This window comes from Thioclava atlantica (assembly GCF_000737065.1).
GTDB lineage: Bacteria > Pseudomonadota > Alphaproteobacteria > Rhodobacterales > Rhodobacteraceae > Thioclava > Thioclava atlantica.
In genome coordinates, this window is the sequence record NZ_AQRC01000013.1 from 1 (window position 1) to 55,752 (window position 55,752).

Here is a 55,752-nt window from a genome sequence, read left to right on the forward strand (position 1 = left end):
CGGGCACGCCCATATAGACGGCGAGGTTGCCCGCGATCACCGACATCAGCACCATGATCGCAGCGACCGACAGGTCGATGCCCGCGGTCAGGATGATCAGCGACTGCGCCGCGGCGAGGATCCCGATGATCGAGACCTGCTGCATGATCAGGGTCAGGTTGAAGGCCGAGAAGAACTTGCCGCCCGCGATCAGGCCGAAGGCGGCGATCGAGAGCCCCAGCACGATCACCGGCACGAGGGTCGGGTTGCCGTGCAGCCCGTGCTGGATCGCGCCGAGGGGGCCGCGTTTCTTCCTCTCGAAGGCGGCAACCGTCCTGTCGCTCTTTTCGAGATCGTGTTCGAAGGACTGGCCGCGGGGTGGTGCGGTCTGGGTCATGTCCGTCATCCTCTCTCTCCCGTTTGGGACGCGCGCGCGTTGCGCGGTGGGGGAAGGGCCACGCGTGGGGGTGGCCCTTCCGGATCGTCAGCCGCGGCTCAGCCCCAGCACTGCTTGAGGCCCTCGTCCGAGCTGATCGAGTCGATCCCGTCGACCGGGTGATCGGTGATCAGCGTCACGCCCGTATTGTAGAAATCGAGCCCTTCGGAGTTCTGCGGCTTGGTGCCGTCCTTGGCGAAAGCGGCGATTGCCTCGACGCCCTTCGAGGCCATCAGCAGCGGGAACTGCATCGAGGTTGCGCCGATGATGCCCTCCTTGACGTTCTGCACGCCCGGGCAGCCGCCATCGATCGAGACGATCGTCGCCTGGTTCTCGAGGCCCACCGCCTTGAGCGCCTCATAGGCCCCGGCCGCCGCCGGCTCGTTGATCGTGTAGACGAGATCGACGCCCGGATCCTTCTGCAGGAGGTTCTCCATCGCGTTGCGGCCGCCCTCTTCGTTGCCGTTGGTCACGTCATGGCCGACGATGCGCGGATCGTCCTCGTCGCCGATCTTCTTGGCGTCCTTCACGTCGATGCCGAAGCCCTTCATGAAGCCCTGATCGCGCAGGTAATCGACCGAGACCTGGCTCGCGTTGAGATCGAGGAAGGCGATCTTCGCATCCGCCGCCTTGTCGCCCATCCGCGCCTTGGCCCATTCCCCGATCAGCTCGCCCGCCTTGAAATTGTCGGTCGCGAAGGTGGCGTCGGCCGTGTCCGCGGGCTCGAAAGGCGTATCGAGCGCGATCACCAGCGCGCCCGCGGCGCGCGCCTTCTCGACCACAGGTGCCAGCGCCCGGCTGTCGGACGGCGTGATCAGGATGCCCTTGGCACCCGCGGCCATGCAGCTTTCGACCGCGGCCACCTGGCTTTCGACATCGCCGTCGATCTTGCCGGCATAGGTGTTGAGCTTGATCCCGAGCTCGTTGGCCTTCGCCACCGCCCCTTCCTTCATCTTCACGAAAAACGGGTTCGTATCCGTCTTCGTGATCAGGCAGGCGGACGTTTCGGCAAAGGCGCCGGTCGCCATCAGGCCGAGCGCGGTTGCACCGAGAATTGCGGTTTTCTTCATCATGTCAGGTCTCCTCCCAAGAGATGCTCAGCCGTCCTCCGATCGGCTTCGCGCTCGAGGATGGGTCGAAAGCCCGAGTCGGGTCAATATATAAATCACTCTTATTTATTAATTGACAGGCAGTCTGGCCCAGGCGATGATTTTCCTGCAAAGGAATGCGCGAGCGACCGCGGGGAAGGAAGACGTGAACAATCAGGCGCCGGAGCCTCCGCCCCAGAGCCCGATCAAGATCGGCTCGGATCACACGGCGATGCGCGACCGCAACGAACGGCTCGTGCTCTCGATCATCCGCCGCCGAGGGGCGCTCGCGAAATCCGAGATCGCGCGCCTGACCGGGCTCTCGGCGCAGACCGTCTCGGTGATCATGCGCGCCCTCGAAACCGAGGGGTTGCTGCTGAAATGCGATCCGGTGCGCGGCAAGGTCGGCCAGCCCACCGTCCCGATGCGGCTCAATCCCGAAGGGGCGTTCTTCCTCGGGCTCAAGGTCGGGCGGCGACGCACGGAGCTGATGCTGATCGACTTCGTGGGCGCGCCGCGCGCGAGCCGGGTCGCCCGCCACGACTACCCAACCGCGGAAGACACGATCCGCTTCGCGCGTGGCGCAATCGACGAAATCCTGAAGGAGATGCCTCCGGCCCAGCGCGAGCGGGTCTTCGGCCTCGGGATCGGCGCACCCTTCCAGATGTGGGACTGGGGCGCGGCGCTCGGCCTGCCCGAAAGCGCGATGTCGGACTGGCGCGAGCGCGATATCCGCGCCGAGCTCGAGACCCTCTACCCCTGGCCCGTGATGCTCGAAAACGACGCCTCGGCCGCCTGCAATGCCGAGCTGCTCTTCGGGGGCGGCTCGCTGCCGGGGCATTTCGTCTATGCCTTTCTCGGCTTCTTCGTAGGCGGCGGTCTGGTGATGAATTCGACGCTGGTGACGGGCCCGCGCGGCAATGCCGGGGCGCTGGCCTCGATGCCGGTCCCCGACGCTACGGGGGGGCAATGCCAGCTTCTCGACGTGGCCTCGCTCTCCGGGCTCGAGGCACGGTTGCGCGCGGCCGGGGCGGATAGCGCGTTTCTCTGGGAAGCGCGCGATCACTGGGAGCTTGCGCCCGAGACGCTCGAGCCGTGGCTCGAGGGGGCCGCGCGCGGGCTGGCCCATGTCGCGGCCTCGGCGACCGCGCTATGCGATCTGGATGCGATCGTGATCGACGGCTGGATGCCCGAGGAGTTGCGCGACCGCCTCGTTGCCGCAACGGCGCGGGAAATCGCGCGCATCGACCTTTCGGGCAGTTTCGCGCCGGCCGTCCTTGCCGGGAGCGCAGGCCCGCAGGCCCGCGCGTTGGGCGCGGCAAGCCTGCCGCTGAGCGCGCGCTTTCTGACCGAGGTTGACCTGCCCCAGGAGCCCGAGGGCTAGAGCGCAGGGAAATCGACCGTCACCACGAGCCCCGGATGGTTGTCGCCCAGGGCGAGTTCGGCATCGTGCAGCCCCGCCACCGCCTGTACCAGCGCCAGCCCGAGCCCGTTGCCCGGCGTCGTGCGCGACCGCTCGAGCCGGTAGAGACGGCGCAGGACAAGCTGGCGTTCGGCTTCCGGCACACCGGGACCGCGGTCGCGCACCGAAAGCCGCACCCGGTCGTCCTCGCACACCAGTTCGACCGTGATGTCCGGCTCCGGCCCGCCATGACGGATCGCGTTCTCGATCAGGTTCGAGAGCATCTGCCCGAGCAACCCGCGATCGCCCTGCACCCGAAGCGCCGCGCCTTCCGGACGCAGAAGCCGCAACGCCCCCCCGGCTTCCTCCGCCGCCACCTCGTAGAGCTCGGTGATATCGGTGGCGAGCGCGCCGAGATCGACCGGTGCGAAGCGGGATTTCGGGCTGCCGCCCTCGATTTGCGCGATCCGCAACAGGGAATGGAACACCCCCACCGCCAGCTCCGCCTCCTCGCTTGCACGCTCGGCGGTGGCGCGGGCGGCGCTGTCCTCGGGCAGTTGCTCGCGCAGCTCGGAAAGCAGCACCGAGATCCGCTGCATCGGCGTCTTGAGGTCATGCGCGATATCGGCCGAAACCTGCCGCAGCGCCGCCACCGTCGCCTCCTGCGTCTCCGCCATCGCGTTGAGCCGCGCCCCGATCCGCGCGAGGTCGTCGCCGCGCGCGGATTTCACCGTGTCGTCGGGCACCCGCGCCTCGAGCCGCCCTTCGGTCAACTCGTCGAGCGTATCCTCGAGCGCGCTCACCCGCTTGCGCGCCCGCATCCCGGCCCAGGCGCCATAGGCGGCCGAAACCAGCAAGGAGGGCACGAAGGAGAAGATGAGGATCGCAAGGAAGGTCGAGGTCAGTTCGGCGATCGGCGCGCGGCTCTCGCCGATCACCAGGAAACCGCCCGCAAGCGGCATGGTCAGCGTGAAATAGCCCTGGCTCGAAAGCGGCGCATAGTCGAGATGGCGCGCGACCACCCATTGCCCGTTCTCGCGCAGCACACGCACATTGCCGACCTGCCGCCCGTCGGGCAGCACGAAGGCGATCGCGCGTTCGGACGGGTCGGAGGCGCGGGCCTCGGCGGAGACGATGACCGAAAGCGTCTCCGGATTGGCCGCAACCCGAAACACCGCTGTCTGCTGCTTGAGATCGGTGCGGATCGCGTCCTCGGTCGAGGACCGCAACGCGACATAGGCGAAACCGAGCGTCACCAATAGGATCGCGAAGACGATCCCCATCAGCCCCAGCGCCTGCCGAAGCGGCGTCGAGGCGAAGATCGCCGCGCGGTTCAGCCGCCCCAGCATCAGCCGTCGATCCGGTAACCCGCGCCACGCACGGTATGGATCAGCTCGCGCTCGAAGGGCTTATCGACCTTGTTCCGGAGCCGCGAGATATGGGTCTCGACGACATTGGTCTGCGGATCGAAATTGAGATCCCACACCCCTTCGAGCAGCATCGTCCGGGTCTGCACCCGCCCCTTGCGCCTGAGCAGGAACTCGAGCAGCGCGAATTCGCGCGGCAGCAGGTCGATCTCCTGACCCGCCCGCGTCACCTTGCGGGTGATCAGGTCCATCTTCAGATCCGCCGCTTCGAGCACCACCTGCTCGCTCTGGGCCTGCGGACGCCGGGCAAGTGCCGCGATCCGCGCCGAGAGTTCGCCGAAGGCGAACGGCTTCACCAGATAGTCGTCGGCCCCGGAATTGAGACCCTCGATCCGGTCATCGACTCCCCCGATCGCGGTCAGGAAGATGATCGGCGTCGCGACCTTGGCCGCGCGCACCGCCCGCACGATCGACAGCCCATCGAGCTCGGGGAGCATCCGGTCCACGATCATCACGTCATACTCGCCGGTGAGCGCCTGGCTCAGACCCTCGCGCCCATTGGCGAGGTGATCGACGCCGTGGCCTTCCTCGCGAAGCCCGCGCGTGACGTAATCGACGGTGGTCGCATCATCTTCGATCAGCAGAAGTTTCATCGCGGAACTTTCCTCATGTCGCGCCATACATGGCGGGTCCGAAGCCGCCTGTCACGCCTCGATCTCCCAAAGGTGAACCGGATTACACACCTGCAATCTTCCCGCAGAGTCCATGTGAAGCTAAGCCCCAAGATAAAGGGCATCCCTGTCAACAAGGAGAGAGAGATGCAGAACACGCGCAAAACCCGTCTGCTTCGCACCCTCGCGGTGACCGCCATGATCGGCGCAGGTTCGGTTGCGACGACCGGTCTCGCGGTGGTGCCCAATGTCGCGGCGGCCGAAACCTTCACCAACAGTGTCGATCTGGTGAAGAAGGTCATGCCCGCCGTGGTGACCATCGAGATCAAGAAACCCGCCAACGATCAGGAGATGGCGCAGATGGGTATGCCCCCGGGCTTCCCGTTCGACTTTTTCGGCAACCGTTTCGGGATGCCGATGCCGGGCGACCCGAACATGCCCAACCAGCAGGCGCAGCGCCCTGAGATCACCGGCCTCGGCACCGGCTTCGTCATCGAGAAGGACGGCCACATCGTCACCAACGCCCATGTCGTCGATGGGGCGGAGAGCGTGAAGGTAACCTTCCAGGACGGCACCACCGCCGATGCGAAGGTGATCGGCGTCGACAAGGCGACCGATATCGCGCTGATCAAGGTCGATACGAACAAGGATCTCGCCACGGTCGGCTTCGGCGATTCCGATCAGGCGCAGGTCGGCGAGCCCGTCGTCGCGATCGGCAATCCGTTCGGCCTCGGCACCTCGGTCTCGAGCGGCATCGTCTCGGCCAAGGGGCGCGATCTGAAATCGGGTCCGTTCGACAACTACATCCAGACCGACGCCGCGATCAACAAGGGCAACTCGGGTGGTCCGCTCTTCGACGCCAATGGCGAGGTGATCGGGATGAACACCGCGATCCTGTCGCCCACGGGCGGCTCGGTCGGGATCGGCTTCTCGGTGCCCTCGAACACGATCAAGTCGGTCATCGCCGATCTGGGCAAGGGCGGTGAAGTGAAGCGCGGCTTCCTCGGCGTCTCGATCCAGCCGGTGAGCGAGGACATCGCCGCGGCCCTCGGCCTCGACAAGCCCGAAGGCGTGCTCGTCGCCGACGTGTCGAGCGACACCCCCGCGAAGACGGCCGGCCTGAAGCGTGGCGACATCATCGTCGCGGTCGACGGCAAGCCGATGAAGCAACCGCGCGACCTGACCCGCGCCATCGGCTCGGACGAGCCGGGCACCGAGGTTCAACTCTCCCTGCTGCGCGCGAACAAGCCGCTCACGCTCTCCGTCACTCTTGGTGAGCGGCCCACTGAGAGCCCGTCCTAAGACCAGGGCTCAGCGGTAGAAGCGTCGCGCCCGGAGCTTCGGCTTCGGGCGCGGCCTTTTTCTTCAGTCTCCGGTCGCGGAGGGTGCAGGCGCCTCCGGCGGCGTCACCGCCCCGACCTGATAGAGCCGCCAGTCGTCTTGCCGGAAGTGACGCTCGGCGATCTCGCTCAACCCGTCCACCCCATCGAGCGGCTGAGCCGACAGCACCAGCCCCTGCGGATGCGCCGCCATCCAGCGCCCGAGATCCGCGCTGTTTCCGATCACGTCGACCGGCTGGGCGAGCCTCGCGACATAGGAGAACTGCCCCGCGTAACTGCGATCGGTCGTCGCCACGCCATGCGCCGAATGGGCCGCGATCAACGCACCGATCGGACGCGGATCATAGACCGTCCAGAGGATCGGCAAGACCATGATCTCGATCGCCACCAGCACCATCGGCGCGACGAGCCCCTCGACCCGCCAGCCATCACGCGCGCGCATCAAGATCACGCCTGCGAGAAGCAGGATCGCCACACCGGCCCCGAGGAGCAGCCACGACCCCGTGCCCTCGGGCAGCTCGGGAAACGCGCCGAAGGGCACCGCCGCCGCCGCGATCGCGGCGAGAATGCCGGGAAGCAGCCACAGGAGCCGGAGCGCGCGCAGGCGGCGCTCGGCGGTGGGCACCATCCCTGAAAGAAGAAGCGCGAGGGCCGGAAGCTCCGGCACGAGATAATGCGCCTGCTTGCCCGAGATCATCGAGAAGGCGACGAAGGCACTCACACCCCAGAGCGTGACGAAGCGCGATCCCGCATCGGCCCAGAGCCGCGACGGCTTGAGCGCCGCGAGACCGGCCCGGCTCCATCCCCACGGCCAGAGGAAGAACGGCATCAGCGCCAGGAAGAACCAGACCGGGCGACCATGAGCAAAGCTCTCGACCATCCGCCCCGCGCTCTGCTTCCACAGGATCTGTTCGCGATAGGCGGCGCCGCCGAAGATCACCGCAGGGCCGAGCCACAGCAGCACGATCCCGAAGGCGATCAGGAAAGCGAGGCCGATCCGGCCGTACCAGCCCTTGATCGAGGGGCGCCCCTCCGCCCGCGCCCAGAGCGGCATCAGCAGCGCCGCGGGCAGGACATGGACAAGGATCACCGGACCCTTCGCGAAGACCCCGAGCCCGAGCGCCACGCCGAGCCCCAGCACCGGCCCGATCCGCAACCCGTCCTTGAGCGACCAGATCGCGATCATGCCCAACAGCGTCGCCGCCGCGAGCATCGTGTCGAACATCGTGGTCGAGCCGAAGAGCAGGAACACACCGGTCGAAGCAAGGATCAGAGCGGCCAGCCCCGAACGCTCCGGCGCTTCGGGCCAGAGCCTGCGCGCCAGAACCGCGACCAGCCAGACCGAGAGCAGCCCGAAGCCCGGCGCGACGAGCCGCGCGGCCCATTCGCTCGGCCCGGTCACGCCCCAGACGAGATTGATGAGCCAGAACAGGAGCGGCGGCTTGTCGCTGTAGATCCCGCCGTTGAGATGGGGAACGATCTTGGAACCGCCCTGCCACATCTCCCACGCGACGGTGACATAGCGGGTTTCGTCGATCGCCATCAGCGGCCGCATGATCATCAGCAGCGTCGCTGTCACGGCGAAGGTCACGAGCGCCCCGATCAGCGGGACACGCCAGGCGGAGGAGGTCATCGGCGGGCCTTTCCTTGCATGCGCACGCGGGCGCGTCAGCCCTGCTTGACGCCAGAACCGGCGCTGCTGTCAACCCCGGGGATCCGCAAGAAACCGAGCTTCCCTCTCGCTCTCCAACAAAAGTTCGGAACTCTGCGCCGCCGGGCAACGTTGGCGGGGTATCGAGATAAAATCGAGATATACAAGGGAGACCTGTGAAATGAAGAAGATCCTGCTTGTCCTGCCGCTCGCCGCGAGTGTTGCCGCCTGCCAGATGACCCCGCAAGATCAGGCCGCTGCGACCGGTGGTGTTGCCGGGGCTGCGCTCGGCGCTGCCGTCTCCAAGGACGGTGACAGGCTCGAAGGCGCGGCGCTCGGCGCGGCGGCCGGCACCGTGGCCGGTGCTCTGATCGGCAAGGCCAGCCAGCCGGGCCAGTGCCGCTATCGTGATGCCTATGGCCGCGAATACATCGCGCCCTGCTGATAGGCCGATAGACAAGGCAGAATTCGAACCGCCCGGAGCCTCTCCGGGCGGTTTTCCTTTGTTCCGCTCCCTTCCCCGCCCGGAACGGATTGTCGCAGACCGTTGCCGGGTCCCGATACGGTCGCTATCTCGCAAGGCAGCAACGGACCCGGATGATGAGCACTGCGCAGGACGACCCCACGCCCAAGATGATCCTCGACCGGATCGCGGCCCCCGTCGCGGGCAAGCTGCGGATGGCGGGCTGGCTCGGGATCGCCGCCGCGCTGGTCTGGCCGGCACAGGCCGCCCTTGTGGGTCTCGTCCTCGGCACGCTCGTCGCCCCCGGCGCGAGCCCCGGCCTCTCGCCACTCGCGGGCGCGGCGGGCTTCCTCGGCCTCGCGCTTTTGCGCATCCTCCTCGACTGGCAGTCGCAGAAGCTCAGCGCAAATGCCGCGGAGACCGTGCTGCGCGAGACGCGCGCGCGGCTCCTTTCCCGCGCCTTCCGGCAGGCGAGCCGGGTTGCGGCCCTCTCCCCGGCTGAACTGGCCGCGCTGTCGGCCGAGAAACTCGCAGCCCTCGAACCATGGGCGACGCGCTACCGCCCGGCCTTCCTGCGCGCGCGCATCGTGCCGGTCGCCTTCCTGATCCTCGTCGCGACGCAGAGCTGGGCGGCTGCGGTGATCCTGCTCATCGCCGGCCCGTTGATTCCGCTCTTCATGGCGCTTGTCGGCATGGCCGCGCAGGAGGCCTCGGAGAAGCAGATGATCGAGATCGGCGCGCTCAACAGGCTGCTGATCGACCGGATCGCCGCGATCACCGACCTGCGCCTGCTGGGCGCGGAGGCGCGCTCTCGCGCGGATCTCGAGATCAAGTCCGACGATCTGCGCATCCGCACCATGGCGGTGCTGCGCGTGGCCTTCCTCTCCTCGACCGTGCTCGAGCTGTTCTCCGCGATCGGCGTGGCCTTCATGGCGGTCTATGTCGGCTTCTCGCTGATCGGATGGATGAATTTCGGCACTTGGGGCGTCAAGATGACCCCGGCCGAGGGGATCTTCCTGCTGATGATCGCGCCGGAATTCTTCCAGCCCCTGCGCGATCTCGCCGCCGCCTGGCACGACCGGGCGGCCGCGCTCGCCGTCGCCTCCGAACTCGACGCGACCGAGCAGGCGATCGACGGGGCCGAGACGATGCTCGGCACCGGCGGCGCGGGCCACGCCCCCGCAATCGGCGCCTTGCGCTGGCAGGGGATCACCATCCGGCCCGGCGCGGCGGCAGCGCCGATCGCCCTGCCCGACGGGACGGTGGCGCCGGGCGAGGCGGTTGCGATCACCGGCCCCTCGGGCGCGGGCAAGACGACGCTGCTGACCGCCCTCGCCGGCCTGATCCGCCCCGAGGCGGGCTCGGTCCATCTCGGCGATCTGCGCCTGAGCGACGAAACCGCCGATGACTGGCGCGCCGCGTTCGGCTGGATCCCGCAAAGCCCGCGCTTTCCGGATGCGAGCCTGCGCGAGCTCATCACGCTCAATCGCCCCGGCGATCTCGAGGCCGCGCTCGCGGCGGCGCAGGCGGCGGAGGTGGTCGCGGGGCTGCCGGGCGCGCTCGACGCGCGGCTCGGCGACATGGGCGGCGGGGTCTCGGGCGGAGAGGCGCGGCGGCTGCTGATCGCGCGCGCGCATTATGCGCAGCGCCCGATCGTGCTGGCCGACGAGCCCACCGCCGATCTCGATCCGGAGACCGGCGCGAAGATCATCGCGGGGCTTCTCGCCCTGCGCGCGCGCGGCACGACGCTGATCGTCGCGAGCCATGACCCGGCACTGATCGCGGCGATGGACCGGAGCATCGCGCTGGAGGCGGGCGCATGAAGACCTTGCTCACCCTCGCATGGCGCCTGATCGCCGATCAGAAATGGTCCTTCCTGCGTGGTCTCGCGCTCTCCTTCCTCGTGCTCGCGATGGGCGCGGCGCTGCTGGGCCTCTCGGGCTGGTTCGTCACTGCGGCCGCCGTGGCCGGGATCAGCGGGCTCGGGCTGGATTTCGACTTCTTCCGCCCTTCGGCGGGCGTGCGGGGGCTGGCGCTCGGCCGGGCCGCGGCACGCTATGGCGAGCGGCTCCTGACCCATGACGCGACCCTGCGCGCGCTGGCCGATCTGCGGCTCGCGCTGATGGACGGGGTCGCACGCCGTCCGCATGAGGCGCAGGCGCGGCTCAGGGGGGCGGAGGCGCTCAACCGGTTGACCTCGGATGTCGACGCGCTCGACGGGCTGTTGTTGCGGCTTGTCCTGCCCTTCCTTGCCGGGGGGATGGCCCAGCTCGCCGCCCTCGGGATGTTGTGGTGGCTCGAGGGCGAGGCGATCGGGATCGCGGTCTTCCTCATCTATTTCTTCGGCGCGGGTTTCGGGCTGATCTGGGTCGCACGCGCTGCACGACGCGACGCCCGGGCCGCCGAAACGGCGCTTCAGGGCATCCGCCGCCGCGCGCTCGAGACGATGCGGGCGCGCGCCGATCTCGCCATCGCCGGGCAACTCGAAGAGGCCACCGCGCGGACGCTGGCCGAGGTCGAAGCGGATGCGCTGGCCCGGCGCAATCTCGAGGCGCTCGACCGCCGCGTCGCTGCGGTGATCGCGGCCACGACCGCGCTGGCCGGGGCGACGGCGCTCGCGATCGGCGGTCAGATGGCGGCAGCGGGCCAGATCACCCCCGCCCGCGCGGCGATCGGGCTGTTCGTCGCGCTCGCGCTGGCCGAGTCGGTTCTGCTGCTGCGCCGGGGCATGGCCGAGATCGGCCGGATGCAGGAGGCGGGCGCGCGCGTGCGCGACCTGACCGACACGCCCCCCCGCCCCGTGCCTGAGATCCCCGCTGGCCCCGCCGATCCCCAAGCGCCGCTTCTCGAGGCGCGGGCACTCTCTTTCGCCCGTCCCGGCAGCACCCGCCCGGTCTTCGAGGATCTGAGCTTCACGCTCCGCCCCGGCGAGACCCTTTTCCTCACCGGCCCGTCCGGCGCCGGCAAATCGACCGCGCTCGCGGTGCTTGCCGGGTTGATGCCCCCCGGTTCCGGCACGCTCTCGATCGAAGGGCGGCCACTCGCGCAGCTGCCCGAGCCGGAACTGCGCCGCCACCTGACGATGGTGCCGCAGCGCAGCCAGCTCATCGGGGGCAGCATCGCCGAGAACCTCGCCCTCGCCCTGCCGGCGGATGGGGCGCTGGATGAAGACGCGGCCTGGGCCGCGCTGAGGGCCGTCGCGCTCGACGAGGTGATCGCGGGGCGCGGCGGGCTCGGGGCCATGCTTGGCGAAGGTGGCGGGGGGCTTTCGGGCGGACAGGCGAAACGGCTGGCACTTGCGCGCGCGGCGCTGCGCCAGCCGAAAGTGCTTCTCCTCGACGAGCCGACCGAGGGTCTCGATCCGGCGACGGCGCGCACGACGCTCACCGGTCTGCGCGCCTTGCTCCCCGAGACGGGCTTCGTGATCGTGTCCCATCGCAGCCCCGATCAGGCGTTCGCGACTCGCTCCATCGCGCTGCGGTAAAATCGCACATGCGACGTTAAGCCGCTATATTTACTAGGAAATTCTCACAGCTATTCACAGATGCGTGCGGCATCGCCCGCATTTGATCTGGCTCAAGGTCGCGTCTCCGCCCGGCTCCGTAAGTGGCATCCGGGAAAAACATTTCCGGAAGATCCGGTTTTTCGACCGGATCGCTGCAGGAAACGGAGAACGAGAATGGATTTCGGGATCGTCGAGCTGTCACGGCTGCAATTCGCCATGACGGCTCTCTATCACTTTCTCTTCGTGCCGCTCACGCTCGGTCTGTCGATCATCGTGGCGATCATGGAGACGGTCTTTGTCATGACCAACCGTCCGATCTGGCGCCAGATGACCAAGTTCTGGGCAACGCTGTTCGGCATCAATTTCGTGCTGGGCGTGGCGACGGGCCTCACGATGGAATTCCAGTTCGGGATGAACTGGAGCTACTACTCGCAATATGTCGGCGACATCTTCGGCGCGCCGCTGGCGATCGAGGGGCTGATGGCCTTCTTCATGGAGGCGACGTTCGTCGGGCTGATGTTCTTCGGCTGGGAGAAGCTGAGCCCGGTCAAGCATCTCGTGGTGACATGGCTGGTGGCGATCGGTTCGAACTTCTCGGCGCTCTGGATCCTCATCGCCAATGGCTGGATGCAGAACCCGGTCGGCGCGAAGTTCAATCCGCTGACGATGCGGATGGAGCTGCATTCCTTCTACGACGTGATCTTCAACCCGGTGGCGCAGGCGAAATTCGTTCATACCGTCTCCGCGGGCTATGTGACTGCGGCGGTCTTCGTGCTCGGCGTCTCGGCCTGGTACATGCTCAAGGGACGCCATATCGAGCTGGCCCGCCGCTCGATCGCCGTGGCCGCGTCCTTCGGCCTCGCGGCGACGCTGTCGGTGATCGTGCTCGGCGACGAGTCGGGCTACGAGACCGGCCATAACCAGAAGATGAAACTCGCCGCGATCGAGGCGATGTGGCACACCGAGGAGGCCCCCGCGACCTTCACGCTCTTCGGCATCCCCGACCAGCAGGCGCGCGAGACCAAATATGCGATCCGCGTCCCGTGGCTGATGGGGCTGATCGGCACCCGCTCGCTGACCGAGAAGATCCCGGGCATCGACGAACTGGTCAAGAATTCCGAGGCACGGATCAGATCGGGGATCGTCGCCTATGACGACCTGATGAAGATCCGGGCGGCGAAGGGCGACGAGAGCCCCGCGGTCAAAGCCGATTTCGAGGCCCATTCGACCGATCTCGGCTACGCCTTCCTGCTCAAGCGCTATGTCGACGATCCGCGTCAGGCGACGGATGCGGAGATCGCGAAGGCCGCGAATGACACCGTGCCCCCGGTCTTCCCGCTGTTCTGGTCGTTCCGTCTCATGGTGGGGCTCGGCTTCGCGTTCCTCGCGGTGATGATCTACTTCTTCATCGCCACGAACTGGCGCGGGATGACCTATCCCCGCTGGGCATTGCGGCTCGCGGTCTGGGTCATTCCGGCACCGTGGATCGCGGCGGAGCTTGGCTGGTTCACCGCCGAATTCGGCCGCCAGCCCTGGACCGTGGACGGTATCCTGCCCACCGCGCTCTCGGTCAGCCACCTCTCGGTCGGCGACCTGCTGATCACGCTCGCGGGTTTCGTGACCTTCTACAGCGTGCTGTTCGTGATCGAGATGGGGCTGATGGTGAAATACATCCGCAAGGGGCCGTATCTCGACGTCGACATCACCGAACAATGGCAGGAACGGCACGACAGAATGCTGTCGGGCCAGGACCTCCCCGTCACCATGCCTGCGGAGTAAGACAATGATCCTTCATGACCTCATAAGCCTCGATATCCTGCGCGTGATCTGGTGGGTCCTGCTCGGCGTCCTGCTGATCGGTTTCGCGCTGACCGACGGGTTCGACATGGGCGTGGGCGCGCTGCTGCCCTTCGTCGGCAAGACCGATGTCGAGCGGCGCGTCTCGATCAACACGATCGGCCCCGTCTGGGAAGGGAACCAGGTCTGGTTCATCCTGGGCGGCGGCGCGATCTTCGCTGCCTGGCCGCCGCTTTACGCGGTGAGCTTCTCGGGCTTCTACCTGGCGATGTTCGCGGTGCTCGCGGCGCTCATCCTGCGTCCGGTCGCGTTCAAATACCGCTCCAAGCGCGACGATGCGCGCTGGCGCAACCGCTGGGACTGGGCGCTCTTCGTGGGGGGCGCGGTGCCCGCGCTGATCTTCGGCGTGGCGGTCGGCAACGTCTTGCAAGGCGTGCCCTTCGAGTTCAACAATGACCTGATGGCGCTCTACCCGGGCAACGTCTTCTCGAAGTTCATCGGCCTGCTCAATCCCTTCGCGCTGCTGGCCGGGGTGGTGTCGCTCTCGATGCTGCTCATGCATGGCGCGGCCTGGCTGACGCTGAAGACCGAGGGCCCGGTGCAGATGCGCGCCCGCGCGATCGGGTCGGTCGCCGGCACGGTGGCCTTCGCCACCTATATCCTCGCCGGGATCTGGCTCGCCTTCGGGATCGCGGGCTATCATCTGGCTACGGCGGTGCCCGCGAACGGCCCCTCGAACCCGCTCTTCTCGCAGGTCGTTCACGGCGGCAGCTGGTTCGCGGCCTATGCGGCCCGTCCGTGGATCGCGATCGCACCGATCCTCGGGCTGGTCGGGATCGCGCTGGCGACCCTGGGCCTGCGCAGCGGCCGCGAGATCTCGACCCTGCTCTTTTCGAAGCTGGGCATCTTCGGCGTGATCTCCTCGGTCGGGCTGACGATGTTCCCTTTCATCCTGCCCAGTTCGCTGCAACCCGACGCCTCGCTCACCGTCTGGGACAGCTCGTCCTCGCAGCAGACATTGTTCGTGATGCTCGTCGCCGCGCTGATCTTCATGCCGATCATCCTCGCCTATACCGCATGGGTCTACAAAGTCCTGTGGGGCAAGGTGACGGTCGAGGACATCGAGCGCGACAACCAGACCGTTTACTAAGGAGACGCAAGAGATGTGGTATTTCGCCTGGATCCTCGGCCTGCCGCTGGCCGCACTGGTCGCCGTCGCGAACGCGATGTGGCTCGAGATGCAGACCGACTGCAAGGCCGCGGGTGAGTGCAAGAAGGACTGACCCCTGCCGCGAGAACGAAGGGCCGCTCCGACCGGGGCGGCCCTTTTCGTTCGGAGCGACGCGCGCTGGCGACGCTGCGGCAACCTGCGACCTCCGCTAGCGCAAACAGTCGGAAAGACGTGACGTTTCGAGATCGAAACAGGGCGTTTTCCCCCTGTCCCTCGGCGCGACGCTCTTGTAACAAAATTGCCGAGGAATCCGTCCGCCGCGCAATGGCGGACCAGACAAGGGAGACACGCCATGAAGGTTCTCGTACCTGTGAAGCGCGTGATCGACTATAACGTGAAAGCCCGCGTGAAGGCGGACGGGAGCGGTGTCGATCTCGCCAATGTCAAAATGTCGATGAACCCGTTCGACGAGATCGCTGTCGAGGAAGCGATCCGCCTGAAGGAAAAGGGCGCGGTCGAAGAGATCGTCGTGGTCTCGATCGGCGTGAAGCAGGCGCAGGAAACCCTGCGCACGGCGCTCGCGATGGGCGCGGATCGCGCGATCCTCGTCGTGGCTGCCGATGACGTGCATACCGATATCGAACCGCTGGCCGTGGCGAAGATCCTCGCCAAGGTCGTCGAGGAAGAGGCACCCAAGATGGTGATCCTCGGCAAGCAGGCGATCGACAACGACATGAACGCGACCGGCCAGATGCTGGCCGCGCTTCTGGGCTGGGGTCAGGCGACCTTCGCCTCGGAAGTCGTCGTCGAGGGCGAGGCCGCGAAGGTCACCCGCGAAGTCGATGGCGGCCTTCAGACCATCGAGGTCAAGTTGCCCGCGATCGTCACCACCGACCTGCGCCTGAACGAGCCGCGCTACGCCTCGCTGCCCAACATCATGAAGGCGAAGAAGAAGCCGCTCGAGGAAAAGACCGCCGATGATTACGGCGTCGATGTCACCCCGCGCCTGAGCGTGGTGAAGACCGAGGAGCCGCAGGGCCGCTCGGCCGGCATCAAGGTCGGCTCCGTCGATGAGCTGGTGGCGAAACTGAAAGAAGCGGGGGTCGTGTGATGGCTGTTCTTCTGATTGCGGAAACCCACGGGGCGGACCTGGCGACGGACGCCACCGCGAAGGCCCTCTCGGCCGCCAAGGCGATGGGCGAGGTGACCGTTCTAGTCGCGGGCCAAGGCATCGACGGTGCCGCCGATGCGGCCGCCAAGCTTGACGGCGTGGCGAAGGTTCTCAAGGCCGATGACGCGGCCTACGCGCATGGGCTGGCCGAGCCGCTCGCCGATCTCGTCGTCTCGCTGGCCTCGGGCTACAGCCATATCGTGGCGCCCGCGACGGCCTCGGCCAAGAACGTGATGCCGCGCGTGGCGGCCCTGCTCGACGTGATGGTGATCTCGGACGTCTCCGCCGTCGTCGATGCCGACACGTTCGAGCGCCCGATCTATGCCGGCAACGCGATGCAGACGGTGAAATCCTCGGACGCGACGAAGGTCGTGACCGTGCGCACCTCGACCTTCGACGCCGCGGGCGAAGGCGGTTCGGCCTCGGTCGAAACCGCGGCCGGCGCGGGCGACAAGGGCCTGTCGGCCTGGGTCGAGGACAAGGTCGCCGAAAGTGACCGTCCGGAACTCACCTCGGCGAAGATCGTCGTCTCGGGCGGCCGTGGCGTCGGCTCGGAAGCCGACTTCAAGATCATCGAGGCGCTCGCCGACAAGCTCGGCGCGGCCGTGGGCGCTTCCCGCGCCGCCGTCGATTCGGGCTTTGCGCCGAACGACTGGCAGGTCGGGCAGACCGGCAAGGTCGTGGCCCCCGAGCTCTACATCGCCGCCGGCATCTCGGGTGCGATCCAGCACCTCGCGGGGATGAAGGACTCGAAGATCATCGTCGCGATCAACAAGGACGAAGAGGCGCCGATCTTCCAGGTCGCCGATTACGGGCTTGTCGCCGACCTCTTCGACGCCGTGCCGGAACTGACCGAGAAGCTCTGATCGGTGGCACCACCGTTTCTGTGAAAGGGCCGGGGGAAATCGCCGGCCCTTTCGCGTCAGAGATAGCGCCGCACCACCGGGGCGAGCGCCTCTGCCGTCTCCTCATGCACCCTCGGCCCCGGCAGACGCGCCGCCGCAGGCGCATCGAGTTCGGAAAATACCATCCCCGAGGTGCCTTCCCCGCGCGCCCGCGCCGACGGTTCGACCCGCACCACCTCGTGCACGAGCGGACGCAGCGCATCGACCATCTCCGCGCTGACCAGCAACGGCTCGGGGCCGATCGGATCAACGAGGCAGGGCGGATGATATTCCCCCATCCAGAGCAGGACCTTCGCCCCTTCCAGCCTGCTCAGAAGCGCGGTCATACGCTGTACCCAGGAGGCCTGCAGCTCCTGCGTGAGAAGCGCATATTTCTCGGGTGCGCGCTGCTTGAGCGCCCCGAGCATGTGACGGGTGAAATTGAACTCCGTGAAATCGACCCCGCCAAACACCGACCGCATCAGGCTCGAGGCGCGCAGGAACCTGTCATTGCGCCGCGGATGCACCGCGTAATAGCGGTTCGTCATGTTATGCGCGCCCAGAAGCTGCACCACCGTCACGCGCGCCGCGCGCGAGGCCGAAGCAAGCTGCGGCTCGTTGAGGAAGACGTCGATCCCGGCATTGAGATAGCCGAAATTCACCACCGGCAGGTTCAATCGCGCCTCGAGAAGCGCGGGCCAGGGCGTGGCGACGAATTTCCCATAGGTCTCCGTCCCGCCCATCGCCGCGACGAAACTGCCCGTGAGCGACCGCCGCGGTCCGCGAAACAGCAGCTTCGACTTCCCGTAGCGGCATGGAAGGTAATCAAGCGCCCCGGCGCCAGCGAATTCGTAGGCCATGATCCTACCTCGATTCGGTCGTTCTTGCCCGGCGCCAAGATTGAGCCCGAAGTCTTGCGAAAGGATTAATCCTAAAATGCCGTGAGCCCAGCGTTTCGCTTGCAAGCCGGGCCTTGCGGGCTATGGTCAGGGCGAAACTCAGCGGAAGAGACAGCACATGACGATCGAGAAAGTGGGCATCGTGGGAGCCGGGCAGATGGGCAACGGGATCGCCCATGTCTTCGCATTGGCGGGCTATGACATTCTGCTCAACGATATCAGCGAAGAGGCCCTCAACAAGGCGCTCGCGACGATCGGCAAGAATCTCGAGCGGCAGGTCTCGCGTGGCAAGATCACCGAAGAGGAGAAGGCCGCGGCGCAAGGCCGGATCACGACGACGACGACGCTCACCGATCTCGGCCCCACGGACCTCATCATCGAGGCCGCGACCGAGCGCGAGACCGTGAAGCAGGCGATCTTCGAGGATCTTCTCCCGCATCTGAAGCCGACGACGATCCTGACCTCGAACACCTCCTCGATCTCGATCACCCGTCTCGCCTCGCGCACCGACCGGCCCGAGAAATTCATGGGCTTTCACTTCATGAACCCGGTGCCGGTGATGCAGCTGGTGGAACTGATCCGCGGCATCGCCACCGATCAGCAGACCTATGAGGAGCTGCTCGCCGTGGTCGAGAAACTCGGCAAGACCGCAGCCTCGGCCGAAGACTTCCCCGCCTTCATCGTGAACCGGATCCTGATGCCGATGATCAACGAAGCGGTCTACACGCTCTATGAAGGCGTGGGCAATGTGCGCTCGATCGACGAATCGATGAAGCTCGGCGCGAACCATCCGATGGGGCCGCTGGAACTGGCGGATTTCATCGGGCTCGACACCTGCCTCGCGATCATGAACGTGCTTCATGACGGGCTGGCCGACACCAAGTACCGCCCCTGCCCGCTGCTGACGAAATATGTCGAGGCCGGCTGGCTCGGCCGCAAGACCGGGCGCGGTTTCTACGACTATCGCGGCGAGGAGCCGGTTCCGACACGCTGAGACACGCCGACCGGGACAAGGGGCGCCGCCCCTCTTTGCTGCGCAAATTCACCCCGGGATATTTCGTTCAAGGGGAAGAAACCGTCTCTTCCTCTTGATGAAAATATCCCGGGGGAGTCTCCGAAGGAGACGGGGGCAGCGCCCCCTTTTTAACTGTTAGGTGGCGCCATCCGGTGGCGGATGGGGCAGCCCCCCTGCTCGGCCATTATTTGTCGCCCTCCGGCGACGGGGGCAGCGCCCCACTCTTCCCGTGACGCCCCTCGCACCCCATGTTAGGCAGAACCATGAGCAAAGCCGCCCCCATTCCCTCGCGCCAGCAGATCCTCGACTGGCTCAATGACAACCCCGATCAGGGGGCCAAGCGCGATATCGCGCGGGCCTTCGGCGTGAAGGGGCAGGCGAAGATCGAACTCAAGCGGATCCTGCGCGAGATGGAGGGCGAGGGCCTGATCGAAAAGCGCCGCCGGCGGTTTCGCGATCCCAATACCCTGCCGCCCGTCACCGTGCTGCGGATGCTGCGCGAGGACAGCCAGGGCGACCAATGGGCCGAACCCGCGGAATGGACGGGCGAGGGGCCTGCACCCGTCATCCTCTATATCCGCAAGGAGGGCGATCCGGCCCTGGCACAGGGCGACCGGATCCTCGGGCGTCTCACGGAAATCGAGGGCGAGAGCTACGGCTACGAGGCGCGGCTGATCCGCAAGATCGGCACCGCCTCGCACCGGATCGTCGGGATCTTCCGCAAGACCGCCGAGGGTGGGCGCATCCTGCCGATCGACAAGGGGGCCGAGACCGAATGGCAGGTGCCCGCCGCCGTCACCGAGGGCGCGAAGGATGGCGAGCTGGTCGAGGCCGAGCAGACCGGACCGCGCGGCCGCATGGGGCTGCCCAAGGCGCGTGTGCTCGAAGTGCTGGGCGACCCTTCGGCACCCAAAGCGGTCTCGCTCATCGCGATCCACCAGCATGGCATTCCCGACGATTTCCCCGACGAGGTCGTGGCAGAGGCCGATGCGGCCGAACCCGCACCGCTTGCCGCGCGCAAGGATCTGCGTGATCTTCCCTTCGTCACCATCGACCCGGCCGATGCGCGCGACCGCGACGATGCGGTCCTCGTGATCCCCGATGACGATCCCAAGAACGCCGGCGGCCACCTGATCTGGGTCGCGATCGCGGATGTCGCGCATTACGTCACGCCGGGCTCCGCGCTCGATCGCGAGGCGCGCAACCGCGGCAACTCCACCTATTTCCCCGACCGCGTCGTGCCGATGCTGCCCGACCGGCTTTCGGGTGATCTGTGCTCGCTGCATGAAAACGTCGATCGGGCCGTGCTCGCGGTGCGGATGAAGATCGACGAACACGGCCGCAAGCTGAGCCATCGCTTCACCCGCGGGATGATCCGCTCGGTGGCCTCGCTGGAATATGCCCAGGTGCAGGCCGCGCGCGACGGCAAGCCCGACGCGAAGACCGAAGACCTGGTCGAAGACATCATCGACCCGATCTACGAGGCCTACGAGTCGCTCAAGCGTGCGCGGGCCCTGCGCCAGCCGCTCGAGCTGGACCTGCCCGAGCGGCAGATCGTGATCGGCGAGGATGGCCATGTCGCCTCGATCCGGTTCAAGGAACGGCTCGATGCGCACCGGCTGATCGAGGAGTTCATGGTGCTGGCCAATGTCGCCGCCGCCGAGGAGCTGGAGAAGCTGCGCCGCCCCCTGCTTTACCGCGTCCACGAGGAGCCCAGCCTCGAGAAGATCGAGGCGCTGCGCGAAGTGGCGCAGGCCTCGGGCTTCACGCTGGCGAAGGGGCAGGTGCTGCAGACCGCGCATCTCAACAACCTGCTGTCGCAATCCGAGGGCAGCGAGTTCGACGAGCTGATCAACATCACCACGTTGCGGTCGATGACGCAGGCCTATTACCACCCGCAGAATTACGGGCATTTCGGCCTCGCGCTGCGGTCTTACGCGCATTTCACCTCGCCGATCCGGCGCTATTCCGACCTGATCGTCCATCGCGCGCTGATCCTCGGCCATGGCTGGGGCAAGGACGGGCTGAGCGAATGGGATATCGAGAATCTCGAGGAGACCGCGCAGCTGATCTCGGATACCGAGCGACGCTCGATGGCGGCCGAACGCGACACCACCGATCGTTATCTCGCCGCCTATCTCTCGGATCGGGTCGGGGCCGAGTTCGCCGGCCGGATTTCCGGGGTGCAGAAATTCGGCGCCTTCGTGAAGCTCGATGAGACCGGGGCGGACGGGTTGATCCCGATCCGCGAGATCGGGCGCGAATTCTTCCATTACGACCGCGAGGCACAGGAACTGGTCGGCTCCGAGACCGGAATGACGATCACCATCGGCCAGCGCGTGCGGGTGCGGCTGGCCGAGGCGGTGCCGATCACCGGCGGGCTGATGCTGGAGCTTCTCGAGATCGAAGGGCAGGGGATGCCTTCGGGAAAGGGCAAGCGTCGCAAGGGACGCCGCCCCGGCACGCGCCCGCCCCGCAAGCCCGCGCGCGATGCCGCCAAGAAGAAGGCGGTCGCGCGGAAGGTGAAGCGCACGCGCAAGAGCTGAGGCTCAGAGCATCCATTCGATCGGCAGGCGCTGCGCGACCCAGAGCAGGATGCGATGGGTCAGCGGAACGCCGGGTTCGCGGGCCAGTTCGGGCTGGCCGGGGCGGGACCAACGCAGGCTCTGGGCCCGGGTCAGCCGCAGGCGCCATGCGCGTGCGGGGATGAATTCGCGGAAGGCATCGGAAATCTGCTCGGCGATCTCGGGCGAATTGATGACGATCCCGAGTTCGGTATTGAGCCGCATCGAGCGCGGGTCGAAATTGAACGACCCGATGAAAACCCGCTCGCGGTCGACTGCGAAGACCTTCGCGTGCAGCTTGTTGCGCGAGAAGGGCGAGGTGCCGCGGATGTCCGAGCCGAGAAACTCCCCCGGCCGCATCCCCGGCGAGCGCTGCGCCTCGGCATCGGGAGCATATTCGTAAAGCTCGATCCCGGCCCGCAGCAGCCCCTTGCGGCGATGTGCGTAGCCCGAATGCACGAGAGGCACATCCGTCGCGGCGTAGGAATTGGTCAGCACCCGGATCTTGGCGCCGCTTTTCGCGATCCGTCGCAGAAAGCGGACCCCGGTGCGCGTCGGGACGAGATAGGGCGTCACCAGGACAAGCTCGCGGGCGGGCTGGCCAAGCGCCCGGACGAGATATTGCCAAAGGAGTTTGCGCCCCTGCAAGAGCCCCCGGATCTTGGCGGGATGATCGTAGATCAACTGCGCCTCGGCGATGACCGTCGGGGCCTCGGGGTCGAGGATCCTGCCCGCCGCGTTGTGGGCGGCAAGCGCGCGGGCATAGATCTCGGCCTCGGGGCCGGAAAGATGTGTGGTCTCGGCCTCGATGACGTCGCGGGCTTCGGCGGCGGAGCAGGGACGCAGAAGATGCTCGACCGGGATCGCGGGCCGTGCGTTCCAGTACATGTCGAACTGCGTCCCGATCTCGGTGAGGACCGGGCCTGCGACGGTGACGTCGAGATCCATGTAGAGGCCCGAGGTGGACAGATCGTTGAAATAGTCGTCCCCGATATTGCGCCCGCCGAGGATCGCGACGCGTCCGTCGGCGATCATCGCCTTGTTGTGCATCCGGCGGTTCAGGCGGCGGAAGTCCGAGAGATAGCCGAGAAACCGTATCCGCCGGACCGGGAAGGGGTTGAACAGGCGTGTCTCGACATTGGGATGGCTGGCGAAGGCGGCAAGGATCCGGTCGAGCCCCGCGGTCCCGTTATCGTCGATGAGAAGCCGCACCCGCACGCCGCGTTCGGCCGCGCGGCGCAGCGCATCGAGCAGGAGCGCGCCGGCGGTGTCGTTCTGCCAGATGTAATATTGCAGATCGAGCGAGGTCTCGGCCGCCTCCACCAGTTCGAGCCGCGCCGCCAGCGCTTCGAGCGGATCGGCCAGAAGCTGGAAGGCGTTCTGACCCGCCGCGCGTTCGAGCCGCGGACCGAGCGCGGTGGCGATCCGCCCGGTCTCGGGGGCGCTCAGCGCCTTGCTGCGCGCGAAGGGACCGCGCGGGAGCCGGGTCGAAAGGCGGGTGGCAATCAGCGTGAGGGCCACGAGCACGATGACGGTGCTCAGGGCAAGCAGAAGCACAATGTTGATCATCGCGTGTTTCATGGCCCGATGAATGTAGGCGGATCATCGGCTTAGGGAAGCGCTCTGTCACGCCGGAAAGAAAAAAGGCCGGCGCTGTGGCCGGCCTTCTCTGCGATGTCATCGTTCCGGATCAGCCGATCGCGGCCGCCTTCACGTCGTCGTCGATATAGGGGACGTATTGCGCGAAGTTGTCCGAGAACATCTCCACCAGCTTCGCCGCCTGCGCGTCATAGGCCGCGGCATCGCCCCAGGTCCGGCGCGGGTCGAGCAGGACCTCGGGCACGCCCGGCACCGAAACCGGCACGTCGAAGCCGAAATTCGGATCCTTGCGGAACTCGACATCGTGCAGCGAGCCGTCGAGCGCCGCGGTCAGAAGCGCGCGGGTGGCCTTGATCGGCATGCGCGAACCGGTGCCGAAGGCGCCGCCCGTCCAGCCGGTATTCACCAGCCAGCACGAGGCGCCGTGCTCGCGGATCTTCTCTTGCAGGAGCTTGCCGTAAACCTCCGGGCGACGCGGCATGAACGGCGCGCCGAAGCAGGTCGAGAAGGTCGGGATCGGCTCGACGACGCCGAGCTCGGTGCCCGGGGTCTTCGAGGTGAAGCCCGAAAGGAAGTGATACATCGCCTGCGCCGGGGTCAGCCGCGCGATCGGCGGCAGCACGCCGAAGGCGTCGCAGGTCAGCATGATCACGTTCTTCGGATGGCCGCCCAGCGAGGTTTCCGAGGCATTCGAGATGTAATGCAGCGGATAGGCGCAACGCATGTTGTCGGTGAGCGAGTTGTCCTCGAAATCGAGCTCGAGCGTGTCGGCGTCGTAGACCATGTTCTCGACCACCGTACCGAACATCGAGCAGGTCGCGTAGATCTCGGGCTCGGCTTCGGCGGAGAGGTTGATCGTCTTCGCGTAGCAGCCGCCCTCGAAGTTGAAGATGCCCTTCTCCGACCAGCCATGCTCGTCATCGCCGATCAGCACGCGCGACGGATCGGCCGAGAGCGTCGTCTTGCCGGTGCCCGAGAGGCCGAAGAACACGGCGGAATCGTCAGGATTGTCGATCGCGTGGTTGGCCGAGCAGTGCATCGCCATGATGTCCTTGCCGGGCAGGATGTAGTTGAGAAGGGTGAAGACGCCCTTCTTGTTCTCGCCGGCATAGGCGGTGTTGCCGATCAGGATCAGCTTCTTGTCGAAGTTGAGCGCGATCACCGTCTCCGAGCGGCAGCCGTGGCGCTCGGGGTCGGCCTTGAAGCTGGGGCAGTTGATGATCGTCCATTCCGGATCGAAGCTGTCGAGCTCGGCGCGTTCGGGGCGGCGGAGCATGGTGCGCAGGAACAGCCCGTGCCAGGCAAGCTCGGCCACGAGGCGCACGTCGAGCCGGTGCTCGGGATCGGCGCCGCCGTAGAGATCCTCGACGAAAGCGTCGCGCCCCTTGAGGTGCTCGAGCATGTCGGCATGCAGCCGGTCGAAGGCGTCGGGCGCCATCGGCGTGTTGTTCTCCCACCAGATCGTGTCTTCGACCGAGGGGGTGCGCACAACATACTTGTCTTTCGGCGAGCGGCCGGTGTGCTTGCCCGTGGTGCAATAGAAGGCACCGCCCTTGCCAAGCGTGCCCTCGCCGCGCTTGATCGCCTGTTCGATCAGAGCTGGTTCCAGCAGGTTGTAATAGACATTCCCCAGACCTTCGATGCCTTGATCCTCAAGGCGTTTCGCCGGGTTCACGCGTCCAATGTCCATCTGTTGCTCCCGATGCCGTCGCACGGCTTTCATGGGTTCCTCCCGGCGCGTCGGGGCCTCGATGCGCCGACCCGAGCAACAATGTTACCCGGGTGGCCGCCCTATAGCATGACAATTTTGCGAAGGAACAGGAAGCTTTGACGCAGTTAGCGCAACCATTTTGACGTTTAGCGCCACCATCGCGAATTGTTGCGCCCGGGTGCGGCAAAATGGTCAAATCTCTGGATTTTTCGCGCCTGATGATTCGAGTTTTGGGCGTGATTCGCAGGTTGCTGTTGATTTGGGCGGTCCGAAGACGGAATATGCGGCAAACAACAAACAAGAGCAGTAGAGGGATTTTCCAACATGTCGAGGATCGCGCTGGTCGACGATGACCGTAATATTCTGACATCCGTCTCGATGACGCTCGAGGCCGAGGGTTACGAGGTCGAGACCTACAATGACGGACAGGCGGCTTTCGACGCTTTCAACAAGCGTTTGCCGGATATGGCCGTTCTCGACATCAAGATGCCGCGCATGGACGGGATGGAACTGCTCCAGAAGATCCGCCAGAAAACGACGATGCCGGTGATCTTCCTGACCTCTAAGGATGACGAGATCGACGAGGTGCTCGGCCTGCGCATGGGGGCGGACGATTACGTCAAGAAGCCGTTCAGCCAACGCCTGCTGGTCGAACGCATCCGCGCGCTGCTGCGCCGCCAGGAGGCGATTTCGGGCAACGAGGTGGCCACGACCGAGGAAACCAAGGTGATGGTGCGGGGTTCGCTCGAGATGGACCCGCTGCGTCACGCGGTGATGTGGAAGGGCCGCGACGTGACCCTGACCGTGACCGAGTTCCTGCTGCTGCAGGCGCTCGCACAACGCCCCGGTTTCGTGAAATCGCGCGATCAGCTGATGGACGTGGCCTATGACGATCAGGTCTATGTCGATGACCGCACGATCGACAGCCACATCAAGCGCCTGCGTAAGAAGATGCGTGCCGTCGACGAGGAATTCTCGGCGATCGAAACGCTCTACGGGATCGGGTATCGTTACAACGAAGAATGATCGGATCACCCGATGAGCATCGCCGGAAGGATCGGATTGGGACGCAAGCCCGCCAAGAGAGCATTGCGAACGGCGCTCGATACTGACGTCGTTCTCGGAGAGGACTGGGAAGGCCCCGCAGGCGCGGTCGATGACGACCTGCGTCGGGGCCGCAAACGGCGCACGATGCTCGCGCTCAACCGCTCGCCCCTTGCCCGCAAGATCATCACCTTCAACCTGCTTGCGATGATCGTGCTCGCGGCGGGGGTTCTCTATCTCAACCCGTTCCGGGACTCGCTGGTCATGCAGCGCGAGAGCGGCATCGTGAACGAGGCGCAGCTCGCCGCGGATGTCTTCGAGGCCCAGATGCCCGCGGGAGCGCCGGTCAATCTGGCCGCCGGCGACGGGATCGATCCGATGGCGACGATCAAGGGGATCGAGCTGCCGGACGGGGCCGACCTCTTCCTGTTCGACCCGGGCGCGGCGCTGATCGGCACCACCACCGTGGGCGGACGCGCGCCGGTGGAGCCGGTTCACGGCCTGACGCTCGAACGCGGTTCGACCATTCTCACCGATCTGCTCAGCAGCGCCTGGTCGGCGGTGTCGGGGCTATTCCCGCATGGGAACGAGGTCGTCCCCGACGGCAGGCTCGAGATGGTGCGCAGCCTCGTTCCCGCCGCGCTTCAGGGGCGCACCCAGATCGCCTCGCAGAAGAACGGCACGGGGTCCACGATCTTCGGGGTCGCCACGCCGATCCGGCAGGGCGACCGGGTGGTGGGCGTGGTCGGCCTCACCTCGGTGGCGGGCGAGATCGACGCGCTGGTCCGTGTCGAGCGCGAGCAATTGCTGGAGCTTTTCGTCATCGCCATCATCGTCTCGATCGGCCTGAGCCTCGTGCTTGCGTCCACGATCGCGAACCCGCTCTCCGACCTCGCCGCCGCGGCCGAGATCGGGCGCGACAAGAATGCCCGCAAGATGTCGCCCTCGCGGGTGCGCATCCCCGACCTGACGGCGCGGCCCGACGAAATCGGGCGGCTCTCGGGGGCATTGCGCGGCATGGTGGGCGCGCTCTACGAGCGGATCGACGCGAATGAACAGTTCGCCGCCGATGTCGCCCATGAGGTGAAGAACCCCCTGGCCAGTCTGCGCTCGGCGGTGGCCTCGCTGCGCATGGTCAAGAAGGAAGAGCACCGGATCAAGCTGCTCGACGTCATCGAGCACGACGTGCGCCGCCTCGACCGTCTGGTGAGCGATATCTCCAACGCCTCGCGGCTCGATTCGGAGCTGGTGAAGGAAGAGGAAGAGCCCTTCAATCTGGTGAAGATGCTTTCGAACCTCAGCGAGTTCCTCGGACAGCAGGCGCACAAGAAGGGGGTCGATTTCATCACCGACCTTCCCAAGCAGCCGATCGTGATCTCCGGTCTCGAAGCGCGTCTGGCGCAGGTCTTCGTCAATCTGATCACCAACGCGGTCTCGTTCTGCGAAGAGGGCGATGCGGTGCGTGTCTGGGCCCGCCAGCGCGACAACCGCGTTCTCGTCGTGGTGGAAGATACCGGGCCGGGCATTCCCGAAGAGGCGCTGACCAAGGTCTTCACGCGCTTCTATTCGCAACGTCCCGAGGGGCAGTTCGGCGATCACTCGGGCCTCGGTCTCGCGATCTCGAAGCAGATCGTCGAGGCGCATGGCGGCGTGATCTGGGCCGAGAACATCCGCCCCACCGATGCCGATCCGACGTCCGAGCCGCTGGGCGCACGTTTCGTCGTGGGCCTTCCCGTGTGACGCGATGGGTGACCCTCCGGCGTCCCCGTTCAACGTCCATGCCAGCGTCGTCGCGCTCGATCCCGGGCGCGGCGTTCTCATTCGCGGTGCGTCGGGGGCGGGAAAATCCGCGCTCGCGCTGAGGCTCATGGCCTATGGTGCGCATCTCGTCGCCGATGACCGGGTCGATCTGAGCGTGGAGGACGGCGCGCTGATCGCGCGCGCTCCCGCGGCGATCGCGGGCCGGATCGAGGCGCGCGGCGTGGGCATCCTGAACGCCGAAGCGCTCGAGCGGGCCCGGATCATCCTGTGCGTCGATCTCGACCGGATCGAGACCGATCGGCTCCCAACCTGTCGAAAAGACAGTCTTCTGGGGGTGGAACTCCCCCTTGTGCTGCGGGTGCAACATGATCATTTTGACGTGGCAATCCTGCAATGGCTGAAAGGGGGGCGTTGGGCGTGACCCGATCCGATCCGACTTGGGCTCAGAGAGGTCAGCGCGTGGTCCTCGTGACCGGCCCTTCCGGCGCCGGACGCACCACCGCGATCGGCGCGCTCGAGGATCTGGGCTACGAGCCGATCACCAACCTGCCGCTCAGCTTCGTGCCGCGGCTACTCTCGGGCCATCTTGAACACCCGGTCGCCCTCGGGGTCGATGTGCGCGGGCGGGATTTCTCCGCGGCGGCGCTGATCGAGCTGATCGACACCCTGACCCGCGAACCCGATCTGGATCTCGATCTGCTCTATCTCGATGCGCGTCCCGAGGTGCTCGAGCGGCGCTATTCCGAGACCCGCCGCCGCCATCCGCTTTCGCCCGACGAAGCGCCGGGCGAGGGGATCGCCGCGGAAAACGACATTCTCGCACCGATCCGGCTCCGGGCCGATGTGCTGATCGACAGCTCCGAGATGAGCCCCCACGAGTTGCGCGCCGAGGTCGGACGCTTCTTCGATACCGGCCGCATCGAGAAGCTCGCCGTCTCGGTAAGCTCCTTCAGCTACAAGCGGGGCGTGCCGCGCGGGATCGACCTGATGTTCGACTGCCGGTTTCTCTCCAACCCGCATTGGGAGCCCGAGCTGCGTCCGCTCGACGGGCGCGATGCCGCGGTGGCGGCCCATGTTTCCGCCGATCCCCGCCATGGCGAATTTCACCAACGCGTGCTCGATCTGTTGCTGTTCCTGCTTCCTGCCTATGTCGAGGAGGGCAAGACCCATCTCTCGGTGGGGTTCGGCTGCACCGGCGGGCAACACCGCTCCGTCGCCGTGACCGAGAGCATCGCCAAAGCGCTTGCGGAAGCGGGATGGCAAGTGTCTAAACGACACAGGGAACTTGAACGCCGGGCACCCGAGGGTGCCGAGACCAGGATGAGGACAGGCGCGTGATCGGGATCGTGATCGTGGCACATGGTGGATTGGCGCGGGAATATCTCGCGGCGGTCGAGCATGTCGTGGGCCCGCAAAGCGGGATCCGCGCGATCACCATCGAGGACGATCACGACCGCGCCGGCAAGCAGGCCGAGATCCGCGCCGCCGCCGATGCGGTGGATGCCGGCGACGGCGTCGTCGTGGTGACCGACATGTTCGGCGGATCGCCCTCGAATCTGTCGCTCATGGCCTGCGAGCAGAGGGACCGCGAGATCATCTACGGCGCCAATCTGCCGCTGCTCATCAAGCTCGCGAAATCGCGCAGCCTCGGCGTGCATGCGGCGGTCGAGGCGGCGCTCGATGCGGGCCGCAAATACATCAACAGCTACAATGCCCGCGAAGGGGTCGTGAAATGTCCGTGAGCCGGAAGCTCGAGATCGTGAACGAGAAAGGCCTGCATGCACGCGCTTCGGCGCGTTTTGTCGAGGTCGTGGAGGTCCATGACGCGCGCGCCACGGTCACGAAGGACGGCATGAGCGTCTCGGGCGACTCGATAATGGGGCTTTTGATGTTGGCAGCTTCGCGCGGAACCACTATTGAAGTGACGACGAGCGGGGCCGATGCCGAGAAACTCGCCGAGGCGCTGACGGCGCTGGTGGATGACAAGTTCGGCGAAGGCATGTGACCCGCGGATAACCCGAGAGGTCCAGCCATGGATCAGCAGGTCGAGATCGCCGAAGCCCAGGCTATTTCCAAACCCTATGACAAGCGCCGCTTGTCCTATTCCGGCACCTTCACCAACCCGTTCAAGGTCGGCACGATCCGCACGCTCGAATGGGTGACGGCCAAGACGCATCTGCTGCGCCTGATCCGGAAGTTCGAGAAACGCGGCGCGCCCATGGGCGCGGAATTCTGGCCGCAGGCGCTCGACGTGATGGGGATCGAGGTGACGACCCCGCCCGAACAGATCGCCCGCATTCCCAAGGAAGGCCCGCTCGTGGTGGTCGCGAACCATCCGCACGGGCTCGTGGACGGGATGGTGCTGGCCTACCTGATCGGCCAGGTGCGCGACGATTACCTGATCCTGACCCGTTCGCTGCTGACCGGCATTCCCGAGATCGAGCAATACATGCTGCCCGTGCCGTTCCCGCATGAGGAGAACGCCCGCGAGAACAGCCTCAAGATGCGCGCCGCCTGCATGGCGCAGCTGAAACGCGGCGGCGTGGTCGTTCTGTTCCCGGCAGGCCAGGTGGCCTATTCCGAAACCCTCTTCGGCCCGGTGATCGAACGCGAATGGAACCCGTTCACGGCGAAGATGCTGGCACGCTCCGGCGCCTCGGTGCTGCCGATCCGCTTCCCGGGGCAGAATTCGCGCGCCTACCAAGTCGCGAACAAGCTTTCGGCGACGGTGCGCCAGGGCTTGCTGCTCTACGAGATCAAGCGCGCGCTCTACAAGCCGCAGCACCCGGTGATCGGCCATCCCAAGGCGGCCGAGGATATCGCCGAGCATCTCGGTAACCCGCGCAAGTTCCTCGCCGATCTGCGCGCGGAAACGCTGTCGCTCTGAGAGCCGCGGGGCAGGGGGGCGCTGCCCCCGTCGCGTTCCGCGACTCCCCCGGGATATTTGGAGCAATTGGAAAGTCAGAGCGGCTTTTCCATATCGCGATGCGCAATGCCCGCGTCGTCGTAATCTTCGCCATAGGGTTCGAAGCCGAGCTTTTCATAGAACGGGATCGCGTAGCTCTGGGCGGAGAGATAGGCGCGGGTGCATCCCATCGCCCTGAGCAGCGCGCAGGCCTCGCGCACCAGCGCCGCGCCGAGGCCGGTGCCGCGCGCCGCTTTCGCCACGCAGAGCCGCCCGATCTTTCCGGTCTCGCCCGCGCGGATCAGCCGCGCCGTCCCCAACGGCGTCTCACCGTCCCGGGCAAGCAGATGGACCGCACCCGCGTCGAGATCGTCCCATTCCTCTGGCTCGGAGATCCCCTGCTCCTCGATGAAGACCGCGCGGCGCAGCGCGTGGCAGGGGGCGTAATCGCTGACCGCCTCGATGGTGATCATGCGAAATAATCCCGCAGAATCCGGGCATAGACGCGCTTGAGCGTCTCGATCTGCTCGACCGGCACGCGTTCGTCCACCTGATGCATCGTCGCGCCCACGAGGCCGAATTCGACGACCGGGCAGTGATCTTTCACGAAACGCGCATCCGAAGTGCCGCCCGAGGTCGACAGTTCCGGCGCGCGACCCGTCTCGTCCTCGACCGAACGCGCCACGAGATCGACGAAGGGCCCGGGCGGGGTGAGGAAGCTCTCGCCCGAGATGTCGGGATTGAGCGCGAAGGCGATGCCGGTCGCCTCCGAGATGTCCTGCGCCAGAGCCTCGCCCCATGCGGTAAGGCTTTCGCCGCTGTGAGTGTCGTTGAAGCGGATATTGACCGTCGCGCGCGCCTTGGCCGGGATCACGTTATTGGCCGGATTGCCGCAATCGATCGTGGTGATCTGCAGGCTCGAGGGCTGGAAATGCTCGGTGCCCTCATCCAGCGGCGTTTCCGTCATCCGGCCCAGCAGCGTCACCAGCGCGTGGAGCGGGTTCTTCGCGCGATGCGGATAGGCGGCATGCCCCTGCACGCCCTCCGCCTCGATATAGAAGGTCAGCGAGCCGCGCCGGCCGATCTTCATCATCTCGCCCATCTCGTTGGGGCAGGTCGGCTCGCCCACGAGGCAGACCGACATCGCCTCGTCGTGGTCTTTCATCCAGTCGAGCAGGGCCCGCGTGCCGTCGCGTCCGGGCCCTTCCTCGTCGCCGGTGATGGCAAGGATCACGGCGCCGTCGGGCGGGGTTTCAGTGACCAAATCCACCGCCGCGGCGGCAAAGGCCGCGACCCCCGTCTTCATGTCGGTCGCGCCCCGGCCCCAGAGAACGCCGTCGACGATCTCGCCCCCGAACGGGTCGTGGCGCCAGGCGGCCGCGTCGCCCACGGGAACGACATCGGTATGGCCGTTGAAGCCGAAGCTCTTCGCCGCGCCTTTCGCGCCCCAGCGGGCGAAGAGATTGGGCGTGCCGTTGCGATCGACCCGGGTGCAGTCGAACCCCGCCTCCGAAAGCAGCCTCTCCAGCAACACCAGTGCCCCGCCCTCTTCGGGCGTGACGGAGGGACAGCGGATCAGGTCGACGCTCAGGGCAACGGGATCGGTGGTCATGGGCTCTCCTTGCGGCAGTTGCGACAGGCTTAGTGCGCCCTGCCGCGCGGAGCAATGGCTGTTGCAAAGCGGTCACCCCGGCGCGCGTGGATGCCCGGGGAAGGAAGAGAGGCTTCGTGGATCGGGCCGGGCGTGCCATCATTTCCCAAAATCAAAAAGCCCGTGGCAGGGCGATACGAGCAGGGCAACGCCCGAGAGACCCGACTTCCGCACCCTTCGCGCCTCGCGCGAGGGCGCATGCTGCGTATCGCATCAAGCTCCGGGCCGGAGGCAGGCATGGCACAGAACACGACGCAGCCCCGTGACGGGCATGGCGACGACGGCACGGGCACGCAGCACGGCTGGGTCGCGGCGCATATCGCCCATCGCGGCTCCCACCGATTCACCGAGCGGCGCCTGCCGGACCTGATCGCGCGCGGCACGCTGATGCTGGAATTCTCGCTGATGCGCGGCGAGACGATGCCGCTTTCGCTGGTCCATCTCGCACAAGGCGCCCCACGGACGGATTTCCTGTCGCTTCAGTTCGACCGCGAGGGGCGCATCGTCCTGACCCACCGGCGCGGCGAGGCGGTGCATGCGATCTCGATCGATGCCTCGCGCGAACGGCTCGCGGGCGGTCTGATGCGGTTGAGCTGGCGATGGGACGGGCCGGCGCGCGAAAGCCTCCTGACGCTGAAATCGCTCGGCCCCGGCACGATCCGGCAGCAGGCGGGCACGGCGCCCTTGCCGCTCACGCGCGGGGAGTTCTCGGCGATTGCCCAAGGCACGGGCCCCGCCAAGATCGGCCCGCGGGTCGATTGGATCGCGCTCGGCGATCATCTGCAACCGCTCGGCCCGGCCGGGTGTTTCGCGCCCTCCACGCCGATCCTGACGCCGGACGGGCCGCGCCCCGCCGCCCATCTTCGCACAGGCGACTTGGTGGAGACCGCCGATGCCGGGCCGCAGGAGCTGGTCTGGGCGGGGCGGGTCAGCCTGCCCGCGCTCGGCTATCTGCGCCCGGTGAAACTCTGCGCGCCGGTCTTCTCGGAAAACCGCGACCTGTGGGTGATGCCGCAGCATCGGGTGGCACTCTCGGGGCCTAGCGTCGATTACATCTTCGGGGAGGAGGAGGTGCTGATCGAAGCCGGGGATCTGGTTGACGGGGTCGCGGCCCTGCAACCGGACCGGCCCGGCGTGCTGAGCTGGTACGGGCTCTTGCTGGACGATCACCACCTGCTGATCGCCGATGGCTGCAAGCTGGAAAGCCTCCATATCGGGCGGCTTGCCCGCAATCCGCTGCTCGGCGCCACGACCGCTCTGGCGGAGCTCGCCCGCGACGGCCGGCTGCCGCTCCATCGCAAGGCCTGCCGCAAGATCGTCCGGGGCATCGAGGCGCGTACCCTCGCCGAGGCGCGCCGTGCCGGTCTCAAGCCCTTCGTGGCCTGACGCTCAGCCCATCAAAGCCTTGCGCAGCAGGTTGGCCCCGGCGAGACCGAGCAGGATCAGGGTCCAGCGCCGGAACGCGACCGGATCGAGCTTGTCGTGGGCTGCGAAGCCGAGCCGCATCCCGATCAGCGCGGGCAGCACCATCAGCGCGGAAAGCGGGATCGTCTGCGCATTGAGCACGCCCGAGACCAGATGCGACCCGGTCAGGATCACCGCCCCGGTGAGGAAAACCACTCCGAGGATGCGCACCGATTCCTGCTTCGGCGCGTTGATCGAGAGGAGATAGATGATCAGCGGCGGCCCCCAGATCCCCGAGATCCCGCCATAGAGGCCGCCGATGATGCCCAGACAGGTCTCGGTCACCGCCCGATGGCGCGTGGGCAGGATGATCTGCCGCCCCGAGAGCTGCCAGATCGTGAAGGCGACGATCGGCCCGCCGAGGAGCGCATACATCAGCGCCTGAGGGATGCCGTCGACCATCGTCGCGCTGATCGGGATGAAGAGGATGATCATCAAGATGAAGAGCCGGTAGTTGCGCACCGACCCCCAGGCCGCGCCCACGCCCTGCCGGAAGGCCTGCATCACGTTGGTCACGAGCGTCGGCAGGATCAGCAGTGCGAGCGCCGTGTGCGGCGGCAGGAAGGAGGCGAAGCTCGAGAGCATGATCATCGGCATCGCGAAGCCGACCGCGCCCTTCACGAAACCCGCAAACAGCGTCACCGCGACCGCGAGGATCACTTCCCAGAGTTCCAGTCCGAACATGCGCGCCCTCCCCTTTCGGGCGGTTCTACCCGGTCGGGTGAGAGAGCACACGCCCAATTTCCGCCGGAAAACAACGCGTTCGGGCGGCGCCCACGATTCCGAAAGATATATTCGGTCCAATTCGCGCCATTTTGTGAATTTTTATTGCGCTGCGGATGCAAAGACCCTAAGCACTATGCAACTGCAGAATAGGGAGCCGACTCATGGCGCATGACGGGGCCGATATGCCGATGACCATCATTCTGGATGACCTTCTCTCGCTTGCCGAAGCGACCCTGCCCGAGGTCGAAACCCTCGTGGCCGATGCCACCGCCGCCCTGCGTGCGAAGACCGAACGCGACGGGCGCATCGACGGCGCGCTGATCGAGGCGCATCAATATCAGGCGCATGGCCTGTCCTGGCTCGCGACCTATCGGCAATCGCTCAAGCAGCTTCATGGCTGGGCCGCGCGCCTGACCGAAGAGGGCAAATTCCGCGAGATGGAGCAGCTGATCGTGCAGATCGGCTTCGGCGAATACCTCGCGCAGATCGCGGGCGGCATCCAGATGAACCAGGGCGAATTGGTGCGCCTGGCCGATCTGGGCGTCAGCTGGTCGCCTTCCGAGGCGGCCGCGGCGCTGATCGCGGGCGGCAATTCCAATGCGGCGCGTCTTCGCCTCGTCGAACTGATGCGGGACGTTCAGGGCCGGTCCGTCTTCGGCAATTCCGGCCTCGACGAAGACCTCGAGATGATCCGCGAGCAGTTCTACCGCTATGCGGAAGATCGGGTGAAACCGAACGCGCATGAATGGCACCTGAAAGACGAGCTGATCCCGATGGAGATCATCGAGGAACTGGCGGAACTGGGCGTCTTCGGCCTGACCATTCCCGAGGAATACGGTGGGCTGGGCCTGTCGAAAGCTTCGATGGTCGTCGTGACCGAGGAGCTCTCGCGCGGCTATATCGGTGTCGGCTCGCTCGGCACCCGCTCCGAGATCGCCGCCGAACTGATTATCTGCGGCGGCACCGAAGAGCAGAAGCAGAAATGGCTTCCCGGCCTGTCCTCGGGCGAGATCCTGTCGACCGCCGTCTTCACCGAGCCCAATACCGGCTCGGACCTGGGCAGCTTGCGCACCCGCGCGGTCAAGGACGGCGACGACTGGCTGATCACCGGCAACAAGACCTGGATCACCCATGCGCAGCGCACCCATGTGATGACGCTGCTCGCGCGCACCGACCCGGCCACCGACAATTACAAGGGACTGTCGATGTTCCTGGCGGAGAAGGCGCCGGGTACCGAGGACAATCCCTTCCCCACCGAAGGCATGACCGGCGGCGAGATCGAGGTGCTCGGCTATCGCGGCATGAAGGAATACGAGCTCGGCTTCGACAATTTCCGTGTGAAGGGCGAGAACCTTCTGGGCGGCGAAGAGGGCAAGGGCTTCAAGCAGCTCATGGAAACCTTCGAATCCGCCCGCATCCAGACGGCCGCGCGCGCCGTGGGCGTCGCCCAATCGGCGCTGGAGATCGGGATGCAATACGCGATCGACCGCAAGCAATTCGGCAAATCGCTGATCGAATTCCCGCGCGTGGCCTCCAAGCTCGCGATGATGGCCGTGGAGACGATGATCGCGCGCCAGCTGACCTATTTCTCGGCCTGGGAAAAGGATCACGGCCATCGCTGCGATCTCGAGGCGGGCATGGCGAAACTGCTGGGCGCGCGGGTTGCCTGGGCGGCGGCCGATAACGCGCTGCAGATCCATGGCGGCAACGGCTTCGCGCTGGAATACCAGATCAGCCGGATCCTTTGCGACGCGCGCATCCTCAACATCTTCGAGGGCGCGGCCGAGATCCAGGCGCAGGTGATCGCACGTCGCCTGCTGGGCTGACGCGATCCGATACCGAAAAGGGGCGGTGCGGGGTGAACCTGCCCGCTTCTTTGTCATTTGACTTCCCCCACCGCGCCCCCATTCTGAACCGAAAGGTTCAGGCACAGGGAGGCCATCATGGCCCGCACCGTTCTCGTCACCGGCATCACCGGCTTCATCGCCAAGCGCATCGCCCATGATCTTCTGGCTCAGGGCGCACATGTGCGCGGCACCTTGCGCAAGCTCCACCGCGCCGACGAGGTCCGCACGGCGCTTGCCGGTCTCGGCTCCGATGCGCTCGAGCGGCTGAGCTTCGTCGAGGCGGACCTGCTCTCCGATGCAGGCTGGCGCGAGGCGATGGCCGGGGCGGATGCGGTGATGCACACGGCCTCGCCCTTCCCGCTCTCGAAGCCGAAGGCCGAAAACGAGATCATCGCGCCCGCGGTCGAAGGCACGAAACGGGTGCTGTCGGCGGCACAGCGCGCGGGCGTGACCCGTGTCGTCCTGACCTCCTCGATGGAGGCGGTGATGCATGGCGTGACCTCCGCGCCGATGACCGAGGCCGACTGGTCGGACCCGAACGCGCCCACGGCAAGCGCCTATACCCGCTCCAAGATCTTCGCCGAACGCGCGGCGTGGGACTTCGCTGCCGCCCATCCCGAGATGCAGCTCACCACGGTCAATCCCGGCCTCGTCTGCGGCACCCCGATGGATCGCCATACCGGATCCTCGGTCGCGGTCGTCGAACGCATCCTGTCGGGCCGCGACCCCGCGATGCCGGATTTCCAGCTTCCCGTGGTCGATATCGCCGATGTCTCGGCCTGCCATGTCGCGGCGCTCGACCGCCCCGAGAGCATCGGCCGGCGCTATCTCTGCGCCGACCGCTTCCTGCCCTTCCCGGACATGGCCAAGGCGCTCAAGGCCGAATTCCCCGAGCGCCGGATCGCGACGCGCACCGCGCCGAACTGGCTGATCTCCACCCTGGCGCTGTTCGATGCGCAGGTGGCGCTGATCAAGCCCCTGCTCGGGAAAAGCATGTCGCTCAGCCATGCGGCGGCGCGGCAGGATCTGGGTGTGGATTTCGTGCCCGCAACCGACGCCGTGCTGCGCACGGGGCGGTTCCTCGCGACGAAATAGCCGTTGCGCGGCGCGGTGTTCGCGGTCATTTCTTCGGTTGCATGAAGGAGTGACCAGATGATCCGTGACGCCCGCCCCGAAGATGCCGCGGCCATTGCTGAGATCTACAATGACGCCGTCGACAACCTCACCGCGATCTGGACGGAGAAACGCACCGATGCGGCCGAGCGCGCGGCCTGGATCGCGGAGCGCCAGGCGGCCGGCTTCCCCGTCCTGGTGAGCGATGAGGAGGGCCGGGTTCTCGGCTATGCCTCCTATGGCAAATTTCGCGACAAGGACGGCTATGACCTGACGGTGGAGCATTCGGTCTATATCCATCGCGACGCGCGCGGGCGCGGTTTGGGAACGCCGATGCTGCAAGCGCTGATCGATCACGCGCGCGCGGCCGGCTTTCACGCGATGCTCGGGGTGATCGCGGCCGAGAACCAGGGCTCGATCCGGCTGCATGAGCGGCTCGGGTTCACCCGGGTGGGAACGCTGCCGCAGGTGGGCAAGAAATTCGGTCGCTGGCTCGATCTCGCCCTGTTGCAGATCACCCTCGACGACCGGGCTCACCCCTGACGGGCGAGCAGATCGACGAGCCGCTGGCGCGCCTCGGGCAAGGGGCGGTCGCCCAGATCGGGAGCCATCCGCTCGCCGAGGAAGAACCCGGTCAGCCGCAGCCCCTGCACGATCTCCGTCAGGCTCGCAGGCCCCTGCCCCAGCAGGCAAAGCGGCAGCGGCAGGAGTTTCGGCGCCCATTCCCCTGCGCCCGCGCGGCTGACCGCCCGGCCCGAACGGGGACTGACATAGGCCAGATCGTCGCGCGATCCGGTGACCGCGCACGAGCCCAGATCAAGCCCGTAGCCCATCTCCTCCAGCAGCCCCAGCTCCCAGCGAAGATAGCCCGGCACCCAGTCTCCGCCCTCCGCCAGCGCATCGAACAGCCGCTCGGACGAGGCGAACAGGCTCTCATGCGGTTCGCGCTCGGGCAGAGTGAAACGCAACAGCGCGCAGACCGCGTTGAGCCCCGCCAGCGCGGTGCGATCCGACAGGATCACCGCCCGGCTCTGCAAAGGTTCGAGCGTGTAACTTCCCAGGTGATCTTCCAGCCGCGCGCGCCAGGCCGCGCTGACGCGATTTCCCGGCTGCAGGATGCCCGCCATCTTGCGCGACGCACCGCCGCGCACCACGCCGGCATGACGCCCATGCCCCGCGGTGAACAGCTCGACGATCATCGAGCTTTCTCCATGCGGGCGCGCGGAGAGGATCGTGCCGTGGTCCTGCCAGTCCATGACCGCGACTATCGGCGCGGTGACGTTGCGGCGCAAGCCGCTTCGTGAGTTGCGCGCCCGGCCCCCTCGGCCCTAGCGTTCCGGCCATGACGCGCGCCTCTTTCACCTTCGCCTCTCTCATCGCCCTGGTCGAGCTCACGGCCTTCGGGGCGAGTTTCGCCAACAATCTGGAGATCCATCCCCATGCCGCGGTCCCGCTGGGGATCCTGTGGCTGATGTTTCGCTATTTCACGATCTGGACGAACAGCCTGATGGGTCTCGCCTTCGGCTACATGGTCTGGACGCGGCGCATGATCGGGCAGGGCTGGCTTGCGGCACTCATGCTCTGGATCATTATCGTCGGGGCTGTCTACCATCTGCTTCTGGCGGGCGACACGCCGCTGCACGGGCTCGATTGGCTCTCGAACCTGCTCTATCACACGGTGGCTCCCGTACTGGTGCCGGTCTGGTGGCTGGCTTTCGCGCCGAAACGCGCGTTGCAGCAGCAGCACGCGGCGCTGTGGCTGGCCTGGCCGCTCGTCTATCTGGTCTATGCGGTCATTCGCGGGCTCGAGACCGGCTTCTACCCCTATTTCTTCCTCGACCTGTCGAAGCTGGGATGGGGCGGGCTGGCGTTGTGGTGCGCGAAGTTCCTCATCGCCTTCTGGATCGGCGGGTTGGTGATCGTGGCGCTCGGGCGCGGTCTGGCACGGATCGGCCTCAGCCGCTGAGCCCCTCCTCGTCGAGCAGCGTGCGCCCGTCGCGGCTCTCGATCTCGACGACCCAGAGATCGGGGTCGAAGCTCAGCTGCTTGCGGATGCTCGCATCGACCTCGGCCTCGGGCCCGTCATGGAGCAGCATCCACGCGCTCTTGCCCGTCATCAGATCGGCGCGGCGTTCGTAACTCTGCGCGGTACCGTCGAGGCGCGCGCATTTTACCATCACCGCGCCGGAACTCGCCTGACCGCGCGCGGTGATATAGGCAGGGATATTCTCCAGCTCCAGCCGCTTGACGTAGGCGCGGACCCAGACATCCGTGGCCAGACGCGCCTCGACCATCACTTGCTGTCCTTGAAATCCAGCCCCATCTCGGAATAGCGCTCGGCTTCCTCGAGCCAGCCCGGCCGCACCTTCACCTGCAAGAACAGGTGCACGGGCCGTTCGAGAAACGCGCTGATCTCCTCGCGCGCGGCCTTGGAGATGCCCTTGATGGTCTCACCACCCTTGCCGAGGATGATCCCCTTGTGACCGTCACGCGCCACATAGATCACCTGGTCGATCCGGGTCGAGCCGTCCTTGCGGTCCTCCCAGCTCTCGGTCTCGACCGTGAGCTGATAGGGAAGCTCCTCGTGTAGGCGCAGCGTCAGCTTCTCGCGGGTGATCTCCGCCGCGATCATCCGCAGCGGCAGATCGGCGATCTGGTCCTCGGGATAGAGCCACGGGCCCTCCGGCATCTCGCCCGCAAGCCATGCCTTGAGATCGGCCACGCCATAACCACGCTCGGCCGAGATCATGAAGGTATGCGTGAACTCGAATTCCTCGTTCAGCCGAGCGGTCAGGCCCAGAAGCTCCTCGGATTTCACCTTGTCGATCTTGTTGATCGCGAGCGCCACCGGCTGCGTGCCCTCGCGCTCCTTGAGCGCATCGAGGATCGCGCGCACGCCCGGCGTGAGACCGCGATGCGCCTCGACCAGCAGAACGATCAGATCGGCATCGGCCGCGCCCCCCCAGGCCGCGTTGACCATCGCCCGGTCGAGCCGGCGCCGCGGCCGGAAGATGCCGGGCGTGTCGACGAAGACGATCTGGCTGTCGCCCTCCATCGCCACGCCGCGGATGCGCGCGCGGGTGGTCTGCACCTTGTGGGTGACGATCGAGACCTTCGCCCCGACCATCGCATTTAGAAGGGTGGATTTGCCGGCATTCGGTTCGCCGATCAGCGCCACGAAACCGGCGCGGGTTGTACTCGTCATATGCGCTCCTCGAGCCGCGCCAGCAAAGCCTTGGCCGCGGCCATTTCGCCCTGTCGCTTGGAGCCCGCCTGCGCGCTCTCATGCGCGCCGTTCTCCAGCCGGACCTCTATGGTGAATTTCGGGGCATGGTCGGGCCCCTGCCGAGCGGTGATCTCGTAGGAGGGCGGCGGCAGGCCGCGCGCCTGCGCCCATTCCTGCAGCGCGGTCTTGGGGTCGCGGGCATCTTCCTCGACGGTCTTGAGCCGCTCCGCCCAGAGCCGCAGCACCAGGTCCCGCGCCGCCTCGAACCCGGCATCGAGATAGACGGCGGCGATCACCGCCTCCATCGCATCGCCCAGAAGCGCCATCTTGCGCCGCCCGCCGCTCATCATCTCGGACCGGCCGAGCTTGAGCACCGCGCCGAGGTCGATCTGGCGCGCGATATCGGCGCAGGTTTCCTTGCGCACCAGCGCGTTGAAACGCGGCGCCATCTGCCCTTCCGAGGCCGCCTTGTCGGCAAGGAACAGCGCCTCGGCCATCACCAGGCCGAGGACGCGATCCCCGAGAAATTCGAGCCGCTGGTTGTCGGGCCGGGTCGGCGTCGAGATCGACGAATGGGTGAGCGCGCGCAGCAGGAGTTCGGGGCGGGAAAAGCGATGCCCCAACCGGCCCTCGAATGCCTTGATCTCCGCGCTCAGTTTCAACGTCAATTGATCGCCTTGAAGAACCGGTCCGGACGCCAGGTCCAGAAGTAGAAGAGCGACCGCCCGGCCGAGGAGAACATGATCCGGTCCGCCCGGCCGATCAGGTTCTCCGCCGGCACGAAGCCGAGACCGCCCACCGATTGCGGGAAGCGGCTATCCTCGGAATTGTCGCGGTTGTCGCCCATGAAGAAATACATCCCCTCGGGCACCGTATAGACCGGCGTGTTGTCGACCGGACCGCTGTCGGTGATGTTGAGGATGTCGTGGCTCACCCCGTTGGGCAGCGTTTCGGTGAAGCGCTCCTTGACGCAGGTATCGCCCATGCCGACCGGCGCGTTGGTGCAGCGCGGCAGCAGGCCCTGCGGACCTTGCGGCGCCATCACTTCCTTGAACTCGCCCGCGGGCTGCATGTCCACCGGCTTGCCGTTGATCTGCAGCACGCCGTTGATCATCTGGATCTTGTCGCCCGGCAGACCGATCAGGCGCTTGATGAAATCGACGTCCTTGCTCGGGTGGCGGAACACCACCACGTCGCCACGCTGGGGCGGGGTGAACAGGATCCGGCCCGGGATCGGGCAGGCCGAGAAGGGGCAGGAATAGCGTGAATAGCCGTAAGCCATCTTGTTGACGAAGAGGAAATCGCCGATCAGCAGCGTATCCTTCATCGAACCGGAGGGAATCCAGAAGGGCTGGAAGAAGAGCGTCCGGAAAACCCCCGCGATCAGAAGCGCCCAGAAGATCGTCTTGATCGTGTCGAGGATACCGCCCTCGCTGTCTTTCTTTGCCATCTGCCCCAGTCCTGCCTCTGAAAATCCCGCCCTCAATACGCGGCCTCACGCCCGAGTCAAGAAAGCTTGCGGGCCTCGATCACCACGAAGGCCTGTGCCCAGGGGTGATCGTCCGTGAGCGTGACATGGATGATCGCCTCGTAACCCTCTGGCGTCATGTCCTTTAACCGGTCCGCAGCCCATCCCGTGAGCTGCATGACCGGCTGCCCCGTTGGCAGATTCGTGACCGCCATATCACGCCAGGCGATGCCCATCCGCAGCCCCGTCCCGAGCGCCTTGGAACAGGCCTCTTTCGCAGCCCATCGCTTGGCATAGGTGCCTGCCACATCGCGGCGCCGCTCGGCCTTGCGCTGCTCGGTCTCGGTGAAGACCCGGTTGCGGAACCGGTCGCCAAAGCGTTCGAGCGTGCGCTCGATCCGCTCGATATTCGCGAGGTCCGTGCCGATACCGAGGATCATCCCGTCAGCTCCGCGCCGCATCCATCAGCTTGCGCATATGCTGGATCGCGGGGCCGAGGCCCACGAAGATCGCCTCGGCGATCAGGAAATGGCCGATGTTCAATTCGCGCACCTGCTTCATCGCGGCGATTGGCTCGACGGTTTCATAAGTCAGCCCGTGACCCGCATGCACCTCGAGCCCGAGGCTGTCGGCATAGGCGGCGCCGGCCTGCAACGCCTCCAGCTCGGCATCGCGCGCGGCGAAATTGCCCTCGTAGTGGGTGTCGCAATAATGGCCGGTATGCAGTTCCACCACCTGCGCGCCGATCTTGGCCGAGGCCTCGATCTGTGCCGGGTCGTGGCCGATGAACATCGACACGCGGATGCCCGCCTCGACCAGCGGCCCTACGAAATCGGTCAGCCGTGCCACGTCGCCCGCGACGTCGAGGCCGCCCTCGGTCGTCACTTCCTGGCGCTTTTCCGGCACGATGCAGCAGGCATGGGGCACATGGCGCAGGGCGATCGCCTGCATCTCGGCGGTGGCGGCCATCTCCAGATTGAGCGGCAGGCCGATCCCCTCCATGAGCGCCTCGATATCGGCGTCGCGGATATGGCGACGATCCTCGCGCAGATGCGCGGTGATCCCGTCCGCGCCCGCCTCCTCGGCCAGCTTCGCCGCGCGCAGCGGATCGGGATAGGCCGAGCCACGGGCGTTCCGCACCGTCGCGACGTGATCGATATTCACCCCAAGACGCAAGGGTTTCGACATCTGTTGCCTCCGCATGGTTGCGCGCGAGAGTATGCCTGCCCCCGGACGCGGGGAAAAGAGCGCGATTGTATCGGTTTCAGAACGGCACGGGCGCCGAGAAGGTCAGGTGCTTGCCGCCATCGGGATGGCGAAAGCGCAGGCTCTCGGCATGCAGCATCAGGCGCGGGAAATCGCGCGCGGGCCCCTCGGCATAAAGCGGATCGCCCAGGATCGGATGCCCGAGCTCGGCCATATGCACACGCAACTGATGGCTCCGGCCCGTGACGGGCATCAGACGCAGCCGCGTCGTGCCCTCCTCATGGCGCATGACCCGCCAGTCGGTCTGTGCGGGGCGGCCCTGTTCATGGTTCACATGCTGGCGCGGACGGTTCGGCCAATCGACGCAGAGCGGCAGATCGACACGGCCCTCCTTTTCGGCCAGCTCCCCCCAGAGCCGCGCCTGATAGGTCTTCTTGGTCTGGCGCTTCTCGAATTGCAGACCGAGATGGCGCTGCGCATGGGGCGTGAGCGCGAAGACCATGACCCCGGACGTATCGGTATCGAGACGATGGACCAGCAGCACCTCGGGATAGATGCCGCGCAGCCGCTCGATCAGGCAGTCCGCCTTGTCCGGCCCCTTGCCGGGCACCGAAAGAAGCCCCGCCTGCTTGTCGACCACGAGGATCTCGTGATCGGCATGAAGGATGCGCGGGGCTTCCAGGGGCGGGTCGTAGACATATTCCATGACGCGCGGGATGCACCGCCCCCGCGCGCGGGTCAAGCCTGTGGCGCTTGCTCGGGCCCGTCCTCGATCTCGTAATAGTCCGATTTGTCGCGTACGAAGATATGCCGTGCCGTGCGCAATCCCGTCGGCGGATCGAGAGTCCCCGCTCCGATCGAGACGTGTTCATCGCCGAATTCGCGCCAGAAAAGCGAACTGCCGCAATGCTGACAGAACCCGCGCTCCGCGGTTTCAGAAGAGCGATACCAACGCAAACCGGCCTCTCGGATGAGCGTCAGACGACCGACATCGACCGATGTAGCCGACCAGTAGTGGCCGGAGGTCTTCCGGCATTGCGAGCAATGGCAGGCAACCGAAGGGCGCATCGGCCCCTCGATCTCGTAGGCAACTGCACCGCAGAGGCAGGACCCTCGATGGATCATGGCCCGCTCACAATGCCCCGAACACGTCGCGCAGGATGGTCTCGAGCGCGTCGGCGTCCTCTTGGGTGAACGCATCGGGCTGGTCGCTGTCGATATCGAGCACCCCGATCACGCCGCGCCTGGCAAAGACCGGGATCACCAGTTCGGAACGGGTGGAACTCGAGCAGGCGATATGACCCGGGAAGGCCTCGACATCCGCCACAAGCTGGGTCTCCCCGGTGCGCGCCGCCGCCCCGCAGACCCCGCGTGCAAACGGGATCACGAGGCAGCCATGCCCGCCCTGATAGGGGCCGATCTTCAGGAGTTCCGGCTCGGTGACGCGGTAGAACCCCGTCCAGTCGAACCGGTCATCGGCATGGTGGATCTCGCAGGCGAGCGTCGCCATCAGCGCGACCTCGTCGCTCTCGCCCTCGGTGAGCGCGGCGATCCGTTTGGCGAGCTCTGCGTAATCGACCCTCATGGACGTTCGATGGCGATGGCCGTGCCCTCGCCCCCCCCGATGCAGATCGCGGCGATCCCCCGCTTGAGCCCGCGCGTCTCGAGCGCATTGAGAAGCGTCACCATGATCCGCGCGCCCGAAGCGCCGATCGGATGGCCGAGCGCACAGGCGCCGCCATTCACGTTGACCTTGTCATGCGGCACGCCAAGCTTGTGCATGAAGGCCATCGGCACCACGGCGAAGGCCTCGTTCACTTCCCACAGATCGACATCCTCGACCGACCAGCCCAGTTTCTTCAGAAGCTTCTCGGCCGCCGGAACCGGCGCGGTCGGGAAATCGGCCGGCGCCTGCGCATGGCTCGCATGCCCCAGGATCCGTGCGCGGATCGGAAGCCCCTCGGCCTCGGCCACGCTTTCGGAAGCCAGCACCAGTGCCGCCGCCCCGTCGGAGATCGACGAACTGTTCGCCGCGGTCACCGTCCCGTCCTTGCGGAAGGCAGGCTTGAGATGCGGGATCTTCTCGGGGCGCGCATTGCCGGGCTGTTCGTCGGTATCCACGACGCTCTCGCCCTTGCGGGTCTTCACCGTCACCGCCGCGACCTCTCCTTCGAAAGCCCCGCTCTTCTGCGCCTCGAGCGCGCGCGACAACGAGGCCAGCGCATAGTCGTCCTGCGCCTCGCGGGTGAACTGGAAAGCCTGCGCGCAATCCTCGGCGAAGGTGCCCATCAGGCGGCCCTTGTCATAGGCATCTTCCAGCCCGTCGAGGAACATGTGATCGAGCGCCTGCGCATGGCCGAGCCGCGCACCCGAGCGCATCTTGGGCAGCATGTAGGGCGCGTTGGTCATGCTCTCCATGCCGCCTGCGACCATCACCCCTGTCTGGCCAAGCGCGATCTGGTCGAAGGCCATCATCGCCGCCTTCATCCCCGAGCCGCACATCTTGTTGAGCGTCGTCGCCGGCACCTCTTCGCCCAGGCCCGCCGCGAACCCGGCCTGCCGCGCGGGGGCCTGCCCCTGCCCCGCCGGCAGCACGCAGCCCATCAGCAACTCCTCTACGCGGGCCGGCGCGATGCCTGCACCGCTCAGCGCCGCGCGGATCGCCGTTCCGCCAAGTTCCGATGCCGTCACCTCCGAGAAGACGCCCTGCATCCCGCCCATCGGCGTCCGGGCCGCGCCCGCGATCACCACCTTTTCCATGCTCACCTCCCGATAATCTGCCACACGGATACCGAATGGTAAGTATTGGCGTCTAGCCTCCTGAGAAATTTCTCTGTGCCGGAGGCGATCATGAACCTGTCCGCAGAACACCGCGAAGGCGTGCTCGTCGTCCATCTCGCGGAACCACGCCTCGACGCGGCCATCGCCATTCGGTTCAAGGAAAGGATGCGCGAAATCGCGGATCAGCCGGGCACACGGGTGCTGATCGAGATGTCGAAGGTGGAATTTCTCGACAGTTCCGGGCTCGGCGCGGTGGTGGCGGTGATGAAATCGCTCGCTCCCGATCGGCAGCTCGAACTCTGCGCGCTCACCCCGAATGTCGAGAAGGTCTTTCGACTGACCCGCATGGATTCCGTCCTCTCGCTGCATCCCGATCTCGAGACGGCGCTTGGAAAAGGCCGCAAATATGCCTGAGCGCTCCTTCTTCTCCTCCCCCGCGCGCATGGCGAAATCATCGGGAGAGGCCAGGATCTTCCATCACAGCTTTCCGGCCACGCCAATCGCCGTGCGCGACGCGCTGCGCGCGGCGCTTGCGCGTTTCGTCAGGGTGATGAGCGAGGAGGAGGCCGGGACGCTGGAACTCATCCTCGCCGAGATCCTTAACAACGTGGTGGAGCACAGCTATGGCGAGGCGGAGGAAGGCTCCATCACCCTCTCGATCGTGCGCGACGCACAGGGGCTGAGCTGCTCGGTCAGCGACGATGGCATCGCGCTGCCGATGGCGTGTCTGAACACGGGGGAGCCGGAGAGCCTGACCAGGCCCGATCCCGCCGCACTTCCCGAAGGCGGATTCGGCTGGTTCCTGATCCGCGACCTCGCGACCGAACTGGGCTATCGGCGAGAGGGCGAGCGCAATCTTCTGGCCTTCCGTCTGCCGCTTGCCCCCTTGGAGGACCGCAAGGCGGGCTGAAAAGGAGGGAGACGGCCGAATGCCCGCTCAGTTGAGCGTGAACTGGAGCGAATAGCACCCGTCGTCGAAATCGCCAAAGAGATCGGGCAGGTCCGGATGGGTCACCGGCTCGCCGGAGAAATCCGCGACGAGGTTCTGCTCGGATACGTAGGCCACGTAATAGCTTTCGTCATTCTCGGCGAGAAGATGGTAGAAGGGCTGGTCCTTGGAGGGCCGCGCCTCCTCGGGGATTGCCTCATACCATTCCTGCGAATTGGAAAAGGTCGGATCGACATCGAAAACGACACCCCGAAACGGGTGTTTGCGATGCCGCACCACCTGTCCGATGTGATATTTCGCCTGTGTCGCGTACATGAGAACCCTTTCTTTCTTCTTATCTAAGTACTCGTGCCCCGGTCTGTCCACTTTCGCGCCCAAATATTGCCGGAAACAGATTGTCGGGCTAGGCGGGACAGTGCCGATATCTGTGCTCCTTAACGGTTTCCGAACCGGCCGAAAATGCATAGAATGCGGGAAAACGAGCCGTCAGAGCAAAGTAGAGCAGTATGAAAAAATTCCTCGCCCTTGGCCTCGTGCTGGTGGTCGCCGCCTGCGGCGGCCCGCAAAAGCCGCCCCGCAACCTCGATGACGCCTGCGCGATCATCCGCGAACGCCCGCAATATTTCTCCGCAATGCGTCGAACCGAAGCCCGCTGGGGCGTTCCCGTCGCCGTCCAGATGGCGACGATCCACCAGGAGAGCCGATTCGACGGCAACGCCAAGACGCCGCTTCGCTTCGCCCTCGGCATCATTCCGCTCGGGCGCCAGAGCTCGGCCTTTGGCTACAGCCAGGCTCTCGACGCGACCTGGGAGGAATACCGCAAGGATACCCGTCGCTTCGGCGCGCGGCGCAACAAGATCTCGGACGCGACCGATTTCATGGGCTGGTACATGGACGGCACCACGCAGAAGCTCGGCATTCCGAAGACCGACGCGCGCGACCAGTATCTGGCCTATCACGAAGGTCGCACCGGCTTCGCGCGCGGATCGCACCGTTCGAAATCCTGGCTGCTGGCGGTGGCCAACCGGGTCGCGGCACGCGCGCAGATGTATGACATCCAGCTCGAGACCTGCCGCCGCTGATCAGCGGCGGCGCGCCAGTTCGGCGTCGATCGAGAACATCAGCTGACCAAAGTTGCCGCCGGTCTTGAGGTTCTTAAGGATCGTCGAGGTCTTCTGACCGCTCTCGTCGGTGATCACCCATTGCTTGAGCGTCACCGGCCCTTCCGAGAAGACGAGCTGGATCGTCCCGTATTCGGGATGCTGCGGATCCTGCGCGGTCACGATCGTGTTCGACCCGTCGCTCCGGTAGCCGGTCACCATGTTCGACCGGCTCAGGTCGATCTGGCGCGCGAGGATCAGGTTGAGCGGCGTTTTCGTGAGCGGATACTGCTCGGGCGGCTGGTTCGACTTCGGATCGAACACCGCCACCCTGTTGGCCGAGGCCAGAACCAGCAGATTGTTGTTGTCATACTGGAAGCGGGCCCGTCCCGGGCGCTTGATGAAAAGCTTGCCCGTCGAGACCGAACCGTCGGAATTGACCTGGGTGAAATCGGAGGAGGCCGATTGCAGGCTGTTGAGATAGGCCGAGATCTCGGCCAGCGACAGCTTCGCGGCCGAGGCCGGAAGCGCGAGCGCCAGCGAGAAGATCGCGGCGAGCAGGATGCGGATCTGTTTCATGCCCATAGATTTAGGTGCTCCGTGAAAAAGAGAAAGCCCCGCCGCAACGCGCGGACGGGGCTTCCGGATCCGATCGGCGCTTTCGCGCGTATCATCGTTCGGGCCGTTACTGCTCCGGAACGAGGATCTCGCGCTTGCCGACATGGTTGGCGGCCGAGACGACGCCCTGATCCTCCATCTGCTCCACCAGACGCGCGGCCTTGTTGTAGCCGATGCCCAGCTTGCGCTGGATGTAGGAGGTCGAGCATTTGCGATCCTTGATCACGATCGCGACCGCCTGATCGTAGAGCGCATCCTCGCCCCCGGTATTGCCGCCGGTGTTCAGGCCGAGCACCGCGTCGATATCCGAGGCGGTGTCGTCATCCGGCCCTTCGACCACGCCCGACATGTATTCCGGCGGACCGAAGCTCTTGAGATGGTTGACGATTTCTTCGACCTCTTCATCCGAGACGAAGGGCCCGTGGCAGCGGGTGATCTTGCCGCCGCCCGCCATGTAGAGCATGTCGCCCATGCCGAGGAGCTGCTCGGCGCCCTGCTCGCCCAGGATCGTGCGGCTGTCGATCTTCGAGGTGACCTGGAAGGAGATCCGGGTCGGGAAGTTCGCCTTGATCGTGCCGGTGATGACATCGACCGAGGGGCGCTGCGTGGCCATGATCAGGTGGATGCCGCTCGCCCGCGCCATCTGTGCCAGACGCTGGATGCAGGCCTCGATCTCCTTGCCCGCCACCATCATCAGGTCGGCCATCTCGTCGACGATGACGACGATATAGGGGAAGGGCTTGGGCTGGAATTCCTCGGTCTCAAAGATCGGCTCGCCGGTCTCCTCGTCGAAGCCCGTCTGCACGGTGCGCTTGAACATCTCGCCTTTTGCGAGGCTTTCCTTCACGCGGCCGTTGTAGCCCTCGATGTTGCGCACGCCCATCTTGGACATCTTGCGGTAACGGTCCTCCATCTCGGAGACCACCCATTTGAGCGCCACCACCGCCTTCTTCGGATCGGTCACGACCGGGCTCAGCAGATGCGGGATGCCGTCATAGACCGACAGTTCCAGCATCTTCGGATCGATCATGATCAGACGGCATTCCTCGGGCGTGAGGCGATAGAGCAGCGACAGGATCATCGTGTTGATCGCCACCGACTTGCCCGAGCCCGTGGTGCCCGCGATCAGCAAGTGGGGCATCTTCGCGAGGTTCGTCACGATCGGCTCGCCGCCGATCGTCTTGCCCAGAGCCAGCGGCAGCTTCATGTTCGCATCGCCGAAATCGCGCGCCGAAAGGATCTCGCGCAGCACGACCTTCTCGCGGTGATCGTTGGGCAGTTCGATCCCGATCACCGAACGGCCCGGCACGGTGGACACACGCGCCGACAGCGCCGACATCGAGCGCGCGATGTCGTCGGCCAGGCCGATCACGCGGCTTGCCTTCAGGCCCGGCGCGGGTTCCAGCTCATACATCGTGACCACCGGGCCGGGGCGGACCGAGACGATCTCGCCCTTGACGCCGTAATCGTCGAGCACGGTTTCGAGCATCCGTGCGTTCTCCTCGAGCGCCTCGTCGGAGAGCTGGTGGCGCTGGATCGTCGCGGGGTTGGTGAGCAGCGACAGCGGCGGCGCCTCGTAGGGCTGCGAGGGCTGCGGCTCGAACGCGAGCGCGGGCTGCGCCTCTTCCTGGGCGCGGCGCGACGGCGCGATCGGCTTCTGGGCCGCCTGCACGACGCGCTTGGCAGGCGCCTCCTTGATCACCTGACGGTCGAGGCCGCGGGCGGAAGCCGGGATCTGAGGCACGTCGTCGGGCTCGTAGGCCGCGTCATACGCCTCCTCGTCCTCGACCCAGTAGGGGGTCCCGCGATCGTCGTAGGATTCGGGATGACCGCCGTAGAAATGGTCGGTGCGCAGGTTCTCCGCCTCCGGTTCGGCATCGGGTGCGGACCAGTCCGGATGGGTCCAGTCATGCCCCGCCTCGTCCCGCGCGGGACCCTCGGGCGCCGCATTCGGCATGAAGCGCGGCCTGGCCTGAAGCGGCGGCTCCGCACGCAGGGCGGGCTGGGCGCGCAGCGGCGGTTCGGGATGGACCACCTGCGGCTGGCGCGGGGCCCGCGCGAGCCGTTTCGCGACCGCCGCCAGCACCGAGGCCGACGCCTTGGGCGGTTCGGGCTCGTGCATCGCGGCAGGCATGTCATGGGCTAGCTCGGGCGCCGGTTCGGGTGCGTAATCGGGAACCACCGCAGCGCTCTTGCGGTTCTCCACCGCCTGCGCGATGCGCGCGCGGATCCGGTCTTCACTCGGTGCTGCGGGTGCGCTCTCGTCCCAATGGAGGTCAGTCTCGAAAAGCTCGGGCCCGGGATCGTACCCGTCGAAATAGGGCTCGGCAGGGCGGCGGATCCGCGACAGGAACGAGCCGCGCGCGGGCTCCGCCTCGGGGGCCCAATGGCCCGAGGGCATCGCTTGCTGTTCTTCCCATGCGGCGATTTCCGCGGCCCGCTCGGCCGCCTCCGCACGGCGCTGGCGCGCCCGTTCCGCAGCCGCGCGCGCGCCCTGCACCGAGGCCGACGCGCTGCGGCCCAGCAGATTCATCAGCCCGACATAGACGGCCACCGTGCCGAGCCACATGAACCGCGTGATGGCGCGCAGTTCGGGCTTGGTGAAGCCGAGAACGTAGGCCGCCATCGCCAGCATCCCCACGGCCAGCAGCAGCGAGAGCAGTTTCAGCCCGATCGTGCCCGAGACCGGCACGATGCCCAGCAGGGTGCCCGCGATCATGTCGCCGAAATGGCCGCCCAGCCCGAAAGCCTGCCCCCATTGATCGCCCGGCACCAGAAGGGCCGCATAGACCGAGGCGACGGCGACCGAGATCGGGAAGAAGATGATCCGGCCGACGAGGCGTTCCTCGCCGCGATGGGTGATCATCCGCCCGCCCCAGACCAGCAGCGCCGCCGGGATCAGCCAGGCACCATGCCCGACGATGACGAAAAGCGGCGAGGCGATCCCCGCACCGATCCGCCCGAGCCAGTTATGCACCGGCCCGTCGGAGGCGGCCATCCAGCTCGGATCCTCGGGCGTGTAGGAAAACAGCATCATCGCCGCCAGCACGCCGAGGAGGGCCATGATGACCCCCGCCAGCTCCTTGCCGCGGCGTTCGAGGATCGCCTGCGTGTCCTGATCGAAAAGCGGGTCGCGCTGTCGTACCTGATAAGATGCCATTGCCTACCGTCCTCAACCGTAAAGGCAGTCGCGAAGCTCGGTGAGCCCCCGCTGCGTTTCTTCTTTTGGGGCGACCATGGCCACCCTGATAAATGTCTTGCCCGGATTGTCCCCGTCCACCTCGCGCGCGAGATAGGCGCCCGGCAGAACGCGGATCCCCGTCTCGCGCCACAGCTTGAGCGCCGCCGCCTCTCCGTCCTCAACCGGGAGCCAGAGGAAGAAGCCGCCCTCGGGCAGCTGAAAGCGCGGCACACCGGCGAAAATCTCGCCCGCGATCGCGAATTTCTCGACATAGAGGCGGCGGTTTTCCTCGACATGCGCCTCGTCGGCCCAGGCGCGTTCGGCGACACGTTGCAGCGGCTGGGGCAGCGGCGCGCCGGAATAGGCGCGCAGGCGGCGGATATGCTTGATGCTCTCGGGACCCGCGGCGACGAAGCCCGAGCGCAGCCCCGGCAGGTTCGACCGCTTCGAGAGCGAGTGGAAGATCACCACGCGCTCCGGGTCGATCCCTTCCTCGGCCGCGACCTGCGCCGCGCCGGGCGGGGGCGCCTCGCGCCAGATCTCGGAATAGCATTCGTCGGCGAAGATGATGAAATCGTGCTTCTCGGCCAGATGCAGCAGCTCGGCCAGATAGGCGCGCGACGCGACCGCGCCCTGCGGGTTCGAGGGCGAGCAGAGATAGGCCACCGTCGTGCGATCGAGAATCTCGGCGGGCAGTCCGGCGTAATCGGGCAGGAAGCCCGTCTCGGCAGCCGCGGGCACGAAGACCGGCTCGGCCCCCACCGCGGCGGCGGCCACCGCATAGACCTGATAGAACGGGTTCGGGATCAGGATGACCGGCTGCATGCCGCGCTTTTTCTCGGGCGAGAGCGCCATCGCGGCGTTGTAGAGCCCTTCGCGGGTGCCGTTGAGCGCCATGATCCGCTCCGGCCCGATCGCGACCTCGAAGCGCCGCTTCAGCCAGCCGGAAATCGCGTCCAGAAGTTCTGGCGTCCCGTCATTTGCCGGATATTTCGCAAATTCCCCAAGGCTTTGCGCGATCACCTCACCCACGAAGCCGGGCATGGGGTGACGCGGCTCGCCGATGGACATGGCCAGCACTTCGCCACCCGGTTCATGCGAATCAAGTAGCGCCCGCAGCCGCGGGAATGCGTATTCGGGCAGGTTCGAAAACCGCTCGGGAAAATCCATCTGTGCCTCATGATTGGGGTCTATGACGCCCCTTATTACGGGCAAGGTTACAAAAGCCGCGGGCTTTCGTCCAGAAAAAGACAGCGCTCAGAGCGGGTTGACGTGGCACTGTGTGATATTTTCAGGCAAGCGCCGATTCGGCCGCGATCCCGAGCCGCAGCAGGCGGTCTTCCTCCATCGGGCGCCCCATCAGCGAAATCCCGCAGGATGCGACCCCCGTGGGCAGCGTGAGAACGCAGAGCCCGAAGATGTTGCCGAGGCGGGTATTGCGCAGCGCCAGAAGGTTCTCGGTCTCGAAATAGGCCCGGTCCGAAAGCAGCCGCTCGATATCGGGCGGCTCGATCGGCGCGGTCGGCACGAGCACCGCATCGTATTCCGCCACCGCCTCGAGATATTGCGCCCGGTAGGCTTCGAGCGCGTGCCAGCCCGCCGCGTAATCCGACGCCAGCACGTCGCGCCCGCTGCGGAAGCGTTCGAGGATGAGCGGATACATCTTCTCCGGCGCGGCTTCGATCTCGTGCTTCCACTCGCCATAGGCTTCGGGCGCGAAGAGCACGCCCGAGAGATCCATCGCGGGCCGAACCATCGGCAGGCCGCGGCTCTCGATCACCGCGCCGGCACGGGCCAGCCGCTCGACCGCCCTCTCGAACCCCTGGACCGGTTTTTCGCGCGTGCCCTCGAAGGGGAGCCCTTCGAGGACCAGAAGCCGCATTCCGTCGAGACTGGCCTCGCGCAGGTCGGGGGCCGTCCGCCCCTCGAGAAGCGCCAGCACATGGGCGCAATCCTCGACATTGCGCGCGATCGGCCCGACCGTGTCGAAGCGTCGGCAGAGCGGCACCACACCGCGCGTCGAGACCCGACCATGCGTCGTCTTCAGCCCCACGAGATCGTTCCAGGCCGAAGGGATCCGCACCGAACCGCCGGTATCCGACCCGACCGCCGCGGCTGCGAGCCCGCGCGCGACCGACAGGGCCGCCCCCGAAGACGAGCCACCCGGCGCACGTTTGGGATCGTGGATATTGCCCGGCGTCGCCGTCATCGGGTTCACGCCGAGCCCCGAAAAGGCAAGCTCGGTCATATGCGTCTTGCCGAGGCAGACCGACCCGCCCAGCGTCGCCTGCACGAGAACGTCGGCATCGGCATCGGGGATCCGTCCCTTGAGCAGCCGCGAGCCGGATTCGGTCGCGACCCCGGCCGTGTCGAAGAGGTCCTTCCAGCTCAGCGCCACCCCGTCGAGCGACCCGCGCCTCAGCCCGTCCTTGGCACGCTCATGCGCGGACATCGCCTCGTCGCGGGCGCGCTGCGCGGTCAGCCTCGCGTAGATGTCGGGCGCCTCTGCCGCCGCTTCCAGATAGGCCTCGGTCAGTTCGACCAGATCGAGCTCGCCCGCGGCGATCGCCCGCCCCTGCTCCACTGCTCCTGCCAGACGCCAATCCATGCCCGCCTCCCTGTCCCGGTCGCGTCACGCTAGCGACACTCCCGCGCATGGACAATCCCGCATGCCGCGCCATAGTAAGCCGCATGAAGCACGATACCGACATTCTCATCGCCGGCGGCGGGCTCAACGGCCCCGCGCTCGCACTCGCGCTGGCCTCGGCCGGGCTCTCGGTCACGCTTGTCGATGCGGCCCCCGCACGCGAGCGGGCAACCGAGGCCTTCGACGGGCGCGCCTATGCGCTTGCGGTCGCCTCGCAGAAACTGCTCGCCGCGATCGGGATCTGGGACGGACTGTCCGAACAGGCGCAGCCGATGATGGAGGTCAAGGCGAGCGACGGCCATGCCGGCGAAGGCGCCGCGCCGTTCTTTCTCCATTTCGACGCGCGCGAACTCGATCAGGCCCCGGTCGGCTACATGCTCGAGGACCGTTTCCTCTACCGCGCCTTCATCGACGCGATGGAGGCAAGCGACCGGATCACGCTCCTGCACGAGACCCAGGTCACCGGCCAGCGGATCGAACCGGGTGGCGTCGTGGTGAGCCTCTCGGACGGGCGCGAACTCTGCGCGAAGCTCCTCGTCGGCGCCGATGGCCGCCGCTCGGGCGTGGCGGAACGGGCCGGGATCACCCGCGAGGGTTGGGATTACGGGCAGACCGCGCTCGTCGCCGCGATCGCGCATGAGAAGCCGCATCACGGCATCGCCCATCAGTTCTTCATGCCGACCGGTCCGCTCGCGATCCTGCCGCTCAAGGGCAATCGTTCCTCCATCGTCTGGAGCGAGACGAACGAGAACGCGAGGACCATCGCCGCGCTCGATGACGAGGATTTCCTCGCCGTGCTGCGGCCGCGCTTCGGGGATTTTCTCGGCGAGATCGAACTCGCAGGCCCGCGTTTCAGCTATCCGCTGAACCTGACGCTCGCGAAATCCTATGTCGCACCGCGTATCGCGCTGGTGGGGGATGCGGCGCATGGCGTGCATCCGATCGCGGGGCAAGGCCTCAACCTGGGCCTGCGCGACGTGGCCGCGCTGGGCGAGATTCTCGTCGAGGCGCAGCGCCGCGGCGAGGATATCGGGGCGCTCGACGTGCTCGAGCGTTACCAGGGCTGGCGGCGCTTCGACTCCACCTCGCTCGCGCTCGGCATGGATACGGTCAACAAGCTGTTCTCGAACGACAACCCGCTGCTGCGCGCGGGCCGCGATCTCGGGATGGGCATCGTTCAGGCGATGCCCGGTCTGCGCCGGGGCTTCATGCGGCAGGCCGCGGGGCTCTCGGGCCCCCTGCCCCGCCTGTTGCAGGGGCGCGCGCTCTAGGCGTCGAGCCGGCGCGCCTCATCCTCGAGCAGGATCGGGATGCCGCCCCGGATCGGGAAGGCGAGCTTTGCGGGCTGCGAG

The 55,752-nt window shown here is 66.3% G+C and carries 55 protein-coding genes and 1 pseudogene (1 of these 56 only partly in view); 28 read left to right on the forward strand and 28 right to left on the reverse strand.

Annotated elements, in window-relative coordinates; all coding sequences use genetic code 11:
- Both DW2_RS14540 and DW2_RS14545 read right to left on the reverse strand, forming a co-directional pair.
- Positions 1-385: pseudogene (locus DW2_RS14540) on the reverse strand (ABC transporter permease); the annotation flags it as partial.
- A gap of 89 nt (positions 386-474) precedes the next feature.
- The gene (locus DW2_RS14545) at positions 475-1,485 is read right to left on the reverse strand and encodes a sugar ABC transporter substrate-binding protein (protein ID WP_038147922.1); all 1,011 of its coding nucleotides are present in this window, start codon (positions 1,483-1,485) and stop codon (positions 475-477) included.
- 184 nt (positions 1,486-1,669) lie between these two features.
- On the opposite strand from DW2_RS14545, the gene DW2_RS14550 reads away from it, so the two are divergent.
- Positions 1,670-2,887, forward strand: a complete 1,218-nt coding sequence (locus tag DW2_RS14550; protein WP_051856161.1) for an ROK family protein — start codon at positions 1,670-1,672, stop codon at positions 2,885-2,887.
- Here the strand turns inward: DW2_RS14550 and DW2_RS14555 are convergent.
- On the reverse strand, positions 2,884-4,254 hold the full coding sequence (locus DW2_RS14555; protein ID WP_038147808.1) for a sensor histidine kinase: 1,371 nt from the start codon (positions 4,252-4,254) through the stop codon (positions 2,884-2,886). The genes DW2_RS14550 and DW2_RS14555 overlap by 4 nt on opposite strands.
- On the reverse strand, positions 4,254-4,925 hold the full coding sequence (locus DW2_RS14560; RefSeq protein WP_038147809.1) for a winged helix-turn-helix domain-containing protein: 672 nt from the start codon (positions 4,923-4,925) through the stop codon (positions 4,254-4,256). Before DW2_RS14560 ends, DW2_RS14555 begins: the two co-directional genes overlap by 1 nt.
- 165 nt (positions 4,926-5,090) lie before the next feature.
- Here DW2_RS14560 and DW2_RS14565 point away from each other — a divergent pair, with 165 nt between their 5' ends.
- Positions 5,091-6,245, forward strand: a complete 1,155-nt coding sequence (locus DW2_RS14565; RefSeq protein WP_051856116.1) for a Do family serine endopeptidase — start codon at positions 5,091-5,093, stop codon at positions 6,243-6,245.
- Positions 6,246-6,308: 63 nt separating this feature from the next.
- Here DW2_RS14565 and DW2_RS14570 read toward each other — a convergent pair whose 3' ends face one another.
- Positions 6,309-7,916: an ArnT family glycosyltransferase gene (locus DW2_RS14570; RefSeq protein WP_051856120.1), complete on the reverse strand. Its 1,608-nt coding sequence runs from the start codon at positions 7,914-7,916 to the stop codon at positions 6,309-6,311.
- 199 nt (positions 7,917-8,115) lie between these two features.
- On the opposite strand from DW2_RS14570, the gene DW2_RS14575 reads away from it, so the two are divergent.
- The 8 genes from DW2_RS14575 (at position 8,116) to DW2_RS14605 (ending at position 16,907) form a co-directional block, all read left to right on the forward strand.
- The gene (locus tag DW2_RS14575; RefSeq protein WP_038147810.1) at positions 8,116-8,379 is read left to right on the forward strand and encodes a YMGG-like glycine zipper-containing protein; all 264 of its coding nucleotides are present in this window, start codon (positions 8,116-8,118) and stop codon (positions 8,377-8,379) included.
- A 155-nt stretch (positions 8,380-8,534) separates the two neighbouring features.
- The gene (gene cydD / locus DW2_RS14580) at positions 8,535-10,220 is read left to right on the forward strand and encodes a thiol reductant ABC exporter subunit CydD (protein WP_238321340.1); all 1,686 of its coding nucleotides are present in this window, start codon (positions 8,535-8,537) and stop codon (positions 10,218-10,220) included.
- The gene (gene cydC, locus DW2_RS14585) at positions 10,217-11,881 is read left to right on the forward strand and encodes a thiol reductant ABC exporter subunit CydC (protein WP_038147812.1); all 1,665 of its coding nucleotides are present in this window, start codon (positions 10,217-10,219) and stop codon (positions 11,879-11,881) included. The genes cydD and cydC overlap by 4 nt, the downstream gene beginning before the upstream one ends.
- A 195-nt stretch (positions 11,882-12,076) precedes the next feature.
- Positions 12,077-13,681, forward strand: coding sequence for a cytochrome ubiquinol oxidase subunit I (locus DW2_RS14590; RefSeq protein ID WP_038147813.1), 1,605 nt, complete (start codon positions 12,077-12,079; stop codon positions 13,679-13,681).
- A 4-nt stretch (positions 13,682-13,685) separates the two neighbouring features.
- Positions 13,686-14,849 carry a cytochrome d ubiquinol oxidase subunit II gene (gene cydB / locus DW2_RS14595; RefSeq protein WP_038147814.1) on the forward strand — a complete coding sequence of 388 codons (1,164 nt, stop codon included), beginning with the start codon at positions 13,686-13,688 and terminating at the stop codon, positions 14,847-14,849.
- A gap of 13 nt (positions 14,850-14,862) precedes the next feature.
- A complete protein-coding gene (gene cydX, locus DW2_RS19140) occupies positions 14,863-14,982 on the forward strand; it encodes a cytochrome bd-I oxidase subunit CydX (RefSeq protein ID WP_051856122.1) in 120 nt (39 codons plus the stop codon).
- A gap of 240 nt (positions 14,983-15,222) precedes the next feature.
- A complete protein-coding gene (locus DW2_RS14600) occupies positions 15,223-15,981 on the forward strand; it encodes an electron transfer flavoprotein subunit beta/FixA family protein (protein ID WP_038147815.1) in 759 nt (252 codons plus the stop codon).
- Entirely contained in the window at positions 15,981-16,907 is a 927-nt protein-coding gene (locus DW2_RS14605) for an electron transfer flavoprotein subunit alpha/FixB family protein (protein WP_038147816.1), read from the forward strand. Before DW2_RS14600 ends, DW2_RS14605 begins: the two co-directional genes overlap by 1 nt.
- Before the next feature lie 56 nt (positions 16,908-16,963).
- Here the strand turns inward: DW2_RS14605 and DW2_RS14610 are convergent, their stop codons facing one another.
- A complete protein-coding gene (locus tag DW2_RS14610) occupies positions 16,964-17,785 on the reverse strand; it encodes a DUF6473 family protein (RefSeq protein WP_038147817.1) in 822 nt (273 codons plus the stop codon).
- Positions 17,786-17,942: 157 nt separating this feature from the next.
- Here DW2_RS14610 and DW2_RS14615 point away from each other — a divergent pair, with 157 nt between their 5' ends.
- Positions 17,943-18,818 carry a 3-hydroxybutyryl-CoA dehydrogenase gene (locus DW2_RS14615; protein ID WP_038147818.1) on the forward strand — a complete coding sequence of 292 codons (876 nt, stop codon included), beginning with the start codon at positions 17,943-17,945 and terminating at the stop codon, positions 18,816-18,818.
- Positions 18,819-19,102: 284 nt separating this feature from the next.
- A complete protein-coding gene (gene rnr / locus DW2_RS14620) occupies positions 19,103-21,385 on the forward strand; it encodes a ribonuclease R (RefSeq protein WP_038147819.1) in 2,283 nt (760 codons plus the stop codon).
- A 3-nt stretch (positions 21,386-21,388) separates the two neighbouring features.
- Here the strand turns inward: rnr and DW2_RS14625 are convergent, their stop codons facing one another.
- Together DW2_RS14625 and DW2_RS14630 are read right to left on the reverse strand one after the other, a co-directional pair.
- On the reverse strand, positions 21,389-22,972 hold the full coding sequence (locus DW2_RS14625) for a phospholipase D-like domain-containing protein (protein ID WP_038147820.1): 1,584 nt from the start codon (positions 22,970-22,972) through the stop codon (positions 21,389-21,391).
- A gap of 121 nt (positions 22,973-23,093) precedes the next feature.
- Complete coding sequence (locus tag DW2_RS14630; RefSeq protein ID WP_038147821.1) at positions 23,094-24,692, reverse strand: phosphoenolpyruvate carboxykinase; 1,599 nt, start codon at positions 24,690-24,692, stop codon at positions 23,094-23,096.
- Between the two features lie 345 nt (positions 24,693-25,037).
- On the opposite strand from DW2_RS14630, the gene DW2_RS14635 reads away from it, so the two are divergent.
- The 7 genes from DW2_RS14635 to DW2_RS14665 are packed head-to-tail and all read left to right on the forward strand — an operon-like array spanning position 25,038 to position 30,405.
- Positions 25,038-25,739 (forward strand): response regulator transcription factor, encoded by a 702-nt coding sequence (locus DW2_RS14635; RefSeq protein ID WP_038147822.1) that lies wholly within the window; start codon positions 25,038-25,040, stop codon positions 25,737-25,739.
- 12 nt (positions 25,740-25,751) lie between these two features.
- Entirely contained in the window at positions 25,752-27,497 is a 1,746-nt protein-coding gene (locus DW2_RS14640; protein WP_038147823.1) for a sensor histidine kinase, read from the forward strand.
- A 4-nt stretch (positions 27,498-27,501) separates the two neighbouring features.
- Positions 27,502-27,939 carry an HPr kinase/phosphorylase gene (locus DW2_RS14645; RefSeq protein ID WP_038147824.1) on the forward strand — a complete coding sequence of 146 codons (438 nt, stop codon included), beginning with the start codon at positions 27,502-27,504 and terminating at the stop codon, positions 27,937-27,939.
- Positions 27,912-28,856, forward strand: coding sequence for an RNase adapter RapZ (gene rapZ, locus DW2_RS14650; RefSeq protein WP_081875010.1), 945 nt, complete (start codon positions 27,912-27,914; stop codon positions 28,854-28,856). Before DW2_RS14645 ends, rapZ begins: the two co-directional genes overlap by 28 nt.
- Complete coding sequence (locus DW2_RS14655) at positions 28,853-29,260, forward strand: PTS sugar transporter subunit IIA (protein WP_038147825.1); 408 nt, start codon at positions 28,853-28,855, stop codon at positions 29,258-29,260. Before rapZ ends, DW2_RS14655 begins: the two co-directional genes overlap by 4 nt.
- Positions 29,251-29,523 carry an HPr family phosphocarrier protein gene (locus DW2_RS14660; RefSeq protein WP_038147826.1) on the forward strand — a complete coding sequence of 91 codons (273 nt, stop codon included), beginning with the start codon at positions 29,251-29,253 and terminating at the stop codon, positions 29,521-29,523. Before DW2_RS14655 ends, DW2_RS14660 begins: the two co-directional genes overlap by 10 nt.
- A 27-nt stretch (positions 29,524-29,550) precedes the next feature.
- Entirely contained in the window at positions 29,551-30,405 is an 855-nt protein-coding gene (locus tag DW2_RS14665) for a lysophospholipid acyltransferase family protein (RefSeq protein WP_051856129.1), read from the forward strand.
- A gap of 74 nt (positions 30,406-30,479) precedes the next feature.
- Here the strand turns inward: DW2_RS14665 and DW2_RS14670 are convergent, their stop codons facing one another.
- Both DW2_RS14670 and dapE read right to left on the reverse strand, forming a co-directional pair.
- Positions 30,480-30,896 (reverse strand): GNAT family N-acetyltransferase, encoded by a 417-nt coding sequence (locus DW2_RS14670; RefSeq protein ID WP_051856134.1) that lies wholly within the window; start codon positions 30,894-30,896, stop codon positions 30,480-30,482.
- A complete protein-coding gene (dapE, locus tag DW2_RS14675; RefSeq protein WP_038147827.1) occupies positions 30,893-32,035 on the reverse strand; it encodes a succinyl-diaminopimelate desuccinylase in 1,143 nt (380 codons plus the stop codon). The genes DW2_RS14670 and dapE overlap by 4 nt, the downstream gene beginning before the upstream one ends.
- A gap of 276 nt (positions 32,036-32,311) precedes the next feature.
- Between dapE and DW2_RS14680 the strand changes: the two genes are divergently transcribed.
- Positions 32,312-33,460, forward strand: coding sequence for a Hint domain-containing protein (locus DW2_RS14680; protein WP_038147828.1), 1,149 nt, complete (start codon positions 32,312-32,314; stop codon positions 33,458-33,460).
- Positions 33,461-33,463: 3 nt separating this feature from the next.
- Here DW2_RS14680 and DW2_RS14685 read toward each other — a convergent pair whose 3' ends face one another.
- A complete protein-coding gene (locus tag DW2_RS14685) occupies positions 33,464-34,222 on the reverse strand; it encodes a sulfite exporter TauE/SafE family protein (protein WP_038147829.1) in 759 nt (252 codons plus the stop codon).
- Positions 34,223-34,425: 203 nt separating this feature from the next.
- Here DW2_RS14685 and DW2_RS14690 point away from each other — a divergent pair, with 203 nt between their 5' ends.
- From DW2_RS14690 to DW2_RS14700, 3 genes are all read left to right on the forward strand, one after another.
- Positions 34,426-36,090, forward strand: a complete 1,665-nt coding sequence (locus tag DW2_RS14690) for an acyl-CoA dehydrogenase family protein (protein WP_038147830.1) — start codon at positions 34,426-34,428, stop codon at positions 36,088-36,090.
- 117 nt (positions 36,091-36,207) lie between these two features.
- Complete coding sequence (locus tag DW2_RS14695) at positions 36,208-37,206, forward strand: NAD-dependent epimerase/dehydratase family protein (RefSeq protein WP_038147831.1); 999 nt, start codon at positions 36,208-36,210, stop codon at positions 37,204-37,206.
- 57 nt (positions 37,207-37,263) lie between these two features.
- The gene (locus DW2_RS14700) at positions 37,264-37,767 is read left to right on the forward strand and encodes a GNAT family N-acetyltransferase (protein ID WP_038147832.1); all 504 of its coding nucleotides are present in this window, start codon (positions 37,264-37,266) and stop codon (positions 37,765-37,767) included.
- Here the strand turns inward: DW2_RS14700 and recO are convergent.
- The gene (gene recO, locus DW2_RS14705) at positions 37,758-38,480 is read right to left on the reverse strand and encodes a DNA repair protein RecO (protein ID WP_038147929.1); all 723 of its coding nucleotides are present in this window, start codon (positions 38,478-38,480) and stop codon (positions 37,758-37,760) included. The two genes, DW2_RS14700 and recO, sit on opposite strands and share 10 nt — an antisense overlap.
- Before the next feature lie 86 nt (positions 38,481-38,566).
- Here recO and DW2_RS14710 point away from each other — a divergent pair, with 86 nt between their 5' ends.
- A complete protein-coding gene (locus DW2_RS14710; RefSeq protein ID WP_038147833.1) occupies positions 38,567-39,190 on the forward strand; it encodes a Pr6Pr family membrane protein in 624 nt (207 codons plus the stop codon).
- On the opposite strand, the gene DW2_RS14715 is transcribed toward DW2_RS14710, so the two are convergent.
- From DW2_RS14715 to DW2_RS14760, 10 genes are all read right to left on the reverse strand, one after another.
- On the reverse strand, positions 39,180-39,518 hold the full coding sequence (locus tag DW2_RS14715; protein WP_038147834.1) for a DUF1491 family protein: 339 nt from the start codon (positions 39,516-39,518) through the stop codon (positions 39,180-39,182). The genes DW2_RS14710 and DW2_RS14715 overlap by 11 nt on opposite strands.
- Complete coding sequence (gene era / locus DW2_RS14720; RefSeq protein ID WP_038147835.1) at positions 39,518-40,429, reverse strand: GTPase Era; 912 nt, start codon at positions 40,427-40,429, stop codon at positions 39,518-39,520. The genes DW2_RS14715 and era overlap by 1 nt, the downstream gene beginning before the upstream one ends.
- Positions 40,426-41,112 carry a ribonuclease III gene (gene rnc / locus DW2_RS14725; RefSeq protein WP_038147836.1) on the reverse strand — a complete coding sequence of 229 codons (687 nt, stop codon included), beginning with the start codon at positions 41,110-41,112 and terminating at the stop codon, positions 40,426-40,428. Before rnc ends, era begins: the two co-directional genes overlap by 4 nt.
- Before the next feature lie 2 nt (positions 41,113-41,114).
- Positions 41,115-41,900, reverse strand: a complete 786-nt coding sequence (gene lepB / locus DW2_RS14730; RefSeq protein ID WP_038147837.1) for a signal peptidase I — start codon at positions 41,898-41,900, stop codon at positions 41,115-41,117.
- A 56-nt stretch (positions 41,901-41,956) separates the two neighbouring features.
- Positions 41,957-42,358, reverse strand: coding sequence for a holo-ACP synthase (gene acpS, locus DW2_RS14735; protein ID WP_038147838.1), 402 nt, complete (start codon positions 42,356-42,358; stop codon positions 41,957-41,959).
- A 4-nt stretch (positions 42,359-42,362) separates the two neighbouring features.
- Entirely contained in the window at positions 42,363-43,106 is a 744-nt protein-coding gene (locus DW2_RS14740; protein ID WP_038147839.1) for a pyridoxine 5'-phosphate synthase, read from the reverse strand.
- Between the two features lie 76 nt (positions 43,107-43,182).
- Positions 43,183-43,830 carry an RluA family pseudouridine synthase gene (locus DW2_RS14745; protein WP_038147840.1) on the reverse strand — a complete coding sequence of 216 codons (648 nt, stop codon included), beginning with the start codon at positions 43,828-43,830 and terminating at the stop codon, positions 43,183-43,185.
- Between the two features lie 32 nt (positions 43,831-43,862).
- Entirely contained in the window at positions 43,863-44,249 is a 387-nt protein-coding gene (locus DW2_RS14750) for a GFA family protein (RefSeq protein WP_038147841.1), read from the reverse strand.
- 7 nt (positions 44,250-44,256) lie between these two features.
- Entirely contained in the window at positions 44,257-44,709 is a 453-nt protein-coding gene (locus DW2_RS14755; RefSeq protein WP_038147842.1) for a GAF domain-containing protein, read from the reverse strand.
- Complete coding sequence (locus DW2_RS14760; RefSeq protein WP_038147843.1) at positions 44,706-45,884, reverse strand: thiolase family protein; 1,179 nt, start codon at positions 45,882-45,884, stop codon at positions 44,706-44,708. Before DW2_RS14760 ends, DW2_RS14755 begins: the two co-directional genes overlap by 4 nt.
- A 90-nt stretch (positions 45,885-45,974) precedes the next feature.
- Here DW2_RS14760 and DW2_RS14765 point away from each other — a divergent pair, with 90 nt between their 5' ends.
- Entirely contained in the window at positions 45,975-46,319 is a 345-nt protein-coding gene (locus DW2_RS14765; RefSeq protein WP_038147844.1) for an STAS domain-containing protein, read from the forward strand.
- Complete coding sequence (locus DW2_RS14770) at positions 46,312-46,815, forward strand: ATP-binding protein (protein ID WP_051856137.1); 504 nt, start codon at positions 46,312-46,314, stop codon at positions 46,813-46,815. The genes DW2_RS14765 and DW2_RS14770 overlap by 8 nt, the downstream gene beginning before the upstream one ends.
- 27 nt (positions 46,816-46,842) lie before the next feature.
- Here the strand turns inward: DW2_RS14770 and hspQ are convergent, their stop codons facing one another.
- Complete coding sequence (gene hspQ / locus DW2_RS14775) at positions 46,843-47,169, reverse strand: heat shock protein HspQ (RefSeq protein ID WP_038147845.1); 327 nt, start codon at positions 47,167-47,169, stop codon at positions 46,843-46,845.
- A gap of 191 nt (positions 47,170-47,360) precedes the next feature.
- On the opposite strand from hspQ, the gene DW2_RS14780 reads away from it, so the two are divergent.
- The gene (locus tag DW2_RS14780; protein ID WP_038147846.1) at positions 47,361-47,936 is read left to right on the forward strand and encodes a transglycosylase SLT domain-containing protein; all 576 of its coding nucleotides are present in this window, start codon (positions 47,361-47,363) and stop codon (positions 47,934-47,936) included.
- Here DW2_RS14780 and DW2_RS14785 read toward each other — a convergent pair whose 3' ends face one another.
- From DW2_RS14785 to DW2_RS14800, 4 genes are all read right to left on the reverse strand, one after another.
- The gene (locus DW2_RS14785; protein WP_038147931.1) at positions 47,937-48,533 is read right to left on the reverse strand and encodes a LolA family protein; all 597 of its coding nucleotides are present in this window, start codon (positions 48,531-48,533) and stop codon (positions 47,937-47,939) included.
- A gap of 106 nt (positions 48,534-48,639) precedes the next feature.
- Positions 48,640-51,732 (reverse strand): DNA translocase FtsK, encoded by a 3,093-nt coding sequence (locus tag DW2_RS14790; protein WP_038147847.1) that lies wholly within the window; start codon positions 51,730-51,732, stop codon positions 48,640-48,642.
- A gap of 12 nt (positions 51,733-51,744) precedes the next feature.
- Positions 51,745-52,923 (reverse strand): aminotransferase class I/II-fold pyridoxal phosphate-dependent enzyme, encoded by a 1,179-nt coding sequence (locus DW2_RS14795; protein WP_038147848.1) that lies wholly within the window; start codon positions 52,921-52,923, stop codon positions 51,745-51,747.
- A 121-nt stretch (positions 52,924-53,044) separates the two neighbouring features.
- Entirely contained in the window at positions 53,045-54,361 is a 1,317-nt protein-coding gene (locus tag DW2_RS14800) for an amidase (RefSeq protein ID WP_038147849.1), read from the reverse strand.
- Positions 54,362-54,408: 47 nt separating this feature from the next.
- On the opposite strand from DW2_RS14800, the gene DW2_RS14805 reads away from it, so the two are divergent.
- Positions 54,409-55,671 carry an FAD-dependent monooxygenase gene (locus DW2_RS14805; RefSeq protein ID WP_051856140.1) on the forward strand — a complete coding sequence of 421 codons (1,263 nt, stop codon included), beginning with the start codon at positions 54,409-54,411 and terminating at the stop codon, positions 55,669-55,671.
- Here the strand turns inward: DW2_RS14805 and DW2_RS14810 are convergent.
- Positions 55,668-55,752, reverse strand: the 3' portion of a protein-coding gene (locus tag DW2_RS14810) for a Trm112 family protein (RefSeq protein ID WP_038147851.1). 122 nt of this gene lie beyond the right edge of the window; only the last 85 of its 207 coding nucleotides appear in the window; the start codon falls outside the window, past its right edge — the gene reads right to left on this strand; the stop codon is at positions 55,668-55,670. The genes DW2_RS14805 and DW2_RS14810 overlap by 4 nt on opposite strands.

Coding starts and splice junctions, on each gene's coding strand:
- DW2_RS14545 (WP_038147922.1), bottom strand. CDS start 1,485: ATGAAGAAAACCGCAATTCTCGGTGCAACCGCGCTCGGCCTGATGGCG.
- DW2_RS14555 (WP_038147808.1), bottom strand. CDS start 4,254: ATGCTGGGGCGGCTGAACCGCGCGGCGATCTTCGCCTCGACGCCGCTT.
- DW2_RS14560 (WP_038147809.1), bottom strand. CDS start 4,925: ATGAAACTTCTGCTGATCGAAGATGATGCGACCACCGTCGATTACGTC.
- DW2_RS14565 (WP_051856116.1), top strand. CDS start 5,091: ATGCAGAACACGCGCAAAACCCGTCTGCTTCGCACCCTCGCGGTGACC.
- DW2_RS14570 (WP_051856120.1), bottom strand. CDS start 7,916: ATGACCTCCTCCGCCTGGCGTGTCCCGCTGATCGGGGCGCTCGTGACC.
- DW2_RS14575 (WP_038147810.1), top strand. CDS start 8,116: ATGAAGAAGATCCTGCTTGTCCTGCCGCTCGCCGCGAGTGTTGCCGCC.
- cydD (WP_238321340.1), top strand. CDS start 8,535: ATGAGCACTGCGCAGGACGACCCCACGCCCAAGATGATCCTCGACCGG.
- cydC (WP_038147812.1), top strand. CDS start 10,217: ATGAAGACCTTGCTCACCCTCGCATGGCGCCTGATCGCCGATCAGAAA.
- DW2_RS14590 (WP_038147813.1), top strand. CDS start 12,077: ATGGATTTCGGGATCGTCGAGCTGTCACGGCTGCAATTCGCCATGACG.
- cydB (WP_038147814.1), top strand. CDS start 13,686: ATGATCCTTCATGACCTCATAAGCCTCGATATCCTGCGCGTGATCTGG.
- cydX (WP_051856122.1), top strand. CDS start 14,863: ATGTGGTATTTCGCCTGGATCCTCGGCCTGCCGCTGGCCGCACTGGTC.
- DW2_RS14600 (WP_038147815.1), top strand. CDS start 15,223: ATGAAGGTTCTCGTACCTGTGAAGCGCGTGATCGACTATAACGTGAAA.
- DW2_RS14605 (WP_038147816.1), top strand. CDS start 15,981: ATGGCTGTTCTTCTGATTGCGGAAACCCACGGGGCGGACCTGGCGACG.
- DW2_RS14610 (WP_038147817.1), bottom strand. CDS start 17,785: ATGGCCTACGAATTCGCTGGCGCCGGGGCGCTTGATTACCTTCCATGC.
- DW2_RS14615 (WP_038147818.1), top strand. CDS start 17,943: ATGACGATCGAGAAAGTGGGCATCGTGGGAGCCGGGCAGATGGGCAAC.
- rnr (WP_038147819.1), top strand. CDS start 19,103: ATGAGCAAAGCCGCCCCCATTCCCTCGCGCCAGCAGATCCTCGACTGG.
- DW2_RS14625 (WP_038147820.1), bottom strand. CDS start 22,972: ATGATCAACATTGTGCTTCTGCTTGCCCTGAGCACCGTCATCGTGCTC.
- DW2_RS14630 (WP_038147821.1), bottom strand. CDS start 24,692: ATGGACATTGGACGCGTGAACCCGGCGAAACGCCTTGAGGATCAAGGC.
- DW2_RS14635 (WP_038147822.1), top strand. CDS start 25,038: ATGTCGAGGATCGCGCTGGTCGACGATGACCGTAATATTCTGACATCC.
- DW2_RS14640 (WP_038147823.1), top strand. CDS start 25,752: ATGAGCATCGCCGGAAGGATCGGATTGGGACGCAAGCCCGCCAAGAGA.
- DW2_RS14645 (WP_038147824.1), top strand. CDS start 27,502: ATGGGTGACCCTCCGGCGTCCCCGTTCAACGTCCATGCCAGCGTCGTC.
- rapZ (WP_081875010.1), top strand. CDS start 27,912: ATGGCTGAAAGGGGGGCGTTGGGCGTGACCCGATCCGATCCGACTTGG.
- DW2_RS14660 (WP_038147826.1), top strand. CDS start 29,251: ATGTCCGTGAGCCGGAAGCTCGAGATCGTGAACGAGAAAGGCCTGCAT.
- DW2_RS14665 (WP_051856129.1), top strand. CDS start 29,551: ATGGATCAGCAGGTCGAGATCGCCGAAGCCCAGGCTATTTCCAAACCC.
- DW2_RS14670 (WP_051856134.1), bottom strand. CDS start 30,896: ATGATCACCATCGAGGCGGTCAGCGATTACGCCCCCTGCCACGCGCTG.
- dapE (WP_038147827.1), bottom strand. CDS start 32,035: ATGACCACCGATCCCGTTGCCCTGAGCGTCGACCTGATCCGCTGTCCC.
- DW2_RS14680 (WP_038147828.1), top strand. CDS start 32,312: ATGGCACAGAACACGACGCAGCCCCGTGACGGGCATGGCGACGACGGC.
- DW2_RS14685 (WP_038147829.1), bottom strand. CDS start 34,222: ATGTTCGGACTGGAACTCTGGGAAGTGATCCTCGCGGTCGCGGTGACG.
- DW2_RS14690 (WP_038147830.1), top strand. CDS start 34,426: ATGGCGCATGACGGGGCCGATATGCCGATGACCATCATTCTGGATGAC.
- DW2_RS14695 (WP_038147831.1), top strand. CDS start 36,208: ATGGCCCGCACCGTTCTCGTCACCGGCATCACCGGCTTCATCGCCAAG.
- DW2_RS14700 (WP_038147832.1), top strand. CDS start 37,264: ATGATCCGTGACGCCCGCCCCGAAGATGCCGCGGCCATTGCTGAGATC.
- recO (WP_038147929.1), bottom strand. CDS start 38,480: ATGGACTGGCAGGACCACGGCACGATCCTCTCCGCGCGCCCGCATGGA.
- DW2_RS14710 (WP_038147833.1), top strand. CDS start 38,567: ATGACGCGCGCCTCTTTCACCTTCGCCTCTCTCATCGCCCTGGTCGAG.
- DW2_RS14715 (WP_038147834.1), bottom strand. CDS start 39,518: ATGGTCGAGGCGCGTCTGGCCACGGATGTCTGGGTCCGCGCCTACGTC.
- era (WP_038147835.1), bottom strand. CDS start 40,429: ATGACGAGTACAACCCGCGCCGGTTTCGTGGCGCTGATCGGCGAACCG.
- lepB (WP_038147837.1), bottom strand. CDS start 41,900: ATGGCAAAGAAAGACAGCGAGGGCGGTATCCTCGACACGATCAAGACG.
- acpS (WP_038147838.1), bottom strand. CDS start 42,358: ATGATCCTCGGTATCGGCACGGACCTCGCGAATATCGAGCGGATCGAG.
- DW2_RS14740 (WP_038147839.1), bottom strand. CDS start 43,106: ATGTCGAAACCCTTGCGTCTTGGGGTGAATATCGATCACGTCGCGACG.
- DW2_RS14745 (WP_038147840.1), bottom strand. CDS start 43,830: ATGGAATATGTCTACGACCCGCCCCTGGAAGCCCCGCGCATCCTTCAT.
- DW2_RS14750 (WP_038147841.1), bottom strand. CDS start 44,249: ATGATCCATCGAGGGTCCTGCCTCTGCGGTGCAGTTGCCTACGAGATC.
- DW2_RS14755 (WP_038147842.1), bottom strand. CDS start 44,709: ATGAGGGTCGATTACGCAGAGCTCGCCAAACGGATCGCCGCGCTCACC.
- DW2_RS14760 (WP_038147843.1), bottom strand. CDS start 45,884: ATGGAAAAGGTGGTGATCGCGGGCGCGGCCCGGACGCCGATGGGCGGG.
- DW2_RS14765 (WP_038147844.1), top strand. CDS start 45,975: ATGAACCTGTCCGCAGAACACCGCGAAGGCGTGCTCGTCGTCCATCTC.
- DW2_RS14770 (WP_051856137.1), top strand. CDS start 46,312: ATGCCTGAGCGCTCCTTCTTCTCCTCCCCCGCGCGCATGGCGAAATCA.
- hspQ (WP_038147845.1), bottom strand. CDS start 47,169: ATGTACGCGACACAGGCGAAATATCACATCGGACAGGTGGTGCGGCAT.
- DW2_RS14780 (WP_038147846.1), top strand. CDS start 47,361: ATGAAAAAATTCCTCGCCCTTGGCCTCGTGCTGGTGGTCGCCGCCTGC.
- DW2_RS14785 (WP_038147931.1), bottom strand. CDS start 48,533: ATGAAACAGATCCGCATCCTGCTCGCCGCGATCTTCTCGCTGGCGCTC.
- DW2_RS14790 (WP_038147847.1), bottom strand. CDS start 51,732: ATGGCATCTTATCAGGTACGACAGCGCGACCCGCTTTTCGATCAGGAC.
- DW2_RS14795 (WP_038147848.1), bottom strand. CDS start 52,923: ATGGATTTTCCCGAGCGGTTTTCGAACCTGCCCGAATACGCATTCCCG.
- DW2_RS14800 (WP_038147849.1), bottom strand. CDS start 54,361: ATGGATTGGCGTCTGGCAGGAGCAGTGGAGCAGGGGCGGGCGATCGCC.
- DW2_RS14805 (WP_051856140.1), top strand. CDS start 54,409: ATGGACAATCCCGCATGCCGCGCCATAGTAAGCCGCATGAAGCACGAT.